This is a genomic window from Edaphosphingomonas fennica (assembly GCF_003034225.1).
In the GTDB taxonomy this organism is placed as follows: domain Bacteria; phylum Pseudomonadota; class Alphaproteobacteria; order Sphingomonadales; family Sphingomonadaceae; genus Sphingomonas_E; species Sphingomonas_E fennica.
Genome location: NZ_PHHF01000070.1, coordinates 1 through 57074, shown reverse-complemented (window position 1 = coordinate 57074; position 57074 = coordinate 1). Strand labels below are relative to the sequence as shown.

The 57074-nt window shown below is 67.9% G+C and carries 52 protein-coding genes and 3 tRNA genes; 42 read left to right on the top strand and 13 right to left on the bottom strand.

Annotation, left to right across the window (positions count from 1 at the left end; all coding sequences use genetic code 11):
* Positions 1 to 49 precede the first annotated feature (49 nt).
* The 3 genes from CV103_RS16620 to CV103_RS16610 are packed head-to-tail and all read left to right on the top strand — an operon-like array spanning position 50 to position 2657.
* Positions 50 to 586, top strand: a complete 537-nt coding sequence (locus tag CV103_RS16620; RefSeq protein ID WP_107395594.1) for a DUF3489 domain-containing protein — start codon at positions 50 to 52, stop codon at positions 584 to 586.
* A gap of 2 nt (positions 587 to 588) precedes the next feature.
* Positions 589 to 1005: a DUF2924 domain-containing protein gene (locus CV103_RS16615; protein ID WP_245896913.1), complete on the top strand. Its 417-nt coding sequence runs from the start codon at positions 589 to 591 to the stop codon at positions 1003 to 1005.
* Positions 1002 to 2657 carry a recombinase family protein gene (locus CV103_RS16610; RefSeq protein WP_107395592.1) on the top strand — a complete coding sequence of 552 codons (1656 nt, stop codon included), beginning with the start codon at positions 1002 to 1004 and terminating at the stop codon, positions 2655 to 2657. The genes CV103_RS16615 and CV103_RS16610 overlap by 4 nt, the downstream gene beginning before the upstream one ends.
* Positions 2658 to 2902: 245 nt before the next feature.
* Here the strand turns inward: CV103_RS16610 and CV103_RS16605 are convergent.
* Positions 2903 to 2992: transfer RNA gene (locus CV103_RS16605), tRNA-Ser, on the bottom strand.
* 122 nt (positions 2993 to 3114) lie between these two features.
* On the opposite strand from CV103_RS16605, the gene hspQ reads away from it, so the two are divergent.
* The 12 genes from hspQ to coaD all read left to right on the top strand — a co-directional run bounded on the left by hspQ (position 3115) and on the right by coaD (position 14125).
* Positions 3115 to 3495 (top strand): heat shock protein HspQ, encoded by a 381-nt coding sequence (gene hspQ / locus CV103_RS16600; RefSeq protein WP_015459236.1) that lies wholly within the window; start codon positions 3115 to 3117, stop codon positions 3493 to 3495.
* An 85-nt stretch (positions 3496 to 3580) separates the two neighbouring features.
* On the top strand, positions 3581 to 3949 hold the full coding sequence (locus CV103_RS16595) for a BlaI/MecI/CopY family transcriptional regulator (RefSeq protein ID WP_107395591.1): 369 nt from the start codon (positions 3581 to 3583) through the stop codon (positions 3947 to 3949).
* Complete coding sequence (locus tag CV103_RS16590) at positions 3946 to 5583, top strand: M56 family metallopeptidase (RefSeq protein ID WP_107395590.1); 1638 nt, start codon at positions 3946 to 3948, stop codon at positions 5581 to 5583. The genes CV103_RS16595 and CV103_RS16590 overlap by 4 nt, the downstream gene beginning before the upstream one ends.
* A 290-nt stretch (positions 5584 to 5873) precedes the next feature.
* Complete coding sequence (locus CV103_RS16585) at positions 5874 to 6668, top strand: SDR family NAD(P)-dependent oxidoreductase (RefSeq protein WP_107395589.1); 795 nt, start codon at positions 5874 to 5876, stop codon at positions 6666 to 6668.
* Between the two features lie 151 nt (positions 6669 to 6819).
* Entirely contained in the window at positions 6820 to 7926 is a 1107-nt protein-coding gene (locus CV103_RS16580) for an amidohydrolase family protein (protein ID WP_015459232.1), read from the top strand.
* A 178-nt stretch (positions 7927 to 8104) separates the two neighbouring features.
* Complete coding sequence (locus CV103_RS16575) at positions 8105 to 9121, top strand: AraC family transcriptional regulator (protein WP_015459231.1); 1017 nt, start codon at positions 8105 to 8107, stop codon at positions 9119 to 9121.
* Positions 9122 to 9213: 92 nt separating this feature from the next.
* Positions 9214 to 9834 carry a glutathione S-transferase family protein gene (locus CV103_RS16570; RefSeq protein WP_015459230.1) on the top strand — a complete coding sequence of 207 codons (621 nt, stop codon included), beginning with the start codon at positions 9214 to 9216 and terminating at the stop codon, positions 9832 to 9834.
* A 118-nt stretch (positions 9835 to 9952) separates the two neighbouring features.
* Positions 9953 to 10612: a DUF1013 domain-containing protein gene (locus CV103_RS16565; protein WP_015459229.1), complete on the top strand. Its 660-nt coding sequence runs from the start codon at positions 9953 to 9955 to the stop codon at positions 10610 to 10612.
* A 117-nt stretch (positions 10613 to 10729) separates the two neighbouring features.
* Entirely contained in the window at positions 10730 to 12433 is a 1704-nt protein-coding gene (locus tag CV103_RS16560; protein ID WP_015459228.1) for a long-chain-fatty-acid--CoA ligase, read from the top strand.
* A 32-nt stretch (positions 12434 to 12465) separates the two neighbouring features.
* A complete protein-coding gene (locus tag CV103_RS16555) occupies positions 12466 to 12714 on the top strand; it encodes an exodeoxyribonuclease VII small subunit (RefSeq protein ID WP_015459227.1) in 249 nt (82 codons plus the stop codon).
* Positions 12704 to 13621, top strand: a complete 918-nt coding sequence (locus tag CV103_RS16550; RefSeq protein ID WP_015459226.1) for a polyprenyl synthetase family protein — start codon at positions 12704 to 12706, stop codon at positions 13619 to 13621. Before CV103_RS16555 ends, CV103_RS16550 begins: the two co-directional genes overlap by 11 nt.
* Positions 13622 to 14125, top strand: a complete 504-nt coding sequence (coaD, locus tag CV103_RS16545; RefSeq protein ID WP_015459225.1) for a pantetheine-phosphate adenylyltransferase — start codon at positions 13622 to 13624, stop codon at positions 14123 to 14125.
* A gap of 4 nt (positions 14126 to 14129) precedes the next feature.
* Here the strand turns inward: coaD and CV103_RS22550 are convergent, their stop codons facing one another.
* Positions 14130 to 14270 (bottom strand): hypothetical protein, encoded by a 141-nt coding sequence (locus CV103_RS22550; RefSeq protein ID WP_170112655.1) that lies wholly within the window; start codon positions 14268 to 14270, stop codon positions 14130 to 14132.
* Here CV103_RS22550 and CV103_RS16540 point away from each other — a divergent pair.
* The 3 genes from CV103_RS16540 (at position 14245) to CV103_RS16530 (ending at position 16139) form a co-directional block, all read left to right on the top strand.
* On the top strand, positions 14245 to 14964 hold the full coding sequence (locus tag CV103_RS16540) for a peptidylprolyl isomerase (protein ID WP_107395588.1): 720 nt from the start codon (positions 14245 to 14247) through the stop codon (positions 14962 to 14964). The genes CV103_RS22550 and CV103_RS16540 overlap by 26 nt on opposite strands.
* A gap of 23 nt (positions 14965 to 14987) precedes the next feature.
* The gene (queA, locus tag CV103_RS16535) at positions 14988 to 16013 is read left to right on the top strand and encodes a tRNA preQ1(34) S-adenosylmethionine ribosyltransferase-isomerase QueA (RefSeq protein ID WP_070932152.1); all 1026 of its coding nucleotides are present in this window, start codon (positions 14988 to 14990) and stop codon (positions 16011 to 16013) included.
* A gap of 52 nt (positions 16014 to 16065) precedes the next feature.
* A tRNA-Gly gene (locus tag CV103_RS16530) sits at positions 16066 to 16139 on the top strand.
* A gap of 59 nt (positions 16140 to 16198) precedes the next feature.
* Here the strand turns inward: CV103_RS16530 and CV103_RS16525 are convergent.
* The 3 genes from CV103_RS16525 to CV103_RS16515 form a co-directional block, all read right to left on the bottom strand.
* Entirely contained in the window at positions 16199 to 16579 is a 381-nt protein-coding gene (locus tag CV103_RS16525; protein ID WP_070932151.1) for a VOC family protein, read from the bottom strand.
* 23 nt (positions 16580 to 16602) lie between these two features.
* Positions 16603 to 17712 carry an S-(hydroxymethyl)glutathione dehydrogenase/class III alcohol dehydrogenase gene (locus CV103_RS16520; protein ID WP_015459221.1) on the bottom strand — a complete coding sequence of 370 codons (1110 nt, stop codon included), beginning with the start codon at positions 17710 to 17712 and terminating at the stop codon, positions 16603 to 16605.
* A 76-nt stretch (positions 17713 to 17788) separates the two neighbouring features.
* The gene (locus CV103_RS16515) at positions 17789 to 18163 is read right to left on the bottom strand and encodes a retropepsin-like aspartic protease family protein (RefSeq protein WP_245896912.1); all 375 of its coding nucleotides are present in this window, start codon (positions 18161 to 18163) and stop codon (positions 17789 to 17791) included.
* A 506-nt stretch (positions 18164 to 18669) separates the two neighbouring features.
* On the opposite strand from CV103_RS16515, the gene CV103_RS16510 reads away from it, so the two are divergent.
* A complete protein-coding gene (locus CV103_RS16510; protein ID WP_107395586.1) occupies positions 18670 to 20049 on the top strand; it encodes a sensor histidine kinase in 1380 nt (459 codons plus the stop codon).
* A 9-nt stretch (positions 20050 to 20058) separates the two neighbouring features.
* On the opposite strand, the gene mutL is transcribed toward CV103_RS16510, so the two are convergent.
* Positions 20059 to 21840, bottom strand: coding sequence for a DNA mismatch repair endonuclease MutL (gene mutL / locus CV103_RS16505; protein ID WP_015459218.1), 1782 nt, complete (start codon positions 21838 to 21840; stop codon positions 20059 to 20061).
* A 116-nt stretch (positions 21841 to 21956) separates the two neighbouring features.
* On the opposite strand from mutL, the gene CV103_RS16500 reads away from it, so the two are divergent.
* The 7 genes from CV103_RS16500 to CV103_RS16470 all read left to right on the top strand — a co-directional run bounded on the left by CV103_RS16500 (position 21957) and on the right by CV103_RS16470 (position 28367).
* Entirely contained in the window at positions 21957 to 22997 is a 1041-nt protein-coding gene (locus CV103_RS16500; protein WP_015459217.1) for a rod shape-determining protein, read from the top strand.
* Positions 22998 to 23013: 16 nt separating this feature from the next.
* Positions 23014 to 23892 carry a rod shape-determining protein MreC gene (gene mreC / locus CV103_RS16495; RefSeq protein WP_015459216.1) on the top strand — a complete coding sequence of 293 codons (879 nt, stop codon included), beginning with the start codon at positions 23014 to 23016 and terminating at the stop codon, positions 23890 to 23892.
* Between the two features lie 26 nt (positions 23893 to 23918).
* A complete protein-coding gene (locus tag CV103_RS16490) occupies positions 23919 to 24416 on the top strand; it encodes a rod shape-determining protein MreD (protein ID WP_070935396.1) in 498 nt (165 codons plus the stop codon).
* Entirely contained in the window at positions 24413 to 26461 is a 2049-nt protein-coding gene (gene mrdA, locus CV103_RS16485) for a penicillin-binding protein 2 (RefSeq protein WP_084653427.1), read from the top strand. Before CV103_RS16490 ends, mrdA begins: the two co-directional genes overlap by 4 nt.
* Positions 26461 to 27561: a rod shape-determining protein RodA gene (gene rodA, locus CV103_RS16480; protein WP_015459213.1), complete on the top strand. Its 1101-nt coding sequence runs from the start codon at positions 26461 to 26463 to the stop codon at positions 27559 to 27561. The genes mrdA and rodA overlap by 1 nt, the downstream gene beginning before the upstream one ends.
* 141 nt (positions 27562 to 27702) lie before the next feature.
* Positions 27703 to 27778: transfer RNA gene (locus CV103_RS16475), tRNA-Lys, on the top strand.
* 184 nt (positions 27779 to 27962) lie between these two features.
* A complete protein-coding gene (locus CV103_RS16470) occupies positions 27963 to 28367 on the top strand; it encodes a hypothetical protein (RefSeq protein WP_107395585.1) in 405 nt (134 codons plus the stop codon).
* 485 nt (positions 28368 to 28852) lie between these two features.
* On the opposite strand, the gene xylD is transcribed toward CV103_RS16470, so the two are convergent.
* The 4 genes from xylD to CV103_RS16450 form a co-directional block, all read right to left on the bottom strand.
* Positions 28853 to 30628 carry a xylonate dehydratase XylD gene (xylD, locus tag CV103_RS16465; RefSeq protein WP_107395584.1) on the bottom strand — a complete coding sequence of 592 codons (1776 nt, stop codon included), beginning with the start codon at positions 30626 to 30628 and terminating at the stop codon, positions 28853 to 28855.
* Positions 30629 to 30726: 98 nt separating this feature from the next.
* Entirely contained in the window at positions 30727 to 31797 is a 1071-nt protein-coding gene (locus CV103_RS16460) for a LacI family DNA-binding transcriptional regulator (protein ID WP_107395583.1), read from the bottom strand.
* Positions 31798 to 31905: 108 nt separating this feature from the next.
* A complete protein-coding gene (locus CV103_RS16455) occupies positions 31906 to 35001 on the bottom strand; it encodes a TonB-dependent receptor (RefSeq protein ID WP_170112657.1) in 3096 nt (1031 codons plus the stop codon).
* Positions 35002 to 35166: 165 nt separating this feature from the next.
* A complete protein-coding gene (locus CV103_RS16450) occupies positions 35167 to 37317 on the bottom strand; it encodes an alpha-glucuronidase family glycosyl hydrolase (RefSeq protein WP_425443891.1) in 2151 nt (716 codons plus the stop codon).
* Positions 37318 to 37488: 171 nt separating this feature from the next.
* On the opposite strand from CV103_RS16450, the gene CV103_RS16445 reads away from it, so the two are divergent.
* From CV103_RS16445 to CV103_RS16410, 8 genes are read left to right on the top strand one after another with little or no spacing between them, the layout of a single operon-like run.
* A complete protein-coding gene (locus CV103_RS16445; RefSeq protein WP_107395580.1) occupies positions 37489 to 39879 on the top strand; it encodes a glycoside hydrolase family 3 N-terminal domain-containing protein in 2391 nt (796 codons plus the stop codon).
* Positions 39876 to 42275, top strand: a complete 2400-nt coding sequence (locus CV103_RS16440; RefSeq protein ID WP_107395579.1) for a glycoside hydrolase family 3 N-terminal domain-containing protein — start codon at positions 39876 to 39878, stop codon at positions 42273 to 42275. Before CV103_RS16445 ends, CV103_RS16440 begins: the two co-directional genes overlap by 4 nt.
* Before the next feature lie 14 nt (positions 42276 to 42289).
* Positions 42290 to 43501 (top strand): D-mannonate dehydratase ManD, encoded by a 1212-nt coding sequence (manD, locus tag CV103_RS16435; RefSeq protein WP_107395578.1) that lies wholly within the window; start codon positions 42290 to 42292, stop codon positions 43499 to 43501.
* The gene (locus CV103_RS16430) at positions 43498 to 44793 is read left to right on the top strand and encodes an MFS transporter (RefSeq protein WP_015459137.1); all 1296 of its coding nucleotides are present in this window, start codon (positions 43498 to 43500) and stop codon (positions 44791 to 44793) included. The genes manD and CV103_RS16430 overlap by 4 nt, the downstream gene beginning before the upstream one ends.
* Before the next feature lies 1 nt (position 44794).
* On the top strand, positions 44795 to 46210 hold the full coding sequence (uxaC, locus tag CV103_RS16425; protein ID WP_107395577.1) for a glucuronate isomerase: 1416 nt from the start codon (positions 44795 to 44797) through the stop codon (positions 46208 to 46210).
* Positions 46207 to 47688: a mannitol dehydrogenase family protein gene (locus CV103_RS16420; RefSeq protein ID WP_107395576.1), complete on the top strand. Its 1482-nt coding sequence runs from the start codon at positions 46207 to 46209 to the stop codon at positions 47686 to 47688. The genes uxaC and CV103_RS16420 overlap by 4 nt, the downstream gene beginning before the upstream one ends.
* A 4-nt stretch (positions 47689 to 47692) precedes the next feature.
* Complete coding sequence (locus tag CV103_RS16415; RefSeq protein ID WP_107395575.1) at positions 47693 to 48919, top strand: SGNH/GDSL hydrolase family protein; 1227 nt, start codon at positions 47693 to 47695, stop codon at positions 48917 to 48919.
* The gene (locus CV103_RS16410; RefSeq protein ID WP_107395574.1) at positions 48916 to 49812 is read left to right on the top strand and encodes a polysaccharide deacetylase family protein; all 897 of its coding nucleotides are present in this window, start codon (positions 48916 to 48918) and stop codon (positions 49810 to 49812) included. Before CV103_RS16415 ends, CV103_RS16410 begins: the two co-directional genes overlap by 4 nt.
* A 16-nt stretch (positions 49813 to 49828) precedes the next feature.
* On the opposite strand, the gene CV103_RS16405 is transcribed toward CV103_RS16410, so the two are convergent.
* Positions 49829 to 50071: a hypothetical protein gene (locus CV103_RS16405; RefSeq protein ID WP_015459132.1), complete on the bottom strand. Its 243-nt coding sequence runs from the start codon at positions 50069 to 50071 to the stop codon at positions 49829 to 49831.
* Between the two features lie 242 nt (positions 50072 to 50313).
* Here CV103_RS16405 and rpmG point away from each other — a divergent pair, with 242 nt between their 5' ends.
* Positions 50314 to 50481 (top strand): 50S ribosomal protein L33, encoded by a 168-nt coding sequence (gene rpmG / locus CV103_RS16400; protein ID WP_015459131.1) that lies wholly within the window; start codon positions 50314 to 50316, stop codon positions 50479 to 50481.
* Between the two features lie 126 nt (positions 50482 to 50607).
* Here rpmG and CV103_RS16395 read toward each other — a convergent pair whose 3' ends face one another.
* Positions 50608 to 50970, bottom strand: a complete 363-nt coding sequence (locus tag CV103_RS16395; protein WP_015459130.1) for a response regulator — start codon at positions 50968 to 50970, stop codon at positions 50608 to 50610.
* 41 nt (positions 50971 to 51011) lie between these two features.
* On the opposite strand from CV103_RS16395, the gene CV103_RS16390 reads away from it, so the two are divergent.
* From CV103_RS16390 to CV103_RS16380, 3 genes are read left to right on the top strand one after another with little or no spacing between them, the layout of a single operon-like run.
* Positions 51012 to 51281 (top strand): DUF3572 family protein, encoded by a 270-nt coding sequence (locus CV103_RS16390; protein WP_070932098.1) that lies wholly within the window; start codon positions 51012 to 51014, stop codon positions 51279 to 51281.
* Positions 51278 to 51901 carry an HAD family hydrolase gene (locus CV103_RS16385; protein WP_107395573.1) on the top strand — a complete coding sequence of 208 codons (624 nt, stop codon included), beginning with the start codon at positions 51278 to 51280 and terminating at the stop codon, positions 51899 to 51901. Before CV103_RS16390 ends, CV103_RS16385 begins: the two co-directional genes overlap by 4 nt.
* Before the next feature lie 36 nt (positions 51902 to 51937).
* On the top strand, positions 51938 to 52822 hold the full coding sequence (locus tag CV103_RS16380) for an alpha/beta hydrolase (RefSeq protein WP_107395572.1): 885 nt from the start codon (positions 51938 to 51940) through the stop codon (positions 52820 to 52822).
* Between the two features lie 15 nt (positions 52823 to 52837).
* On the opposite strand, the gene CV103_RS16375 is transcribed toward CV103_RS16380, so the two are convergent.
* Positions 52838 to 53527 carry a phytanoyl-CoA dioxygenase family protein gene (locus CV103_RS16375; RefSeq protein WP_342749173.1) on the bottom strand — a complete coding sequence of 230 codons (690 nt, stop codon included), beginning with the start codon at positions 53525 to 53527 and terminating at the stop codon, positions 52838 to 52840.
* A 101-nt stretch (positions 53528 to 53628) separates the two neighbouring features.
* Here CV103_RS16375 and CV103_RS16370 point away from each other — a divergent pair, with 101 nt between their 5' ends.
* From CV103_RS16370 to CV103_RS16355, 4 genes are read left to right on the top strand one after another with little or no spacing between them, the layout of a single operon-like run.
* Positions 53629 to 54534: a DMT family transporter gene (locus CV103_RS16370; protein ID WP_170112656.1), complete on the top strand. Its 906-nt coding sequence runs from the start codon at positions 53629 to 53631 to the stop codon at positions 54532 to 54534.
* 31 nt (positions 54535 to 54565) lie between these two features.
* On the top strand, positions 54566 to 55033 hold the full coding sequence (locus tag CV103_RS16365) for a RidA family protein (protein ID WP_070932090.1): 468 nt from the start codon (positions 54566 to 54568) through the stop codon (positions 55031 to 55033).
* Positions 55005 to 55775: a glycerophosphodiester phosphodiesterase family protein gene (locus CV103_RS16360; RefSeq protein ID WP_041864896.1), complete on the top strand. Its 771-nt coding sequence runs from the start codon at positions 55005 to 55007 to the stop codon at positions 55773 to 55775. The genes CV103_RS16365 and CV103_RS16360 overlap by 29 nt, the downstream gene beginning before the upstream one ends.
* Positions 55738 to 56910, top strand: a complete 1173-nt coding sequence (locus CV103_RS16355; protein WP_425443890.1) for a GNAT family N-acetyltransferase — start codon at positions 55738 to 55740, stop codon at positions 56908 to 56910. The genes CV103_RS16360 and CV103_RS16355 overlap by 38 nt, the downstream gene beginning before the upstream one ends.
* The last annotated feature ends 164 nt before the right edge of the window (positions 56911 to 57074 follow it).

The following is a 57074-nucleotide window of genomic DNA, read 5'->3' as shown; positions in this document are numbered from 1 at the left end:
TCGGGTGGTGGGAGCGGCGCGGTGCCGCTCCGAAGCAGGAGCACCATCCATGACCACCCTACGCCTCAGTGATCTGCAACTCGTCCTTCTTTCGGCTGCGGCGCAGCGCGACGACGGCAGCCTGCTGCCGCCACCGGACAGCATCGGCGAACGTACGCCTGCGGTCGACAAGGCCATCAAATCCCTCCTCCGACGCGACCTGGCGGCGGAACTCGATACATCGGATGTCAACGGGTCACTGCCGACAGACCGAGACCGGCTGATCGGCGTGCGGATCACCGCCGCAGGCCGGGCAGCAATTGGTGCGTGTCAGGAGGAGGAAGAAGAAAATCGGGCATCCGATGAACCCCAGGGCAAGGCTCCTCCCGTGAGCAAGCCCCCATCCCGCCCCGCTAGCAAGATCGGCACGGTACTGTCATTCCTTCGGCGCGATGAGGGGGCGACGCTCGAGGAGATGATCGCGGCCACTGGTTGGCTGCCCCACACCACCCGCGCTGCGCTGACCGGCCTCCGGAAGAAGGGCCATAGCATCGCGAAGGGCAAGCGCGGGGATACGACCTGCTACCGCATCGCGACGGAGGCATGATCGTGGCCAAGCTCGATCATGCATTGTACGAAATCGCGCACATGTCCCGCGCCGAGATTCAGGAGCGATGGGCAAAGCTCACCGGTCGCCCGGTGCCTCGACTCAGCGTTGCCATGCTGCGGCTCGCGCTGGGCTACGAGATACAGGCCAGAGCAAAGGGCGGCTTGTCGCGTGCTACCCGGCTGCAACTGGACGATTCGGGTGATGCGCGCCCGCGTGCGATACCGCTCGCGCCCGGCCTGCGGCTGGTCCGCGAATGGCAGGGCAAAGTGCATGTTGTCACTGTAGATGGTGCCGGCGCGATCCACTGGAACGGGCAGCGCTGGAAAAGCCTCAGCGAAGTGGCCCGCGCCATCACCGGCACGCGCTGGTCGGGGCCCGCCTTCTTCGGCCTCAAGCAGCGAAGGACAGCAGCATGAAGAAGGTCCGCTGCGCGATCTACACGCGGAAATCGAGCGAGGAAGGACTCGAGCAGGACTTCAACTCCCTCCATGCTCAGCGCGAGGCCTGCGCTGCCTATATCCTCAGCCAGGCGTCCGAAGGCTGGACGCTGCACCCCAATGAATATGATGACGGCGGGCTGTCGGGTGGGACCCTAGAGCGACCGGCGCTCCAGCGGCTGATGAAGGACATTGAAGCCGGCAGGATCGACATCGTGGTCGTTTACAAGGTCGATCGGCTGAGCCGCTCGCTGCTCGACTTCGCAAAGCTGGTCGAGGCCTTCGACAAGGCGAACGTATCCTTCGTCTCGGTGACCCAGTCGTTCAACACCACCAACAGCATGGGCCGGCTCACGCTCAACATGCTGCTCTCCTTCGCCCAGTTCGAACGGGAGGTCACCGCCGAGCGCATCCGCGACAAGATCGCCGCATCCAAGGCGCGTGGCATGTGGATGGGCGGTAACCCGCCGCTCGGCTACAAACCCGACGGCAGGACGCTGGCGATCGTCGAGGAACATGCTGAGATCGTGCGACACATCTTCGCGCGCTACCTTGATTTGGGGAATGTTCGATTGGTTGTCGGCGAACTGGCCCGCGAAGGCATCATTGCTCCTGAGCGTATTGCCACGACGGGAAGGGCGAGAGGTGGCCGTCCCTTCACCCGAGGACAGATCTACAAGCTGCTCTCCAATCCCATCTACATCGGCGAGATCCATCATAAGGGTCAAGTCCATGCCGGAAAACATGAGGCGATCATTGATCGTGCAACTTGGGGCGGCGTCCAGCGGATGCTTGTCGCCAATCTGCAGGGCGAGAGGTCGGGCAGCAGGGCACAGTCGCCCAGTTTGCTTGCGGGCCGCATCTTCGATCAGCACGGCGAGCCACTGGTCGCCGTGCATGCCAACAAGAAACAGGTCCGCTATCGCTACTATGTGAGCCGATCACTCCAGCATGATGCAGACCGGTACGCCACGGACGGTATGCGTATCCCGGCGCGGGAAATCGAAGCGGCAGTGATCACCAGTCTTGCCGGGATGCTGGATGATCCTCTGGCCCTGCTGGCTCAGGCCGGCATAGCGCTCGACAGCGATCGTCTGCGCATGATCCTCAAAAAGGCGGAGCAACTTGCGGCCTCTGTCCGCCGGAAGCAGCGCGATGTGATCAGTGATCTGGTGGGCAAGGTGGTCGTCCATACCCACGAGATAGTAATTCGGCTATCGGTCACAGCGTTGTGCAGAGCCTGCACGATAAATCCGGCCAGTGACGGCACCATCTCCCTCACCGCGCCGGTTCGTCTCCGCCGGACGGGCCTAGCTCTCCGGCTGGTCCAGCGCGATGGCCGGCCGGTCTCACAGGGCAAGCCCGATCCCGGCCTTATCGCGCTGCTGCGCAAAGCCCGCAACTGGTGGCAGCAGCTTCAGACCGGCACAATCGATATCGCCACCATCGCCCATGAAGAGAAGGTCAACGACTCATGGGTATCGCGCATCGTCCGGCTGAACTTCCTTGCCCCGGCCATCGTTGAGGCCATCCTCGCTGGGACCCAGCCGACCTCGGTCAGCGCGACATCATTACGCACCGCCAGTCTGCCGATCAACTGGGACGAGCAGATGGCCATGTTCGGAATGTGATGGATCTCAGCCTGTCACGACACCAACGGCGCTTCGGCGCCGCTTTGCGTTTCCGGACCAACAGAAGCAGCCCATGCTGCAACCTCACTCCGTACTGCGAAAATAGGCGACAGAGAAAAAGGCGACGGAGCGACCAATTGTTGCCCCTGATATGCTCTCTGCAGACCGGACCATCTCCGCAAACGGCGCGGAACTGCGCCATTTCCCAGAGTATCTTTCTTTTATATCAAGAACTTAGATATGTGTGGCGGAGAGGGTGGGATTCGAACCCACGGTACGGTTGCCCGCACAACGGTTTTCGAGACCGTCCCAATCGACCTCTCTGGCACCTCTCCGCATGATCGAGGGTCTCTCCGCCCGGGGGCGGCTGGTCGATGAGGGGCGGCCCTTAGCCGAACTATTCGGGCTTGCCAAGCGTCGCGCTTGCTTCCGTCGCGACAAACCCTAGATTGATCCCATGACGAGGGATATTTCGCTTTCCGTGGATCGCCAGGCGCAGTTGATCGCGCCCGCCATCGCCCATGCACGCTTCGCCATCGGCGATGTCGTGCGGCACCGGCTACTGGAATTCCGGGGCGTGATATTCGACGTCGACCCCGTGTTCGCCAATAGCGAGGAATGGTATGAGGCCATTCCCGAAGGCGTCCGCCCCGCGCGCGACCAGCCATTCTACCATCTGCTCGCCGAAAATTCGGACAGCAGCTACGTCGCTTATGTGAGCCAGCAGAATCTGGAGCATGACGAAAGCGACGAGCCGGTGGACCACCCCGCCATTTCCGGCATCTTCGACGATTATCGCGACGGCCGCTACCAGTTGCGCCGCGAGCATCGCCACTGATCCGATCCCGCTGATCGCCAATCGCCGGGCTTGACGATTACAGGCGTAGTCATATAAGACTACATCTGTAATCGGAGGGACGCCGATGGTGGATCGAATCAGCGACGGCGAACATGCCGTCATGGACGTGTTGTGGGACGAGGCGCCGCTGACCGCCGCCGAGGTGGCCGAACGGATCGATCCCGCCCGCGGCTGGAGCGACCGCACCGTCAAGACCATGCTCGCCCGCCTGCTCGCCAAGGGCGCGCTGGCGCATGAGGAGGATGGCCGCCGCTACCTCTACCGGCCGCTTGTGGCGCGGGCGGATTATGCCGCCCGCGAATCCCGCAAGCTGATCGATCGCCTGTTCGGCGGCCGCGCCGCGCCGCTGGTGGCGCATCTGGCCGAGCAGGATCAGCTTTCCCCGCAGGACATTGCCGAGATCGAGGCGCTGCTGAAGGCGCTCAAGCCATGAGCGCCGCGCTGCTTCTCCAAAATCTGGCGGCATCGGCGCTGCTGATGCTGCTGGTCCTGCTGGTGCGCGGCAGGATCGCCGCCCTGTTCGGCGCGCGGCTGGCCTATGCGCTATGGGCGCTGCCGATGATCCGGCTGGTGATGCCGCCGCTGCCCGAAATCGCCCGGCCGGTGGCGGCGCATGTCCCAATCCGCATCGACCTTTCGGGGCTGGAGGGCATCGCGACCGCGCTGCCCGCGGGCGCGGAAGCCGCATCGCCGGCCATGATCACGCCCCATGCCGCCGGCATGGCCGCGGCGACGGGGCCGGACTGGGCCGCGCTGATGGTGCCCGGCCTGATCCTGCTGTGGCTTGGCGGGGCGGCGCTTCATTTCGCATGGCATATCGGCCTTTACCGCCACTTCCTGAAGATGGCGCTCAGGGGATCGGCCTTCCTCTGCCGCCGCTGCGGGATCGCGGTGCATGTGAGCGCGGGCGTGGACGGCCCGGTGGCCGCCGGCATCGTCCGCCGCCGCATCCTGCTGCCCGGCGATTTCACCCGCCGCTATACCCGGCAGGAGCAGCGGCTGGTGCTGGCGCATGAGGTGGCCCACCATGTGCGCGGCGATCTGATCGCCAATATCTTCGCGCTGGCGATGCTGTCACTCCACTGGTTCAACCCGCTGGCGCACATCGCCTATCGCGCCTTCCGCGCCGATCAGGAACTGGCCTGCGACGAAACCGTGCTGGCGGACGAGCCGGCGACGGAGCGCCACGCCTATGCGACGGCGCTGGTGAAATCGGCGACGCGCGGCACGCCCGCCGCCGCCTGCGCGCTGGGCGCCGCCCGGATCAAGAGGAGACTGCAGATGATGGCCACGGGCAAGATCGGGCGCGCACGCCGGCTGGGCGGCGCCGCCCTGGTGGGGCTGATGGTGGGCGGCGGCCTACTGGCGACCGCATCTGGCGGGGTCGCGGCGGCGACGGGGATCGATATGCCCCGGCTGGCGGTTGCCGCTCCCCTCGCGCCGCTGGCGCCGGCGGCACCGGCTGCGCCCGCCGCCCCTGCCCAGCCCGCCATCCAGGCGGTGCCGCTGCCGCCGTCCGTGGTGGCGCCGGATGCGCCCGAGCCGCCGGCCCCGGTGGCGGCCCCCGCCGCGCCCCGCCCCCCGGTCGAAGCCCAGGCGGCCCGCGAACGGGCGGCGCGTGCCCGTGAGCATGCCGCCATGCTGCGCGGACAGGCGGATCGGATGCGCGAGCAGGCGGCGGAAGCGCGCGAGGCCGCCGCCGAGGCCCGGGCGATCGGCCGCGAGGCGCGGCGGGAAGCGATGCGTGCCCAGGCGCGCGCGGATGTGATCCGCGTGGATGTGGACCGCGAGGTCCGCATGGCCCTTGCCCAGGCGCGTGCCGAACTGGCGCGGACCTGCGGCAATGGCCGGGGCCGGATTTCCGCCGAGGCGGATGATCGCCGCGCGATCGCCACGCTGGCCGCCAGCTGCGTGGACGCGCGCGCGATCCGCGCGCAGGTGGCCGATGCGCTGAAGGAGGCCCGCGCCGAGATCCGCGCGGCCGATCTCACCGCCAGCCAGCGGGCCAGCGTGCTCGCCTCGCTCGACCAGCAGATCGCCGCCCTGCGCGCGGATTCCGTGGATTAAGCCGGATCGACGTTCGAATATCCGGCACCGACATCGCTTGTCGCAGGATGGCCCCTGAAACGGGTTCCGGGGCGATGATTCGACCGCCGCCCTTTTGAAGGTTCCGGGGAGGGCCGGTTTCGGGGCATACTAAGGCATGATCGCCTCTGCCGGATGGAGGCCCCGGCTAAACGATGGTCCGGGGCGGCATGCGGGGGAGGTCGGAGTAGCTTCGCTTCATTCAGCCCGGATCGGCATGCCGCCCCGCTTTGGGGACAGGCGGCCGCCGGACATTCTGGAGGAAGCATCCCATGACCAGCATCAACGGAACCGCCCTCGTCACCGGCGCCTCGTCCGGCATCGGCGCCACCTATGCCGAACGGCTGGCGCGCCGGGGCCATGATCTCGTCCTCGTCGCCCGCAGCGCCGACAAGCTCCAGGCGCTCGCCGCCCGGCTGCGCGCGGAGACCGGCCAACAGGTGGACGTGCTGTCCGCCGATCTGGGCAAGGCCGACGATCTGGCCCGCGTCGAACAGCGGCTGCGCGACGACGAGGCGATCACCATCCTCGTCAACAATGCCGGCATCGTCGGCGACGGGCCGCTGGCGACGGCCGATCCCGACAAGCTGGAGGCGATGATCCGGCTCAACGTCGTCTCCACCACGCGGCTGGCGGCCGCCATCTTCCCCCGGCTGCTCGCCGCCGGCAGCGGCGCGATCATCAACATCGCCTCGGTGACGGCGCTGATGTCCGGCGCGTTCGAGCCCGGCTATGGCGCGACCAAGGCCTATCTGCTGAACTTCACCGAAGCGTTGCAGGCCGAGGCGGGCGACAGCGGCGTGCGCATCCAGGCGGTGCTGCCCGGCATCACCCGCACCGCCATCTGGGACAGCCTGGACGGCAAGCTGGATCTCGTGCCGGCCGAGATGGTGATGGAGGTGGACGAGATGGTCGATGCCGCGATCGCGGGCTTCGACCAGGGCGAGGCGGTGACGATCCCCTCGCTGCCCGATGCCGGCGACTGGGAAACCTATGTCGCTGCCCGCGCGGCGCTGGCCCCCAATCTGAGCCACGCCCATGCAGCACCACGCTACGGCCTGAAATGACGGGCCTTTCGATCGGAAGCGGGCCGATGGACGAAGCGGGCGTCCGATTTTGATCCCTCGGCTGTAAGCTTCCGATCTTTCCACGCCCCGGCCTACCCCATAGCCTCTCCCCGAACCGGCCTTTGCCGCCGGCAACGATAAGGAGAGGCACATGGCAACCGCACCTTCGATCGCGCCCGACGAGAAACTCGTCTCGGTCGATTCGCACGTTTTCTACACCGATGAATGGGTCGTCCCCCGCCTTTCGGAGCGGCTGCGCCAGGGGTGGATCGACGGCAACAAGAAATATCAGGCGCTGGAGCTGGAAAAGCGCGGCGGCTTCATCCCCGACATCAACGACATCATGGACCCGGTCGCGTGGAACGATCCGGGCCATTACGAGCCCCATGCCAAGCTGGCCTCGATGGACCGCGACGGCGTGTTCGCCGAGGTGATCTTCCCCGAAGTCGGCGGCGCCAAGATGTGCAGCCCGGAGATCATGGGCAACGACTGGAAGGAGATGCTGTCGGGCTTCAACGACGCCATCGCCGATTTCGCGGCGGTCGATCCGCAGCGCCTGATGTGCGCCTACCAGCTTCTGCCGCACGATGTGGAAGCATCGGTGAAGGAAGTGGAGCGCGTGGCCAAGCGCGGCGCGCGCTGCGTGCAGCTTCCGCCCTTCCCCACCGAGCTCGGCCTGCCGGACTATTTCGACGAGCGTTACGACCGGCTGTGGGCGATCCTGCAGGAAACCGGCATCACCATCCTCAACCACCTCGACAACAACGCCAAGGGCTATGAGCTGATCAAGCGCGATCCGACCCCGATGAAGGGCGTCGCGCTGGGCCTGCCGGGCTTCCAGCTGGCCGAGACGATCTGCTTCTGGATCCTTTCCGGCACGCTGGAGCGCTTCCCCAAGCTGAAGGTGCTGTTCGTCGAGCCGGGCCTGGGCTGGCTGCCCTTCCTGTTCGACATGATCCTCGACGGCCGCATCATCCAGGGCCATTACAGCTTCCCGAAGCTGAAGCTGCTGCCCAGCGAATATTTCAAGCGGCAGATGGGCGCGACCTTCATGTATGAGCCGCTCGGCCTGAAATATTGCTACGACTATTTCGGCCCGGACGTCCTCTACTGGTCCACGGATTTCCCGCACCCGGCGACGTCCTGGCCGAATTCGCGGGCGCTGATGGAAAAGCAGTTCACCGCCGCCGGCATTCCCGACGCCGATCGCCGCAAGATCGTGTGCGAGAACGGCCTCAGGATGTTCGCGACGAACTGAGCCTGCCGGACGGAGGCGACCTTGCGGGCGGCGTGCTCCCTGTGGGCCGCCCGCCGGGGGCGCGGCGGCCATCGGGTCGCGCCGCCGCGCCACGCCCGCCCACCCGCCTTCCACCCGCTTGCCAAGCGAAGGGCAATCCCGCATCGTGCGACCCTTGGGACAATCGGGAGCCGATCCGGTGGCCGCGGCCACGCTTATCGACCATTATGCGCGGGCCTTCCTGGCCAGCGCGGCCCGCGCGGGGCTTGATCCCGCCATCGTCGCCGAAGGGCGCGATCCGGTGGCCGGGCGCTATGACGGCACCGCGCTTTCGGCGATATCCCGCAACGCCAAGCTGATGATGGCGGACGAGCTGTGCGGCCTGACCGCGCACCCGCTGCGCCCCGGCGCGTTCGAGCTGATGTGCGAGATCGGCACGCTCAGCGATACGGTGGGCACCGCGCTCGATCGCGCCTTCCGCTTCTATGCCGTCGCCACGCGCGACCTGGCCTTCACGCTCGACCGCGACGGGCATGACGCCGTCGTCACCGTCGCCATCCCGGATACCGGCCATGATCCCGATCGCGTGCTGCCGGGCTGGTGGCTGATCTTCTGGCAGCGCTTCGCGCAATGGCTGATCGGCGAGAAGTTCGCCGTCATCACCGCGGAATTCCCCGGCGATCCGGCGGTGCCGATGCAGGAATATCTGGAAGTGATGGGCTGCGAATGCCGGTTCGGCGCCGACGTGGCGCGCCTCGGCTTCGCCGACGCGATCCTGGCCCGGCGGGTGGTGCGGGTGCCGAGCGACATTCCCCGCTTCCTCGCCCACCGTCCCGTCGACATGCTGACCGTCGACGATGTCGGCGACGGGCTGGTGACGGCGATCCGCGCCCGCATGCGCGCGCATCTGGAAATCCACCAGGCGCTGCCCAAGCTGGAGGCGCTGGCCGAGGGCTTCGGCATGTGCGGGCAGACGCTGCGGCGGCGGCTGGAGGCGGAAGGATCGAGCTATCGCGCGCTCAAGGCCGACGTGCGGCGCGAGGTGGCGCTGATGTGCCTGCACGACGGATCGATCCCCATCAGCCAGATCGCCACGCGCGCCGGCTTTGCGGAGGCCAACGGGCTGGCGCGCGCCATCCGGTCCTGGGCGGGCGTCTCTCCCACCGCCTATCGCCGCATGGTGCTGGGCCAGGCCGGGCAGGAAACCGCCCACTGATCCACTGACAAGAGGCGCCGCCGCGCGCAAACGGCTTCTGGCGGAGGGGAATTTTCCGGCTTATGGCGCGCGGGACCCACAAGGAGCCCGCCATGGCCGCGCTGATCCTCCACGAATATGCGAATAGCGGAAACTGCTACAAGATCAGGCTGACGGCCGCCCTGGTCGGCGTGCCGCTGGACCGGCGCGAATATGACATATTGAAGGGCGAGACCCGCACGCCCGCCTTCCTGACCCAGATCAACGGCAATGGCCGCATTCCCGTGCTGCAGATCGGCGAGAAGCTGCTGCCGGAAAGCAATGCCGCCTGCTTCTGGCTGGCGGAGGGATCGCCGCTGATCCCGGAGGACCGCTTCGACCGCGCGGACATGCTGCGCTGGATGTTCTTCGAGCAGTATAATCACGAGCCCAACATCGCCACGCTGCGCTTCTGGCTGGCCTTCGTCGGCGAAAACGCGCTGACGGATGCCCAGCGCGCCTCCATCCCCGCGCGGCGGGCGGGCGGCGATGCGGCGCTGGCAGTGATGGAGCGGCATCTGCGCGGCGGCGCCGGCTTCTTCGTGGGCGATCGGATCAGCCTGGCCGATATCTGCCTCTACGCCTACACCCATGTGGCCCATGAGGGCGGGTTCGATCTCGGCGCCTATCCGGCGATATCGGCCTGGATCGCGGCAGTCGCGCGCACGCCCGGCTACCTGCCGATCACCGCCTGAATTCCATTCTTCTTGCCCTCGCGGCCGCCTGCGATTACATCGGGCCGGAACGCACCGGCCGCTCCGTAAGGGGCGGCCCTATTTATTTCCGGAGGATGTTCCCGTGGCCCAGCCGCTTATGCCTCATGCGACCGCTTCCTGGCTCGTCGACAATACGGCGCTCAGCTTCGAACAGATCGCGGCCTTTTGCGGCCTCCACATCCTCGAGGTGCAGGCCATCGCCGACGACATGGCCGCCACCAAGCTCACCGGCCGCGATCCGGTGCGCGCGGGCGAGCTGACGCTGGCCGAGATCGAGAAGGGCCAGGCCGATCCCAATTACCGCCTGGTGATGCTGAAGGGGCCGGAACAGGTGCGCCGCACCAAGGGGCCGCGCTACACGCCGGTTTCCAAGCGGCAGGACAAGCCGGACGGCATCGCCTGGATCATCCGCAACCATCCCGAGGTTTCGGACGGGCAGATCAGCAAGCTGATCGGCACCACCCGCACCACCATCGCCGCCATCCGCGATCGCACCCACTGGAACATCGCCAACATCGTGCCCAAGGACCCGGTGACGCTGGGCCTCTGCTCGCAGCGCGAGCTGGACGCGATCGTCGCCAAGGCCGCCAAGGCCGCCGGCATCGAGACTCCGGTCGACAGCCGCCTGGAAGGCGACCGCGAGGCGCTGATCGACGAGCTGCGCGCCCAGCGCGAGGCCGCCGCCCGCGCCGCCGAATCGGCGCTGCATGGTGAGGCGGGGGACGAGGACGGCTTCGTCGATCCCTTCAAGAAGTAAGCCGGTCCGGCGCGTGGGGGCGCCGCGATCGCCATCTTCCAGCAAGGCCGCGTCGGGACAGCCCGGCGCGGCCTTGCTGCATTTGCATCCCCCCGCAGCCCGGCCTAGTGGATCGTCATGGCCGATCCCGCTTCCATCTGGCGAACCGCCTACCGCCACCCCACCAGCTGGGAGGCGAGCTACCCGCCACTCAGCCTGCCGGCGATGCTGGAGGCTTCCGCCGCGCGCTGGCCCGATCGGCCGCTGATCGATTTCTTCGGCCGCCGCTTCAGCTATGCCGAAACGCTTTCCGGCGCGCGCCGGGCGGCGGTGGGCCTGGCCGCGCTGGGCGTGGGCAAGGGCGATCGCGTCGGCCTGTTCCTGCCCAACGTGCCCCATTATGTCGCGGCTTATTACGGCGCGCTGATGCTGGGGGCGACGATCGTCAACTTCTCGCCGCTCTACACGGTGGAGGAACTGGCCCATCAGGTGCAGGATTCGGGCACGCGCATCCTCGTCACCGTATCGGCGAAGGCGCTGCTGCCCACCGCGCTGAAGGTGATGGAGACGAGCGGGCTGGAGAGGCTTGTCGTCGGATCGGTGGCGGGCGCGCTGCCGCCGGCCAAGTCGCTGCTCTACCGCCTGTTCCAGCGCAAGGAGGTGGCGAAGGCGCCGCACGATCCCCGGATCGTCCCCTTTTCGCGCCTGATCGCCAATGACGGCGCGCTCGCCCCCGTGCCGATCGATCCCGAGCGCGACGTCGCCCTGCTGCAATATACCGGCGGCACCACCGGCGTGCCCAAGGGCGCCAAGCTGACCCACCAGGCGATGACGGCCAATGCGCGGCAGATCGTGGCGGTCGATCCGCATCGCGACGAGGACGACCGGATCATCGGCGTGCTGCCGCTGTTCCACATCTTCGCCAATGCCGCCGTGCTCAACCGCACCGTGATGAACGGCGGCGAGATCGTGATGCTGCCGCGCTTCGACGCCGCCGGCACGCTGGCCGCGATCCAGCGCACCCGCGCCACCGCCATGCCGGGCGTGCCGACCATGTATCAGGCGCTGCTGGACCATCCCAAGACGGCGGGCACCGATTTCTCCTCGCTGCGGGTCTGCGTTTCGGGCGGGGCGCCGCTGGCGGCCGAGCTGAAGGCGCGGTTCGAGGGCGTGACCGGCGCCAAGCTGTGCGAAGGCTATGGCCTCACCGAAAGCGGCATCGCCAGCGCCAATCCCTATGAGGGCGAGAACCGCACCGGCACGATCGGCCAGCCGCTGCCCGCCACCACCTTCCGCCTGGTGGACCGCGACGATCCCCGCAAGCCGGCGGCGGACGGCGAGCCCGGCGAGATCGTGATCCACGGCCCCCAGATCATGACCGGATATTGGAACCGGCCGGATGCGGACGCCGACATCTTCGTGGGCGGCGGCCTGCGCACCGGCGACGTCGGCCTGATCGACGCGGACGGCTATATCCGCATCGTCGACCGGCTGAAGGACATGATCTCCGTCGGCGGGTTCAAGGTGTTCCCGAGCCAGATCGAGGCGATCCTCTACCACCACCCCGCCGTGAAGGAGGCCTTGGTGATCGGCATCCCCGATGCCTATCATGGCGAGAATCCCAAGGCCTTCGTCACCCTCCACCCCGGAAGCGAGGCCGTGACGGGCGAGGCGCTGCGCGCATGGCTGAACCCGCAGGTCGGCAAGCATGAGCGCGTCGTCGCGGTCGAGATCCGCGAGAGCCTGCCCCACACGCTGGTCGGCAAGCTGAGCCGCAAGGAACTGGTGGCCGAGGAGCGCGCCCGCGCCGAAGCGAGCGCAAAGGCCGCAACGCCGGCTTGACCATGGCGCCCGCCCCGGCCACAAGCCGGGGCATGGGGCAGGATGAAGACACCATCGCCGAGCTTTCGTTCGAGGACGCGCTGAAGCGGCTGGAGACCATCGTCCAGCGGCTGGAGAGCGGCGAGGAGACGCTCGACAATTCGATCCGCCTTTATGCCGAAGGCGATGCGTTGCGCGCGCAGTGCGAGAAGCGGCTGAAGGACGCGCAGGCGCGAATCGAGAAGATCAGCCTGGGCGCCGACGGCCGGCCGGCGGGCGCGCAGCCCTTCGATGTCGGCTGACGGCGACGTGACGACCACGCCCGTCGCGCTCCAGGACGCGATGCGGCAGGTGGCGACCGAGATCGACCGCCATTTCGACCTGCTGCTGGAGGTGCCGGACGACGCGCGCGCGCGGCTCTACGATGCCATGCGCCATGCCGCGATCGGCGGCGGCAAGCGGCTGCGCCCGCTGCTGGTGTGCGCCGCGTGCGACCTGTTCCATGTCGATCGCCAGGCGGCGCTGCGCGTCGCCCTCGCCATCGAATGCATCCACGTCTATTCGCTGGTGCACGACGACATGCCGTGCATGGACGATGACGATCTTCGCCGCGGCAAGCCCACCGTCCACAAGGCCTATGACGAGGCGACGGCGGTGCTGGCCGGCGATTCGCTGCAGAGCCTGGCCTTCGAGATACTGGCCGACGAGGCGACCCACCCCGATCCCTTCGTGCGGATCGAGCTGGTGGCCGAGCTGGCCCGCGCCGCCGGCCCGGCCGGCATGGCGGGCGGGCAGATGATGGACCTCGCCGCCGAGACCCAAGCGTTCGACCTGCCGACCGTCACCCGCCTGCAGCAGCTGAAGACCGGCGCGCTGATCGGCTTCTGCCTGGAGGCCGGCGCGATCATGGGCCATGTGCCGCCCGAGGGGCGCGGCCGCCTGCGCGGCTATGCCCGCGATATCGGCCTGGCCTTCCAGATCGCGGACGACCTGCTGGACGTGGAAGGCGATGCCGCCGCCATCGGCAAGGCAGTGGGCAAGGATGCCGCCGCCGGCAAGGCCACCTTCGTATCGCTGCTGGGCCGCGAACGCGCGCACCAGCAGGCGGACATGCTGGTCGGCCAGGCGATCGCCCATCTTTCCAGCTATGGCGCGGAAGCCGATCTGCTGCGCGCGATCGCCGGCTACATCATCGAAAGGGATCGCTGAATGGCGCGCATCGGCGTCTATCCGGGCACGTTCGACCCGATCACCCTCGGCCATGTCGACATCATCCGCCGCGGCGCCAAGCTGGTGGACCGGCTGGTGGTGGGCCTTTCCACCAACCCCGCCAAGACGCCGATGTTCACGATCGAGGAAAGGCTGGCGATGATCCGCCGCGAAGTCGCCTCGATTCCCGGCGATATCACGGTGGTGACGTTCGATTCGCTGCTGATGGACTTTGCCGATCGGGAAGGCGCGCGGGTGATCGTGCGCGGCCTCCGGGCCGTTTCCGACTTCGAATATGAATATCAGATGGCGGGGATGAACCAGCAACTGAACGACCGGGTGGAGACCGTCTTCCTGATGGCGGACGTCAGCCTCCAGCCGATCGCCTCGCGGCTGGTGAAGGAGATCGCGCTTTATGGCGGCGCGATCGACAAGTTCGTGCCATCGGCCGTGGCCGCCGAAGTGCGGGCGCGGGTGGAACAGCTTGGCGTCAGGGGCGGCTGACCGTTCAGCCGCCGGCAAGGGCGATCCGGCCAGGGCCGGGCACCCGGCGTTCGGCCGTCATGTGGGACAGGATTATCGGGGCAGGCAGGCGCCGCACCCCGGCGGGAGATGAAATTTCGATGCGTTTGAAGATGTTGATGGCCACGCTCACCGGCCTGTTCGCATTCGGACCCGCGCTTGCCCAGGATGCCGCGCCGGCAGCGCCGACCACGCCGGCGGCGCCCGCCGCCGCGCCTGCCCCCGCCGTCGATCCGGCCAACATCCTCGACCTCGAGCTTTCGACCGGCGGCACGGTGAAGATCCTGCTGCGGCCCGACAAGGCGCCGCACAGCGTGGAGCGCATCCGTTCGCTCGCCAATCGCGGCTTTTATGACGGGCTGGTCTTTCACCGCGTGATCGAAGGCTTCATGGCCCAGACGGGCGACCCGCGCGGTGACGGCACCGGCGGATCGGACCTGCCGGACCTGAAGGCCGAGTTCAACGACATGCCGCACGTGCGCGGCGTGATGTCCATGGCCCGCGCCGACAATCCGGACAGCGCCAACAGCCAGTTCTTCATCATGCTGACCGCCAATCTGCGCCTGGACGGCAAATATACCGCGATCGGCCGCGTCATTTCCGGCATGCAATATGTCGATGCGATCGAGCGGGGCGAGCCGCCGGCCAACCCGTCCAAGATCGTCCGCGCCCGCACCGAGGCCGCCGAGCCGACCCTGCCCGTGGCGGCAGCGGCAACCGCCGCCGATCCCCATGCGCATGAGCGCGAGGAGGAAGCTGCCAAGGCGGTGAAGAGCGTGCTGAAGGGCGAGATGAAGGACGACCAGAAGCCCAAGAAATAAGGGCGGCGGATCGGGCCAAAGCCATGCGTGTCGACCTGTTCGATTTCGATCTGCCGGCGGAACGGATCGCGCTCCGCCCGGCATCCCCGCGCGATTCCGCGCGGATGCTGGTGGTGGACGCCGCCGGCATGGCCGATCGCATCGTCCGCGACCTGGGCGATATCCTGCGGCCGGGCGATATCCTGGTCTTCAACGATACCCGCGTCATCCCCGCCCAGCTGGAAGGCCGGCGGGGCGAGGCGCGGATCGGCGCGACGCTCCACAAGCGCGAGGGGCCGCGCGCCTGGCGCGCCTTCGTCCGCAACGCCAAGCGGCTGCGCGACGGCGACCGGGTGGAATTCGGCGCGGGCGTCGCCGCCATCGCCGCGAGCCGGGGCGACGACGGATCGATCCTGCTGGAGTTCGAGGGCGACGAGCCGGTCGAGCTGCTGCTGGAGCGCGCCGGGCGGATGCCGCTGCCGCCCTATATCGCCGGCAAGCGCCCCGCCGACGAACGCGACCGCGACGATTATCAGACGATGTTCGCCGCCGAGCCGGGCGCCGTCGCCGCGCCCACCGCCGCGCTGCACTTCACGCCCGGGCTGATCGCATCGCTGGCGGCGCGTGGCGTGGACCATGTGACGCTGACCCTGCACGTGGGCGCGGGCACCTTCCTGCCGGTGAAGGCGGAGGATACCGACGACCATCGCATGCACGCCGAATATGGCCGGATCGATGCCGCCACGGCCGACCGGCTGAACGCCGCGCGCGCGGCCGGCGGGCGGGTGATCGCGGTCGGCACCACATCGCTGCGCCTGATCGAGAGCGCGGCCGGCGAGGACGGCATCATCCGCCCGTTCGACGGCGATACCGCCATCTTCATCACCCCCGGCTACCGCTTCCGCGGGATCGACGGGCTGATGACCAATTTCCACCTGCCCAAATCGACATTGTTCATGCTGGTATCGGCGCTGATGGGGCGCGAGCGGATGCAGGCCGCCTACGCGCACGCCATCGCCGAGGGATATCGTTTCTATTCCTATGGCGATGCGAGCCTGCTGATCCCCTGATCAAGAGGCCGATTGCCAAGCGTTCGTGCCCGCGCTATCCGGCGCGGCACAGGCGGGTATGATGTAATGGTAGCCTGTCAGCTTCCCAAGCTGAACGCGCGGGTTCGATTCCCGCTACCCGCTCCACTTTCCCGCGACATGCAAGAATGAAGGCCCCAGCCGAAGCCGGGGCCTGGGCGGCTCGCTTATGCCGGGCGGTGGAGCGCGCAGAGCTTGTTGCCGGCGGGATCGCGCAGATAAGCGAGGTAGAGCGCGCCGATCGGTGATTCGCGATAGCCCGGCGCGTCCTCGCAGCTCGTGCCGCCATGGGCGACTCCCGCCGCATGCCAGGCATCGGCCTGTTCGGGCGAAGCCGCGCGGAAGCCGATCGTGCCGCCATTGGCGTGGGTCGCGGGCTCGCCGTTGATCGGGCTGGTGATCATGAACATGGCATGATCGTGCACGTAGATCACGCGCCCCTTGTCGTCGGCGAAGCCCGGCTTCGCGCCCAGGGCCCCCAGCACCGCATCGTAGAAGATCTTGGATTTCTGGATGTCGTGCGCGCCGACCATCACATGGGTAAACACTGGCTCTCCCTTCCTTGTTGCTGTCAGTAGACCACGACGGACCGGATGCTCTCGCCGGCGTGCATGAGGTCGAAGCCCTTGTTGATCTCGTCGAGCGAGAGGACGTGGGTGATCATGGGGTCGATCTCGATCTTGCCGTTCATGTACCAGTCGACGATCTTCGGCACGTCGGTACGGCCCCTGGCGCCGCCGAAGGCCGATCCCTTCCAGACGCGCCCGGTGACGAGCTGGAAGGGCCGCGTGCCGATCTCCTTGCCGGCCTCCGCCACGCCGATGATGATCGATTCGCCCCAGCCGCGATGGCAGGCCTCCAGCGCGGTGCGCATCACCTGGGTGTTGCCGGTGCAGTCGAAGGTGTAGTCCGCGCCGCCATCGGTGAGCGCGACGAGGTGCGCCACCAGATCGCCCTCCACCTTCGCGGGGTTGACGAAGTGGGTCATGCCGAAGCGGCGGCCCCATTCCTCCTTGCCGTCGTTGATGTCGACGCCGACGATCTTGTCCGCGCCCACCATCTTCGCGCCCTGGATCACGTTGAGGCCGATCCCGCCCAGGCCGAAGACGATCACGTTGGCGCCGGGCTCCACCTTCGCCGTCTTCACCACCGCGCCGACGCCCGTCGTCACCCCGCAGCCGATATAGCAGCTCTTGTCGAAGGGCGCGTCCTCGCGGATCTTGGCCACCGCGATCTCGGGCAGGACGGTGAAGTTCGAGAAGGTCGAGCAGCCCATATAATGGAAGATCGGCTGGCCCTTGTAGCTGAAGCGGGTCGTGCCGTCCGGCATCAGCCCCTTGCCCTGCGTCGCGCGGATGGCGGTGCACAGGTTGGTCTTGCCCGACAGGCAGCTTTTGCACTGGCGGCATTCGGGCGTGTAGAGCGGGATCACATGATCGCCGGGCTTCACCGAGGTGACGCCCGCGCCCACCTCGCGGACGATGCCAGCGCCTTCGTGGCCCAGCACGCTCGGGAACAGCCCCTCGCTGTCCAGCCCGTCCAGCGTATAGGCATCGGTGTGGCAGATGCCGGTCGCCATGATCTCCACCAGCACCTCGCCTGCCTTCGGACCCTCAAGGTCCAGCTCCACGATTTCCAGTGGCTTCTTCGCCTCAAACGCTACCGCGGCGCGGGTCTTCATGGGTCGTCTCCGGAACTTGGTATCCGGCGAGGCATATTGGCTCGGGCGGGCGGCCGCCACCCTCAAAACGCAGGCCCTAGCGCAAGGTCATCCGGCCGTCGGCGATGCTGACCGATCCGATGCGCGAAAGGAAGGACTGGCCGAGCAGCGATATCCGCGCGCCATCGCCGATGATCGCGCCCGGCACGGCGGCGGCATCGACATGGCCCAGCACGATCCGGTCGATCGTCACCAGCTTGCCGCGCACGTCGCCCGAGGCGCCCTTGCCAATGACGCGGAATTCGTAGGGGTTGAACGGCAGGCCGACACGGCGGGCATCGTCCATGGTGAGGACGACGCCGCTCGCCCCGGTATCGACCAGGAAATGCACCTGCCGCCCGTTCACCAGCGCATCGGCATAATAATGGCCGTCGGCGCGGCGCTCGATCACGATGGCCGGCCCTGCCGGCATCGCCGGCCTCGGCGGTTCCGGCATCCTCTGCGAAGTCGCCGCCGGTGGGGCGGCAACCCGACCCGCAACCGCCGGGGCGGCCCGCGCCGGGGGCTCGGCCGGCGGGGCCGGATCGGGCGACGGCCGATAGGGCAGCAGCCATCCCAGGGCCGCGCCGGCCAGGATCGTCAAAAGCAGCGGCAACCGTCCCGACATCCGGCAGCCATTAGCGCCGTTGATCCTGCGATCCGGTTAGGATCGATAGTAAACATCCTCGGCGCAACACCATATCAGCATATGAAATGACGATGTGGATGATGAAAAGCGATATCCCAGGGTTAACCATGCCTTCGCATGAAAGCCGAATGATCTGCAAAATCCATTATTGCCGTATCTATAATAGATCATGCGAAAACTCCGGTATAGTCACGCCACCATCGATGCTGTAAGCATTGGTTGCGGTCGAACCATTAGAGCCAATCAATAGCCGGAGAGGATCAGGTCTGCCCCAGGAAGGGACGTTGCGTATGTGTATCGGGTCCGACGAGTGGTGGAACGAGAGCAGCGACAATCTGAGGGCGATCATCGAAAATGCCCCCCGGAAGATGTGGGTCGGCCGGCCCGACGGCACCGCAAAATTCTACAATCGCGAATGGCGGCGCTACACGGGCGATATCGAGACGACGCCGGATCATGGCTGGCGCGATCTGGTCCATCCCACCGATCTCCACCGGCTCCGCCGCATCGCGGCGCCCGCCATCGCCGCCGGCCAGCGTTATGACGTGGAGATGCGGCTGAAGCGCCAGCGCGACGGCGCCTATCGCTGGCACCGCGCCAGCGTCGCCCCCGTCGAGCGCGAGGGCAGGCTGATCGCCTGGGTGGGAGCGGCGGCGGATATCGACGATCGCCGCCGGGCCGAAATCGCGCTGCGCGAAAGCGAGGGCAATTTCCGCCTGCTCGCCAACGTCATCCCGCAGCTCGCCTGGATGCGCGACATGCGGGACGGCACCGTGTGGTATAATGACCAGTGGAGCGAGTTCACGGGCCTTCCCGGCGATGAGATCGTCCGGTCGGGCTGGCGGGCGACCGTGCATCCCGACCAGATCGACGAGCTCAACCGGATCATCGACGATGCGCACGGCCGGCGGGAGCCGTGGGAATTCACCTGCCGGCTGCGATCGCGGGACGGCGACTATCTGTGGTTCCTGATCCGCGCCGTGCCGATATTGGAGGATGGCGCCGTGGCCGTGCGCCGCTGGTTCGCGACCGCGACCGACATCCACCGCCAATATGAGCTGCAGGAACGCCAGAAGCTGCTGACCAAGGAGGTGAGCCACCGGGTCAAGAACAGCCTGTCGCTGGTGGCGAGCATCCTCGACGTGAAGGCGCGGTCGTCCCGCAACGAGATCATCCGCGACGTGCTGCTCGATGCCCGTTCGCGGGTGCAGACGATCGCCGACGTCCACGACCATCTCTGGAAGCAGGAGGACGCCCGCGTCGCCGACCTTGGCGAATTCCTCCGCGATCTCTGCCGCAAGCTCGGCGATTCGGCGCCGCATCACAGCATCGCCTTCGAAGGCTTCCGCCATATCGTCCCCGCCGAGCAGGCGATCTCGATCGGGCTGGTGGTGAACGAGCTTGTCACCAACGCGCTGAAATATGCCTATCCCGCCGATCAGGGCGGCCCGATCCGGGTGATCCTCGGCAAAGGCGACGAAGGGCATATCACGATCGAGGTGGCGGACGAGGGCGTCGGCCTGCCCGAGGATTTCGACCTTTCCCGACCGGGCCAGAGCCTGGGGATGAAGCTGATCGCCCGCACCACGAAACAGCTCAAGGCCGATGCCTCGGTCGCGCGGCTGGAAAAGGGCACCCGCTTCGCCATCCAGGTGCCGAAGACAAGCTGATTGGCGCCGCTACTTCCGGCCGAACAGCTTCTCGATATCGGCGTGGCCCAGCTTGATCCAGGTCGGCCGGCCGTGGTTGCACTGGCCGGAATGGGGCGTCACCTCCATCTCGCGGAGGAGCGCGTTCATTTCCGCGACGGAAAGGATACGGCCGGCCCGCACCGACCCGTGGCAGGCCATGGTCGCCGCCACCGAATCCAGCTTTTCCTTGAGCGACAGGGCCTCGCCGAAGGCGGCAAGCTCGTCGGCGAGATCGGTGACGAGGCCCTTGGCGTCGCTGCCGCCCAGCAGCGCCGGCACGCTGCGCACCAGCACCGCCTGCGGGCCGAAGCGTTCCAGTTCCAGCCCCATTTCGGCCAGCTCGGCGATCCGGGCCTCCAGCCGGTCGCAGGCGCCTTCGTCCAGCTCCACCACCTCGGGCAGCAGCAGCGCCTGCGCCGCGACGCCGCCATCGGCCATCGCCCGGCGCATCCGTTCCAGCACCAGCCGTTCGTGCGCGGCATGCTGATCGACCAGCACCAGTCCATCGGCCGATTCCGCGACGATATAGGTGGCAGCCACCTGCCCGCGCGCCACGCCGAGCGGATAGTCCACCGCCTCGGGCGGCGGCGCGTGGGCGGGCTCGGCCCGCGCCTGGGGCTGCGGCGCGAAGGCGGGGGCATGATCCCATACCGATCCCTGCACCGGCGGACGCGGCGCGGCCCAGCCGGCGCCGGGCGACGGCGCCGCGACCGGGCTGCCGAGCGCGGCCATCGGCTCGCTGCGCCAGGCGCCCATCGCTGCCGGGTCCGCCGATTGCGCGCTGCGGTGACCGGCGGCGTCGAGCGCGGCGCGCAGCCCGCCGACGATCAGGCCGCGCACCAGCCCCGGATCGCGGAAGCGCACCTCCGTCTTGGCCGGATGGACGTTCACGTCCACCTCGCTGCCCGGCAGGTCGATGAACAGCGCCACCACCGGATGCCGATCGCGCGCCAGCATATCCTGATAGGCGCCGCGCAGCGCGCCCACGAGCAGCCGATCCTTCACCGGCCGGCCGTTGACGAAGAGATATTGATGATCGGCGACGCCGCGATTGAAGGTGGGCAGGCCCGCCACGCCGCGCAGCGTCACCTCGCCCCGCACATAATCGATCGCCACGCTGTTTTCGGCGAGCGCCCGATCGGTGAGCGCGGCGACGCGCGACGCGCGATCCTCGCCCGGCGGCACCGAAAGCGCGCGGCGGCCGTCATGCTCCACCGAAAAGCCGATGTCCGGCCGCGCCATCGCCAGCCGGCGGATCGCATCCATGCAGGCGGCATATTCGGCACGGGGGGAGCGCAGGAACTTGCGCCGGGCGGGCACGCGATCGAACAGCCCTTCCATGCGGATGCGGGTGCCGGGCGGGATCGCCGCCGGCCCCTCCCCCGCCAGCGCGCCATTGTCGACGGTGCGCGACCAGCCGTCCGCCCCGCGCACCCGGCTTTCGATCGTCAGCCGCGATACGCTGGCGATGGAGGGCAGCGCCTCCCCCCGGAAGCCCAGCGTCGATACCGCCTCGATCGCATCGTCGGGCAGTTTGGAGGTGGCATGCCGCTCCAGCGCCAGCGCGATCTCGTCCGCCGCCATGCCGCAGCCGTCGTCCGCCACCTCGATCCGCGCGAGCCCGCCGTCGGACAGGGAAATGGCGATGCGGGTGGCCCCGGCATCCACCGCATTCTCCACCAGCTCCTTCAGCGCGCTGGCGGGTCTTTCGACCACCTCGCCGGCCGCGATACGATTCACCAGATGTTCGGGAAGGCGGCGTATTGACATGGCTGCCGCTCTAGCCCAAGCGCGAGCATCCCGCGACCGGCATTTCCACCCGACCATGCACGGGGCTCAATGCACGGGCGCGATCGGCGGCGCAGCATCCACGGACAGGCGAACTGATGTCATTTACCCGGTGGTTCAAGTTCATGTCGCATGACATGGCGATCGATCTCGGAACGGCCAATACGGTCGTCTATCTGCGGGGGCGCGGAATCGTGCTCAACGAGCCATCCGTGGTCGCCATCGAAACCACCAATGGAATCAAGAAGGTGCGCGCCGTCGGCGACGATGCCAAGCTGATGATGGGCAAGACGCCGGAAAGCATGGAGGCGATTCGCCCGATGCGCGACGGCGTGATCGCCGACATCGACGTGGCCGAGCAGATGATCAAGCACTTCATCCACAAGGTGCACGGCAAGCGCCGCTTCCCGCGCTTCCCGGAAATCGTGATCTGCGTGCCTTCGGGATCGACCAAGGTGGAGCGCCGCGCGATTCGCGACGCCGCCTCCAACGCCGGCGCCAGCCAGGTGTGGCTGATCGAGGAGCCGATGGCGGCCGCGATCGGCGCCGACATGCCGGTGACCGAGCCGGTCGGATCCATGGTCGTCGATATCGGCGGCGGCACCACCGAGGTGGCGGTGCTTTCGCTGCGCGGCCTCGCCTACACCACCTCCGTCCGGGTGGGCGGCGACAAGATGGACGAGGCGATCGCCTCCTATGTCCGCCGCAATCACAACCTGCTGATCGGCGAATCGACCGCCGAGCGGATCAAGAAGGAAATGGGCGTCGCCCGCATGCCGGCCGACGGCCGCGGCGAGACGATCCACATCAAGGGCCGCGACCTGGTGAACGGCGTGCCCAAGGAAATCACGATCACCCAGAGCCAGATCGCCGAGGCGCTTTCCGAGCCGGTGCAGGCGATCGTCGAGGGCGTCCGCATCGCGCTGGAGAATACCGCGCCGGAGCTGGCCGCCGACATCGTCGACCAGGGCATCGTGCTGACGGGCGGCGGCGCGCTGCTGAACGGGCTGGACGAGGTGATCCGCGAGGAGACCGGCCTGCCCGTCACCGTCGCGGAGGACCCGCTGACCTGCGTCGCCTTGGGAACGGGCCGCGCGCTGGAGGATCCGGCGTTCCGCGGCGTGCTCCAGACCGCCTGAGCGGGCTCGGCCGGCGATGGCGCCGCCGCGCCTCAGACGCCCCGGATTCTCGCGCCGCGCGCAATATGGCCTGTTCGCCGCTTATGTGATCGCGGTGGCCGGGATCGTCGTCGCGCTGCTGCTGCTGGTTGCCGCGCGCTTCGACCCGCAGGGCTTTTCCGCCCTGCGCGCCACCGCCAATGATCTGGCCGCTCCCGCCACATCGGCCGGGCGCGGCCTGGTGGACGGCGCGACGACGATCGGCGAGGAAATCGGCGCCTATTGGCGCGCCGGCACCCAGAATGCCGAGCTGCGGCGCGAGATCGAGGCATCGCGCGCCAAGCTGGTGGAAGCTCGCGCCATCGATTTCGAGAATCGCCGGCTCAAGCGGCTGCTCAACCTCGTCGGCGACAAGCGCGAGACGGTGGCGGTGGTCCGCGTGATCGGATCGTCCGCCAGCAGCACCCGCCGGCTGGTGACGCTGAGCGCCGGCCGCACGGCGGGCGTGGAGCCGGGCCAGCCGATCCGATCCGCCGAAGGGCTGATCGGCCGGGTGGTGGAAGCCGGCCAGATATCCTCCCGCGCGCTGCTGATCACCGACGGCAGCAGCGTGGTGCCGGTGCAGATCATCCGCAGCGGCGTCGCGGCGCTCGCCACCGGCCAGGGCGACGGATCGATCGAGCTTAGGTCGCTGATTGCCGGCGCATCGCCCTTCCGCCGTGGCGACGTGGTGATGACGACGGGCGCGGGCGGCATCTATCCCGCCGGCATCCCGGTGGCGGTGGTGACGAAGGTGACGCGCGATGCCGCGCGGGCCATGCCGCTGGCCGATCCCGCCCGCCTCGATTTCGCGATGGTGCTGCGCCCCCTCCAATCCGATCTGCCGCCGCCGCCCCCGGCGCCCACCGGCCCGTGAACGGATCGCGCCCCCGCGTCGTCGGCATGGACGATGACGATATCGTCCTGCTGCCGCGCCGCGCCCGCTGGGTGCCGATCGCCACGGTGCTGGCGGGGTCGCTGGTCACGCTGCTGCCGATCGTCGCCGATTGGCCGCTGCTGCCGCCCTTCGGCCTGCTGATGCTGCTCGGCTGGCGGCTGCTCCGTCCGGAGATGTGGCCCAGCTGGATCGCGCTGCCGCTGGGGCTGTTCGACGATCTGTTCAGCGGCCAGCCGCTCGGTTCCGCCATGGCGCTCTGGACCATCGTGTTCGTGGCGTTCGACATGATGGACAATCGCGCGGTGTGGCGCGATTACTGGATGGACTGGCTGACGGCGGCGGCGGCGATCATCTTCTGCCTGGCGGGCGGCGTCGGCCTTGTCGCATTCACCACCGGCGGAGGCCATTTGCTCGCGATCGTGCCGCAGACGATCATCACCATCCTTCTTTTCCCGGCTGCCATGCGCCTGTGCGCGGCGCTGGACCGCTGGCGGCTCCGGTGAAGCGCGGCCGCCGCATCGTCACCGAACAGCAGCAGCTCCTCACCTTCACCCGGCGGGCGATGGTGCTGGGGGGCGCGCAGATCGGCATCGGCGCGATACTCGCCGCGCGGATGGGCTGGCTTTCGATCGCGGAGAACGAACGCTATCGCCTGATGGCGGAGGATAATCGCGTCCAGCTCATCCTCATCCCCCCCCGGCGTGGCTGGATCATCGACCGCAACGGCCAGCCGATCGCGATCAACCGCACCGATTTCCGCGTCGACATCATCCCCGATCAGCTGAAGGACGAGGAGCGCGTGCTCGCCGAACTCGCCCGCCTGCTCGCCCTGCCGGAGGAGGAGGTGGACCGCATCCGCGAGGACCTGAAGGACGCCGCCGGCTTCCGCCCGGTGCAGGTGGCCGAGAAGATCGATTACGAGCATTTCGCCGCCGTCAGCGTCCGCCAGAGCGAGCTGCCGGGCGTGGCGCCCGCGCGCGGCTATACCCGTTATTATCCGGCCGGCGCCGCCGTCGGCCACCTCGTCGGCTATGTCGGCGCGGCCTCCGCCAAGGATTATGAGAAGAACCGGGATCCCCTGCTGATCGCGCCGGGCTTCAAGATCGGCAAGGAGGGGCTGGAAAAGGTGATGGAGCCGGTGCTGCGCGGCAAGCCCGGCGCCCGGCGCAGCGAGGTGACGGCGCGCGGCAAGCTGGTCCGCGATCTCGATACCCGGTCGGACGTGGCGGGCGGCACGCTGCGCCTGTCGATCGACGCGGGGCTGCAGACCTATGCGTCGCGGCGCATCGGCACCAACAGCGGATCGGTGGTGGTGGTCGACTGCCATACCGGCGACCTGTTGTGCATGGCCTCCATGCCGTCCTACGATCCCAACAGCTTTTCCGACGGCATCAGCCATTCCGAATATGCGATGCTGAACGCCAACGATCACCTGCCGCTGCTCAACAAGACGCTGCAGGGTCTCTATCCTCCCGGATCGACGGTGAAGCCGGCGGTGGCGCTGGCCTTGCTGCGCGCCGGGCAGCGGCCGGAGGAATCGGTGGTGTGCACGGGCGCCTACCGGCTCGGCAACCGCCTGTTCCACTGCCACAAGCGCGGCGGCCACGGCCATGTCGACATGCGCCGCGCCATCCACCAGAGCTGCGACGTCTTCTTCTACCATTATTCCCAGACGATCGGCATCGATGCCATCGCCACGATGATGCGCCAGCTGGGCCTGGGGGAGGAATTCCCTTTGCCCGTCGCCTCGCAGCGTTACGGCACCGTGCCGGATACCGCGTGGAAGCAGCGCCGCTACAAGACCGGCTGGAACACCTATGACACGGTGAACGCCACGATCGGGCAGGGCTATATGCTGTCCAACCCGCTCCAGCTCGCCATCATGTCCGCGCGGATCGCATCGGGCCGGGCGCTGATGCCGCGCCTGCTCGCGCGCAGCCCGCTGAAGGGCGGCGAGGCGCTGGACGTGGACCCCGAACATCTCGCCTTCATCCGATCGGCGATGAGCGACGTGGTGAACGGCCCCGGCACCGCCGGCCGGTCGCGCCTGCCGATCGCCAACGTGCAGATGGCCGGCAAGACGGGCACCGCCCAGGTCCGCAACATCACCGCCGCCGAGCGCGCGCGCGGCGGCAAGTTCGGCGGCGAGGGCGTGCCGTGGAAATATCGCGACCACGCCTTGTTCATCGGCTTCGCGCCCGTTGAAAATCCGCGCTACGCCGCCGCCGTGGTGATCGAACATGGCATCGGCGGATCGGCCGTGGCCGCCCCCATCGCGCGCGACGTGATGACCTATCTCTACGATCCGGCGAAGGCGCTGGCGACGCTGGAGAAGATGGAGGAAGGCTGGGGCGGCGATATCGAGACGCGCATGGCCCGCGAAGCCGCCGAATGGGCCAATCGCGAGAAGCCGGCGCCCGCGGCTCCGCCCGCCCCGGCGCCGGCATCCGCCGCATCGAACGCGGCCGCCCCTGCGCCGGCCGCGAACAACGGAGCGGCCGCGCCCGCCGCCGACGCCGTCGGCAACGAACCGGTCGAGACGGACTGATGCGCGATCCGCTCGTCCCGGCCCCGCTCGCCATGCTGCCGTGGCGGCTGATCGCCACGGTGATCGCCATCGGCGGCTTCGGCCTCGTCGTCCTCTATTCGGCCGCCGGCGGCAGCCTGAAGCCTTGGGCGCTTTCCCAGGGGATCCGTTTCTGCGCCTTCCTGTTCGGCGCCATCCTGCTGTCCCGCGTGCGCGAGGACCAGATCAAGGCGGCCGCCTTCCCGGCCTATGCGATCATCGTCGCGGCGCTGGTGATCGTGGAGATATTCGGCTTCGTCGGCGGCGGCAGCCAGCGATGGCTCGACCTCGGCTTCATCCGCCTCCAGCCGTCGGAGCTGATGAAGCCGGCGATCGTGCTGGTGCTCGCGCGCTTCTACGATCTGCTGCCGGCGGGCGAGATACGCCGCTTCAGCGCGATCTGGCCGGCCGCCGCGCTGATCGGCGTTCCCTTCGCGCTGGTGCTCGTCCAGCCCGATCTCGGCACCGCCACGATGATCCTGGCGGGCGGCGTGGTCGTGACCTTCCTCGCCGGGCTGCCGCTGCGCCTCTATATCGGCGCGGGCGCGGCCTTCCTGGCGGCGCTGCCCATCATCTTCTTCTCGCTCCACGAATATCAGCGCAACCGCGTGCTGATCTTCCTCGATCCCGAAAGCGATCCGCTCGGCACCGGCTATCATATCAGCCAGTCGAAGATCGCGATCGGATCGGGGGGTATCTTCGGCAAGGGTTTCCTGAACGGCACCCAGAGCCATCTCGATTACCTGCCCGAAGGCCATACCGACTTCGTCTTCGCGACGATGGCGGAGGAATGGGGGCTGGCCGGCGGGCTGTTCATCATCGTCGCCTTCCTGCTGGTGGTGAACTGGGGCGTCCGCGTGGCGCTCCGCGCGCGCAGCCGCTTCGGCCGGCTGGCGGCCGGCGGCCTTTCGATGACGATCTTCTTCTACGTCGCCATCAACCTTTCGATGGTGATGGGCCTCGCCCCAGTCGTGGGCATCCCGCTGCCGCTGGTCTCCTTCGGCGGATCGGCGGTGATGACGGTGATGCTCTGCCTGGGCCTGCTGATGGCGATCGACCGCGCCGAAAAGGCCGGCCGCTAAGACAATCGCCACCCCCGCCCGAGGCCCCGACCACCCCACGCCTGCGGCAATGCAAAAAAATCTGCCAAAGGGTGTTTACAAGGCGCCCGCCCTGGGGCAAAGGGCGCGCCTCGCTTCGAGACATTCAGTCTCCAACGGGATGGACGCATAGCTCAGTTGGTAGAGCAGCTGACTCTTAATCAGCGGGTCCTAGGTTCGAGCCCTAGTGCGTCCACCAAATTTCCCTAGCAAATACAGCAACTTACCCAGCTTGAGGTCAGCTCCAAAAGCTGCTTACGATTTGCTTTCTAGCGTATTTCTAGCCGCGCCGTTGGGGTTGCCGAGCTGCATGGCTTCCGCCAACAGTATGAATCGCAGGGATAAGGGGGCAGCTTGTGAAACCGATTGGCAAGTGCATCGCAATGACGCTTCTCACCATTGGAAGTTCGGTGAGCGCGCAACAAACTTATACCGTGGAGTATGTGGTCACGCCCGCGAACGTCATGGTCCACGTTCTCGCGGATAAGGACGAGATGAACCGCAAGTGCGAAACCATCAATGCGGATTCCACGACACCTGAGCTTGTGCAGCGGGTCGGCGGGAATCTCGTGGGTTGGTCGTTTGTGAAGTCTGCCAGCACCTTTGGCTATGTGACATGGATCACCGAGAAGTCGGGCGTCTACACGACCTTTGTTGCAAACTATATCCTCAAGAACTGTGCCCTCACGGAAACCCGGCGCGAGCAAAAGACCTTCGATGGGTCAGATCGGTATGCGAAGGCTAACGCCGAGTATAACAGGCTCATCCTCGAAACCCTTGGGCGCTGACGACGGTAAAGGCTGATGGTCCCGCTCGCGCCATGCTACCAGCCACGCGGGCGCACCGTCAGCGAGCATTCCATACCCCTCGGTTTCCCAAGCCCGCAAGGCAGCGACAAGCTCAACCATGTCGTCAGCGCCCAGCGCTCCGCTCTCAACCCCCGGCAGAACCTCCTGCTCAACCCATGCGTCGAACGACCCGAACCACTGCACGAATGATCTTCGTCCATCACAGGCTCCTGGGGCTGCATCCGTCGAACGACCACGGTTCGGGTTCTATGATACCGACGGCAGCAGCCTGCCCGCGCATACGGAGCGGGACGTGCAGTCCATCCGCTGGCTTCGGCGGTAGATGTTTAGGCACTGGTGCCGGGCGCGGCTGACGCTGCTGCTCGTGCCACACTAGTAGCCATGCGGGGGCACCGTCAGCGAGCATGTGCGCCACTCCGTCCTGCTCCCAGCGACGCAGGGCACCGACGGCCGCCATATCGCCCTCAGTGATTATGCCGCGGCGTCTTGTCCGCCACGGCACGGTATTTCACCGCGAATTCCAGGACGGCGCCGTCGGCCAGCTGGCCGGTCTTTTCGCGGTAGAGTTCTTCCCAGGGGGTGTGGCTGGCCGGCACGGGCGGCGGGGTTTCGGCCTTGCGGTGGGCGATTTCGGCCGCGTCGACCAGCGCGTCGCAGGTGCCATCGTTGAGATCGATCCTGAGGATGTCGCCGGTGCGCAGCCAGGCCAGCCCGCCACCGGCCGCGCTTTCCGGCGAGGCGTTGAGGATGGACGGGCTGTCCGACGTGCCGGACTGGCGGCCGTCGCCCAGCGTGGGCAGCGCCAGGATACCCTTGCGGATCAGCGCGTCGGGCGGCTGCATGTTGACCACCTCGGCCGAGCCCGGCCAGCCGATCGGGCCTGAGCCGCGGATGACGAGGATGCAGTTTTCGTCGATATCGAGCGCCGGATCGTTGATGCGGTGGTGATAATCGTCCGATCCGTCGAACACGATCGCCCGCGCCTCGAACACGCCTTCCTGCCCCGGCCGGCTGAGGTAGCGCTGGCGGAAGGCATCGGAGATCACGCTGGTCTTCATGATCGCGAAATCGAACAGATTGCCCTTGAGCACGAGGAAGCCCGCGCGATCCATCAGCGGATCGGCGAAGGGGCGGATCACCTCCCGGTCCGAAGCCTCGCGGCCGGCCAGATTGTCGGCCACGCTGCGGCCGGTGACGGTGAGGCAATCGCCGTCGAGGCGCCCGGCGCCCAGCAGCTCCCACATCACCGCCGGCACGCCGCCCGCACGGTGGAAACGTTCGCCGAGATATTTGCCGGCCGGCTGCATGTTGACGATCAGCGGCAGATCATAGGCCGCGCTCCAGTCGTCCGGGCCGATCTCGACGCCGGCATGGCGGGCCATCGCCTGGATGTGCGGCTGGGCATTGCTGGAGCCGCCGGCGGCGCTGACCACGGCAATGGCGTTGAGGAAGCTCCGGCGCGTCAGGATGCGCGACGGGCGCAGATCCTCATAGGCCATGTCGACGATGCGGCGCCCGGTTTCATAGGCGATCTGGCCGCGTTCGCGATAGGGCGCGGGGATCGCCGCGCAGCCGGTGAGCGACAGGCCCAGCGCCTCGGCCACCGCGTTCATCGTCGATGCCGTGCCCATGGTGTTGCAATGGCCGGCGGAGGGCGCGCTGTCGCACGCGCGGTTGAGGAATTCCTCCTCGTCGATCTCGCCGGCGGCAAGCTTGCGGCGGCTGCGCCAGATGACGGTGCCGGAACCGACCAGCTCGCCTTCGTGCCAGCCATCCAGCATCGGCCCGCCGGAAAGGACGATGGCGGGAATATCGACGGTGGAAGCCGCCATGATCCCCGAAGGCGTCGTCTTGTCGCAACCCGTGGTCAGCACCACGGCATCGATGGGATAGCCGTAAAGTATCTCGACCAGCCCGAGATAAGCGAGGTTGCGATCGAGCGCGGCGGTGGGCCGGCGGCAATTTTCGAAGATCGGATGGACCGGGAACTCCATCGGAATCCCGCCGGCATCGCGAATCCCGTCCCGCACCCGGCGCGCGAGATCGAGGTGGATGCGGTTGCAGGGGGAGAGATCGCTGCCCGTCTGGGCGATGCCGATGATCGGCCGGCCGGAGCGCAGCTCCTCCGGCGTGATCCCGTAGTTCATGAAGCGTTCGAGATAGAGCGCCGTCATGTCCGATCGGGCGGGATCGGCGAACCAGTCGCGCGAGCGGAAGGGGCGAACGGGGGTGCGCGGCACGGAACCTCTCCTGCATGTCCGGCCGGCGGCAGCCCGTCGCCGCGCCCGGAATTCCTCTCTATGGTAGCGTTACCATAGACCCCATGGCCGTCAAGGCTTCACGCCATGCTGAACGTCGGTCGGCGGCGCGGCGCGGCATCGGACTGGCGGCGCACCAGCGTGAAATCCAGCAGCATGCGACGGTGCTTCTCGCCTTCGCCGCCGCGCCGGCGCTTGATCTCGTCCACCAGCAATTCCACCGCCGCGCGCGACATGTCGGTGATGGGCTGGTGGATGGTGGTCAGTTCCGGCCAGATCGTCGTCGCCAGCGCGGTATCGTCGAACCCGCAGACGGTGAGGTCGCCCGGAACGTCCAGGCCGCGGCGGTGCGCCACCGCCACCGTGGCGGCCGCCATGTCGTCATTGCTGGCGAAGATCGCCGATGGCGGCTCGGCCAGCTCCAGCAGCCGCTCGGCCGCGTCCAGGCCCGATCGGTAGGTGAAGAGGCCCTGGGTGATCAGCTCGTCGGCAAGGGGCAGGCCCGCCGCCTCCAGCGCCGCGCGATAGCCTTCGAGGCGGCGGCCGCTGGCGGTCTGGTTGGGATTGCCGATGATGAAGCCGACGCGGCGATGGCCGAGCGACACAATATGGCGCGTCATCGCGAAAGCCGCCTCAAAATCGTCGATGCTGACGGCGGATACGTTATCGGCCACGCGACCGGTGGCGACGGCGACGGCGGGCGTGCAGGCATCGGCGAGCACCTTCAGCACCGCCTGGGAATCGCAGAGCGGCGGCGGCAGGATGATCCCGTCTATCCCGCTGGCGACCAGCCGCTGGGCCACCTCCACCTCATGCCGGTCGAGATCGCATTTCTCGACCACGAGCTGCACGTTGCGGCGGCTGGCCTGATCGAGGCCGCCGACGAGGAATTCGCTGAGATAGGCGGAGGACGGGTTGCTGTAGAGCAGGCCGATGCGGATCTGGTCCGCGCCCGCCAGGCTGCGCGCCGCGGGATTGGGGGCATAGTTCAGCGCGGCGATCGCCGCGTTCACCGCCTCGCGGGTGGCCTCCCGCACGTTCTTTTCGCCGTTGATGACGCGCGACACCGTCATCGGCGACACGCCGGCCTCCCGCGCGACGTCCGCGATCGTGGGGGCGCCGCCCTGCCGTCGTGAAACCTTATTGGCCATCTGGTTCTCCCACCTGTTACGATTGCCTTACAGCAACCGGCGGGCCTGCCGCTACCGGCCAGGGAAAGAGGCGGCCGACATCGCTGCCGGCCGCCGAGGGTGGGGAAATCAGAAGGTTCCGCGCAGGCCGATCAGGAACTGGGTTCCCGGCTTGTACTGCGTGAAGGTGGCGTTTTCGAACTGGAAGTAGCTGCGCTGCTTCGCGTTGAAGATGTTCACCACGTCGAAGGTGAGCTGCGGACCGTGGTTGAGGCCGAACACCTTCTCCAGATCGACGCTCGAGGAGAAATCCCACTGCTGGTAGCTGTCGGAGAACAGCGCCGCGGCCGAAATGCCGTTCTGGCCGCCCAGCGAGCTTTGCGAGCCCTTGTTGTAGGTGGTCGACAGGCGCGCCATGAAGCCGCCATTCTCGTAATAGGCCGTCAGGTTATAGGCATATTTGGCGACGCCCAGCGCCACCGCCGGCGCAGCACCCGTGCCCTTCTGGTCGATGATGGTGGCGTTGGCGGTGAAGCCGAAGCCCTTCACGCCCAGATAGCGATCCAGCAGGAAATCGAGCGGCTGGACCCAGTTGAACTCCAGGCCGTTAACGGTCAGCGTGCCGGTGGCGTTCACCTGCTGCTGCACCACGACATCGGCCTGGCCCGGCCCGCCGCGGGCGTCGATCGCCTGCTGCTGCGAAGGCGTCAGCGTATCGTAGGTGATGCCGTAGGCCGCCAGATCGGTGAAGGCGACGGTGTTGAAGCCGGTCTGGGTGAAGCCCTTGATCGACTTGCGGAACGCCGCGAAGCTCACATAGCCGGCGCCGCCGGTATAATATTCGAAGCCCAGATCGATATTCTTCGAGATGAAGGGCTTCAGCGCCGGATTGCCGATCGTCGCCTGATCGGCGGACGGGGTGCTGAAGTTCACGCCCGGCAGCATCGCGTTCGGATCGGGCCGCGTCATCGTCTTGGAAAGCGAGACGCGGACCACCGCATTGTCCGCGACATTATAGGCCGCGCTCGCCGAAGGCAGCCAGTTGTCGTAGCTGTTCTGCGTCTCCACGAAATTGATGACGTTCGGGTAGAGCGAGCCGTCGGCCGGATTCGGCCCCGAAGGCGGCGCCGGCGGATTGCGCGGATCGGCAAGCGACACCTGGCCGCCGATCGTCTGATCGGTGTGGGCGTAGCGGATACCGATGTTGAAGCGCAGCGGGTTGCCGGCCAGGTCGATGTCGCCGTTCACCTCGGCATAGGCGCCGGTCGTCTTCTCGCGGACATAGCCGCCGCTGGCGCCGGTATTGGCGGCACCGGCCTCGGGCGCATTGTCGTGGAAATAATCATAGTTGGAAGCGCCGGCGAACTTCTTCCAGTCCAGCGTCACGAAGCCGGGGCCGGGGCGCAGATAGGATGCGACCGCGCTGTTGGGGATCAGCGACCCCTGATAGACCAGCGGCGTGGTGATCCCGCTGGAATAGCCCGTGCCCAGCGCCGGATAGCTGGGATAGCCCGGCTGGCCCGGCGTGACGGAGGTCAGGCCCTCGCAGGCCGGCTGGCTGTTCGGCGAAAGCAGGAAGACATTGGGATTGCCGCCGCAAGCCGCATTCTGCCAGGCTTGGCTGTTGTCATAGGCACGGATGCGGCGCGACACATCGTCATAGGCGCCGCCGACCCGCAGGTTCAGGCGCGCATCCCCCCAGGTCAGGTTGCCGCGAATGCCCTTGGTCTTGGTCAGGCGGCGTTCGTCCTGCACGTTGACGCGGCTGCCGGGGAACCAGCCGAAATTGGCCGGATCGTTCAGGTCGACATTGGAGGCGATGTTGGGGATGCCGCCGTCATTGCTGTAATCGACGGTCAGGCCGGAATTCGCGGCCGTGCTCAGCACCACCGACGGCGATTCACGATGGAAGCGGCTTTCCGTCCAATTGCCCTGGAGGTCGACCTTGATGGTGTCGGTCGCCTGCCATTCGATGCCGGGATTGACGCCCCAGAATTTCGTGTCCTCGATGAAGGGACGATATTCCAGGAAGAATTGCGAATTGGCGAAGGTGCCGTCGGTGACGACGCAACCGCCGCCGCAATCGTCGCGATCGACCTGCATGTTGATCGGGATCGGCGCGCCGCTGCGGACGACCCAGTTCATGTCGATGCGCTGGAGGTTGTTCTTCTTCCGCCCATATAGCGAGTCGACATAGATATTGAGATCGTCGCTCGGCTTATATTGCAGGCCGAAGATCGCATTGTAGCGCTTCTTGGTGCCGAACGTCTCGGACGGGCGGCCGAGGCGCGGCAGCAGGGCGTTGTCGATCTGCTGGATGGTGAGGCCGGGATTGTGATCGAGCAGCCACTGCTTGTCGATCGTCTCGCCGGCCGTCAGGCCGTTGCCGGCATTGCTGGGCACCGTGCCGGGGATCGACCAGTTGCCGCCACCAGTATTGTTGCAGCCCGTGGCGGCACCGCATTGCGCGGCCGATAGATTGGCATTCGTCCAGCCGATCGTCTCGAAGCCCTTGGTGTTCACCTTGTTGCGCACGCCGGTGACGCCGGCGATCACGCCGAAATCGCCGAAGGTGGTGCTGGCGAGCAGCGAGCCGCGCTGGCCCCAGCCGTCCGCCGCGCTGTTCTTGGTGCCCTGCAGCGAATAGGCGATCCGCGTGCCAGGCTTGTCGAACGGCCGCGCGCTGCGCATGTCGACGGTGCCGGCGGCGCCGCCTTCGACCTGCTCGGCCGTGGGCGTCTTGCTGACGGTGAGCTGGGTGAACAGCTCCGTCGGGAACATGTCCAGATCGACTTCGCGGTTGGTGTTCTGCGAATCCATGCGGCCGCTGGATGCCACCGCCACCGGCGCGCCGTTCAGCAGTACCTTGGTGAAATTGGTGCCGAGGCCGCGGATCGCGACGTTCAGGCCCTCGCCGGAAGTGTCGCGGACGATGGTGATGCCGGGGATGCGGTTGAAGGATTCGGCGATGTTCGTATCCGGGAACTTGCCGATATCTTCGGCGAAGACGGAATCGGTGAAGCCGATGGCGTCGCGCTTGGCGTTGGTCGAGCTCAGAAGGCTGGCGCGATAGCCGGTGACGATGATGTCCTCGTTGGACACATTGGCGGCCGTCGCCGGCGAAGTATCCTGCGCGAAAGCGGGAACGCAATGCCCCGCCAGGATCGTCGCGCCCAGCAGGGCCAGCCGACGCACGGCAAAGCGAGTCTGTGATTCGGTAGACATGTCACTCCCCTCTCCCAACCGCGGCCGGCCTCACATGGGCTGATCCGCGGGGCGCCACACCCCTGTTTGGTAGCGCTCACATTTCACAACCTACGTCCATTTCTCAGGACGTGTCAATCGGTCTTTCCGCGAATAATTCCGCGCTATTTCAAAGTATGTTAGCGCTCAATTTCCCGGCGCGTAAGGAAAACGCAGCGCCTTGTAATAGTCCAGATCATGCGCCGGCGGCGGCGATCCCGCCGGCAGCGGCCGCCGGGCGAAGGTGGCGAAATAGGCGATCGAGGCATCGCGCCACCACTGCGCCTCCCGCGCCTGCACCGCCAGGAAGCGCATCACGTCGGCGTGGCGATCGGCATCCACATAAGGTGCTAGCGTCGCCCAGCGCGCCCGCATCGCCGCGACCTCGGCAACGCCGCGATCATAACGGGTAACAAGCTCGTCCCACAAAATGCGGCCTGATGCCATGCGGTGATCCCAGCGCACATGGTGGAACCACAGCAGATCGCGTTCCGGCACGGTGCGGATATCGCCGAGCTGCCGCGCCACCGGCGGCGCATATTGGGCGACGGCGTTGCTGCCCGTCTTCGTCCGGTCGAAGCCGATCCCCTGGGCATCGGCCCTGTGATAATAGACCGGGTTCCAGTCGGGCCGCTCGAGATCGTCGACCCAGGGGCCGGGGCCGTAGTGATGGCCGGTCGCCATCAGGTGGTGCAGGCCCAGCGGCGTCATATAATCGACCACCGCCTCGCGCGAACGCATCATCATGTCGACCACCGGCGCGACGAAGGCGGGATCGGTGGAGAAGGTCATTCCCGCCCAGTCCGCCGCGATCCTTCTGGCCGAGGCCTCCGGGTCCCAGGCGAGCCGGCCGAAGGCATACCAATTGGCCTGATCGAACTGCGATCCCGTCCAGTCGCGATCGACGCCGATATTGGCGACGCCGGCCATGCCGGTCCGCGCATGGCCTTCCAGCGATCCATCGATCACGCGGGCGACGGTCGATCCCTTGCCTTTGGCGAAGGTGTCGCTCGCCAGCGTCTCCTCGAACAGCGCGCCGAGATAGACGAGGTGGGTGGCGAAGCCGAGATATTCCTTGGTGATCTGGAATTCCATCATCAGCGGCGTCTTGGGCATCGCGCCGAACAGCGGATGGAAGGGTTCGCGCGGCTGGAAATCGATCGCACCGTTCTTCACCTGCACGATCACATTGTCGGCGAACCTGCCGTCCAGCGGCTTGAACTCGTCATAGGCCTGCCTGGCGCGATCGTCGGGATTTTCATGCGCATAGACGAAGGCGCGCCACATCACGATGCCGCCATGGGGCTTCACCGCCGCCGCCAGCATGTTGGCGCCATCGGCGTGGCTGCGCTGATAGTCCTGCGGCCCCGGCTGGCCTTCCGAATTGGCCTTCACCAGGAAGCCGCCGAAATCGGGGATGGCGGCATAGATCTCGTCCGCCTTGGCCTTCCACCAGGCGGCGACGGCGGGGTCGAGCGGATCGGCCGTCTTGAGCCCGCCAATCTCGATCGGCGCCGACCAGCGCGCGGAAAGATAGACGCGGATGCCATAGGGGCGGAAAATGTCCGCCAGCTTCGCCGCCTTGGCGATATAAGGCGCGGTCAGGCTGTCCGCCTTAGCGTTGACGTTGTTGAGGACGGTGCCGTTGATCCCGATCGACGCATTGGCGCGGGCATAATCGACATAACGGGGATTGGTGATGTCCGGCAGCTTCCACCAGTCCCAGATCGACTGGCCGGCATAGCCGCGCTCCACCGAGCGATCGAGATTGTCCCAATGGTTGAGCAGGCGCAGCTCCACCTTGGGCACCGAACGGATGTCGATCCGATCGATCGGATCGCCGGTCTGGACGAGGCGGAGCAGATGGAAGGCGCCGTAGAGCACGCCAACGCCGCTGTTGGCGGCGATCACCGTCGCCGGCTTGCCGTCCACGCGGACGCTGCGGATCAGATAGCCTTCCCGGCCAAGCGTCGAAAGCGGCAGGCCGAGCGCGGCGATCCGCCTGTCCCCACTGGTGCCGAGCAGGATCGCGCCGGGCGCGATGGCGTCGGCCGATGCCGGCACGTCGGCGCGCAGCAGGCCGGAAAGGCCGCGATGCAGCTCGGCTGCGGCGATGCGGATCGAGGGATCGTCCTGCGGGGCGGCGATCGCCGTCGCCAACGGCCGGTAGCGCGCCTGCGCCGAATCGGCGAGCGGGCGATAGCGCAGCCAGAGGTCATAGCCGTCCTCGGCCAGGGCCGGCCCGCTTGCCAGCAGCGCCACGACCGCCAGAATCAGCGCGCGGCAGGCGCCGAACACCCCTTTCCTCATCCCTTCTCCCTTTCCACGGCGCCACGTTTTGAAATGGTCGCGGCTGCCGTCCGCCATTGACAAGCTTTGCGGGACTATATCATGGTAGCGCTATCAATCAATAAAGCGGCGCGCCAATGTCGTCGCAGGCGGCATAGCCGCGACAGGAGAGGAGACGAAATGCGTTCCAGCGCCCGCCTTGCCATGCTTGCCTGCGCTTCCGCGATCACCGCGATCGGGACGCCCCTCGTCGCGCCCGTGATCGCCGCCGCGCAGCAGGCGCCGGCCCGGCCTATCTACAAGGATGCGTCCCAGCCCGTCGAGGCCCGCGTCGAGGATCTGCTCAAGCGGATGACGCTGGAGGAGAAGGTCGCCCAGATCATCACCGTCTGGGAAGGCAAGACCGCCGTCTTCGACGACAAGCTCCAGCTCGATCCGAAGAAGCTGCCCGCCGTCTGGCCGGACGGCATCGGCCAGTTCGCCCGTCCGTCCGACGCGCGCGGCGCCGTATCGCCGCGCGTCGTGCCCGGCCGCGACGTCCGGCAGACGATCGCGCTGGTCAACGCGCTCCAGCGCTGGGCGACGAAGCAGACCCGGCTCGGCATCCCGATCCTGTTCCATGAGGAAGGGCTGCACGGCTATGCCGCCGTCGGCGCCACCAGCTTCCCGCAGGCGATGGCGCTCGCCTCCACCTGGGACCCCGGTCTGATCCGCCAGATCAACGGCGTGATCGCGGGCGAAATTCGCGCGCGCGGCGTGCATCTGGCGCTTTCCCCGGTGGTGGACGTGGCGCGCGATCCGCGCTGGGGCCGGATCGAGGAGACGTTCGGCGAGGACCCCTATCTGGTCGGCGAAATGGGCGTCGCCGCCGTGCAGGGCCTCCAGGGCGACACGGGCGCCGATCGCCTGCTGCCGGCCGGCCATGTCTTCGCGACGCTCAAGCACCTCACCGGCCATGGCCAGCCCGAAAGCGGCACCAATGTCGGCCCGGCGCCGATATCGGTGCGCGAGCTGCGCGAGAATTTCTTCCCGCCGTTCGAACAGGTGGTCCGCCGCACCGGGATCGAGGCGGTGATGGCGTCCTATAACGAGATAGACGGCGTGCCCTCCCACGCCAACCGCTGGTTGCTGCAGGACGTGCTGCGCGGCGAATGGGGCTTCAAGGGCGCGATCGTCAGCGATTATTCGGCGGTCGACCAACTGATGAGCCTGCATCATGTCTCGCCCGATCTGGAAGGCGCGGCGATCCGCGCGCTCGATGCCGGCGTCGATTCCGACCTGCCCGAGGGCCTTTCCTACAAGATGCTGGTGAAGGCCGTGCGCGAGGGCCGGGTGGACGAGGCCAGGGTCGACGTTGCGGTGCGCCGCATGCTGGACCTGAAGTTCCGCGCCGGCCTGTTCGAAAACCCCTATGCCGACGTGCGGCAGGCGCTGGCGATCACCAACAACGATGCCGCCCGCGCGCTTGCGCTGAAGGCCGCGCAGCAGGCGATCACGCTGCTCAAGAACGACGGCACCCTGCCGCTGTCGCTGGCGGCGAAGCCCACCATCGCCGTGATCGGCCCCAATGCCGACGTCGCGCGGCTGGGCGGCTATTACGGCCAGCCGCCGCACAGCGTCTCGATCCTCGAAGGCATCAGGAACCGGGTGGGCAACCGCGCCGATATCCTGTTCGCACCGGGCGTGAAGATCACCGAGAATGACGACTGGTGGGCGGACGAGGTGAAGCTCGCCGATCCCGCCGCCAACCGCCGCATGATCGCCGAGGCGGTCGAGGTGGCGAAGAAGGCGGACCGGATCGTGCTCGCCATCGGCGATACCGAGCAGACCAGCCGCGAGGCCTGGGCCGACAACCATATCGGCGACCGCCCGAGCCTGGACCTGGTGGGCGAGCAGCAGGCGCTGTTCGATGCGCTGAAGGCGCTGGGCAAGCCGATCACCGTCATCCTCATCAACGGCCGCCCCGCTTCGACCGTGACGATCGCGGAGCAGGCCAACGCGCTGATCGAAGGCTGGTATCTGGGCGAACAGGGCGGCAATGCCGTGGCGGACGTGCTGTTCGGCACGGTCAATCCGGGCGGCAAGCTGCCCGTCACCATCCCGCGCAATGTCGGCCAGCTGCCGATGTTCTACAATCATAAGCCCAGCGCCCATCGCGGCTATCTGTTCGATACCACGGCCCCGCTTTTCCCGTTCGGCTGGGGGCTGAGCTACACCAGTTTCGATATCGGCCAGCCGCGCCTTTCGGCGGGCACCATCCGGCCGGACGGCGATGTCGACGTGCTGGTCGACGTCGCCAATACCGGCAGCCGCGCCGGCGACGAGACCGTGCAGGTCTATGTCCGCGACAAGGTAAGCTCGGTCACGCGGCCGGTGAAGGAGCTCAAGGGCTTCCAGCGCGTCACCCTCCAGCCCGGCGAGCGGCGCACCGTGAAGATCAGGCTGACGCCCGCCAGCTTCCAGATGTGGAACGACCGGATGGAGCGCGTGGTCGAACCGGGCGAGTTCGACATCATGGCCGGCCCCAATTCGGTCGACTTGAAGACCGTCACCCTGACGGTGAAGCCGTGAGCACCGGCATCGCCCGCCGGCAGGCGCTCGGCTGGCTGGCATCGGGATCGGTGCTGGCGGCGAGCGCGGCATCCTCCTCCGCCGCCTTCGCGCGCGGGGCGGGCCGCCCGCTCTACAAGGATGCGACGCAGCCGGTCGAGGCGCGCGTCCGCGATCTCCTGTCCCGCATGACGCTGGAGGAGAAGGTCGCCCAGATGATCGCGCTCTGGGCGACGAAGCAGGACGTGATGGTGGAAGACGGGCTGGATTTCGATCCCGCCCGGGCATCACGCGCCTATCCGGCCGGCTTCGGCCAGATCACCCGCCCGTCCGACCGGCGCGGCGGCCCGGCCGTCGCCGATGTCGCGGGCGGCACCGGCGCGCGCTGGCGGACGCCCGAGGACACGGTGAAGTTCGTCAACGCGGTCCAGCGCTGGGCGACGACCCAGACCCGGCTCGGCATCCCCGTGCTGTTCCACGAGGAATCGCTCCACGGCTATATGGCGACGGACGCCACCATGTTCCCGCAGGCGATTGCGCTGGCCGCCAGCTTCGACCGCGATCTGATGCGGGACGTGCAAGGCGTGATCGCCCGCGAGGCGCGCGCGCGCGGCGTCCACCTGGCGCTCTCGCCCGTCGTCGATATCGCCCGCGATCCGCGCTGGGGCCGGATCGAGGAAACGTTCGGCGAGGATCCCTATCTCTGCGGGGAGATGGGCGTCGCCGCCGTGCAGGGCCTCCAGGGCGACGGCGATGTGCTGAAGCCCGGCAAGGTCTTCGCCACGCTGAAGCACATGACCGGCCACGGCCAGCCGCAGAGCGGCACCAATGTCGGCCCCGCGCCGATATCGGAACGCGAGCTGCGGGAGAATTTCTTCCCGCCCTTCCGCGCGGTCGTCGGCCGCACCGGGATCGAGGCCGTGATGCCGTCCTATAACGAGATAGACGGCGTGCCGTCCCACGCCAACCGCTGGTTGCTGCAGGATGTGCTGCGCGGCGAATGGAAGTTCGGCGGCATCGTCGTGAGCGACTATACCGCCATCGACGAGCTGGCGACGATCCACCATGTCGCCCCGGACGTGCGCGCCGCCGGCGTGATCGCGGTCAATGCCGGGGTGGACAGCGAGCTGCCGGACGGGGCGACCTTCCGCCACCTCGTCGATGCCGTCCGCGCCGGCGAGGTTTCCGAGGCGCGGATCGACGAGGCTTGCGCGCGGATGCTGAGCCTGAAGTTCCGCGCCGGCCTGTTCGAAAATCCCTATGCCGATTTCGCCGCCGCCGATCGCATCACCGGCAATGCCGAGGCCCGCGCGCTCGCGCTCGAGGCCGCGCGCAAATCGCTGTGCCTGCTCAGCAACGACGGCACCCTGCCGCTGAAGCCGGGCGCGCATCCGACCGTGGCGGTGATCGGCCCCAATGCCGCCATCGCCCGGCTGGGCGGCTATTCCAGCACGCCGCGCCAGGCGGTGAGCCTGCTGGACGGGGTGCGCGCGAAGCTGGCCGGCAAGGCGGAGGTGGTCCACGCCCAGGGCGTGTTCATCACCCGCAGCGAGGATCGATCGGCCGACGAGGTGCTGCTCGCCGATCCGGCGGAGAACCATCGCCTGATCGCCGAGGCGGCCGCCATCGCCCGCAAGGCCGACGTCATCCTGCTCGCGATCGGCGATACCGAGCAGACCAGCCGCGAGGGCTTTGCGAAAAACCATCTCGGCGATCGTACCAGCGTGGATCTGGTGGGCGAGCAGAATGCGCTGTTCGATGCGCTCCACGCGCTGGGCAAGCCGATCGTCGTCGTCGCCATCAACGGCCGCCCGCCAAGCTGGCCCGGCGTCGCCGCCAAAGCCAATGCCATGCTGCTCTGCTGGTATCCGGGGCAGGAGGGCGGCACCGCCATGGCCGACGCGCTGTTCGGCGACGTCAATCCCGGCGCCAAGCTGCCCGTTTCCGTGGTGCGCAACGCGGGCCAGATTCCGCTTTTCTACAACCGCAAGCCATCGTCGCGGCGAGGCTATCTGTTCGAGGATGCGGCCCCGCTTTTCCCCTTCGGTCACGGGCTCAGCTACACCCGCTTCGATATCGGCGCTCCCCGCCTTTCGGCGGCGCGGATCGGCGTGGACGGCAGCGTCACCGTGGAGGTCGACGTGCGCAACATCGGCGATCGCGCGGGCGACGAGGTGGTGCAGATCTATGTCCGCGATCAGCTATCGTCGGTCACGCGCCCGCTCAAGGAACTGAAGCAGTTCGCCCGCGTCACGCTGGCCCCCGGCGAGGCGCGCACGCTTCGCTTCACGCTGGGCCGGGATGCCTTCGCGCTGTGGAACGAGGCGATGGAGGAGGTGGTCGAGCCCGGCCGCTTCGACATCATGGCCGGCCCCGACAGCGAACATCTGAAAACCGCGATCCTCGAGATCGCCTGACAGGACAGGAAGAGATGCCGAGGATCACCGCTGCGCGGGTTATCGTGACGAGCCCTGGTCGCAATTTCGTGACGCTGAAGATCGAGACGGAGGCGGGGATATATGGACTGGGCGACGCGACCCTGAACGGGCGCGAGCTGGCGGTGGCCTCCTACCTCGCCGATCATGTCGCGCCCTGCCTGATCGGGCGGGATGCGCACCGGATCGAGGATATCTGGCAGTTCCTCTACAAGGGCGCCTATTGGCGGCGCGGGCCGGTGACGATGCCGGCGATCGCGGCGGTCGATACCGCGCTGTGGGACATCAAGGGCAAGATCGCCGGGCTTCCGGTCTACCAGCTGCTCGGCGGCGCGAGCCGCGAGGGCGTGATGGTCTATGGCCACGCCAATGGCAGGACGATCGAGGAGACGATCGACAATGCGCTCCATTACCAGGAGCAGGGTTATAAGGCGATCCGCCTGCAATCGGGGGTGCCGGGGCTGGCCTCCACCTATGGCGTGTCGAAGGACCGTTATTTCTACGAGCCCGCCGATGCCGACCTGCCAACCGAGAATGTCTGGTCGAGCGAGAAATATCTCCGTTCGGTGCCGCCGTTGTTCGAGGCCGCGCGCGAGGCGCTGGGCTGGGATGCGCATCTCCTCCACGACATCCACCACCGGCTGACGCCGATCGAGGCGGGCCGGCTGGGCAAGGATCTGGAGCCTTATCGCCCCTTCTGGCTGGAGGATGCGACCCCGGCCGAGAACCAGGCGAACTTCCGCCTGATCCGCCAGCACACCACGACGCCGCTGGCGGTGGGCGAGGTGTTCAATTCGATCTGGGATGCCAAGCAGCTGATCGAGGAGCAGCTGATCGACTATATCCGCGCCACCGTGGTCCATGCCGGCGGGCTCACCCATCTCAGGCGGATCGCGAGCTTCGCGGACCTGCACAATGTCCGCACCGGCTGCCATGGCGCGACCGATCTGTCGCCGGTGTGCATGGCGGCGGCGCTGCATTTCGGGCTGTCGGTGCCGAATTTCGGCATCCAGGAATATATGCGCCACACCGCCGAGACCGATGCCGTCTTCCCCCATGCCTACGGCTTTGCCGACGGCCTGATGCATCCCGGCGACCAGCCGGGCCTGGGCGTGGACATCGACGAGGAGCTGGCCGCCAGATACGAATATAAGCGCGCCTACCTCCCCGTGAACCGCCTCCAGGACGGCACCATGACAAACTGGTGATCGCGGTGGACAAATCCCTCATCCCGCCGCCCCCCAAGGGCAAGGTGCGCTGGATCATCTGCGCGCTGCTCTTCGCGGCGGTGGTGCTCAGCTATGTCGACCGCCTCGTCCTTTCGGTGCTGAAGCCCACGCTGCAGCAGGAATATGGCTGGTCCGAAAGCGGCTATGGCGACGTGGTCTTCTGGTTCCAGGCCGCCTACGGCATCGGCTTCCTCTTCTTCGGGCGGCTGATCGACCGGGTCGGCGCCAAGCTGGGCTATCTGCTGGCGATGGCGGTATGGACGGCGGGCCATATGGCGCACGCCCTCGTCACCACCACCACCGGCTTCGCGCTTGCCCGCATCCCGCTGGCGCTGGGGGAATCCGGCACCTATCCCGCCGCGCTCGCCGCCGCCGCCGAATGGTTCCCCAAGCGGGAGCGCGCGCTGGCCATCGGCATCTTCAACGCCGGCGCCAATGTCGGCGCGATCGTGACGCCGCTGATCGTGCCGCTCATCACGCTGGCGATGGGCTGGCAATCGGCCTTCATCATCACCGGCCTGTTCAACCTCATCTGGATCGGCGCCTGGATCGCCTTCTACCGCCGCCCGCGCGAGCATCCGAGCATCACGCGGGAGGAGATCGCCTATATCGAGGCGGAGCCGTTCGAGACCGAGGGCAAGGCCAGCTTCCGCCAGGTGCTCGCCTGCCGGCAGGCCTGGGCCTATATGGCCGGCCGCTTCCTGATCGATCCGATCTGGTGGACCTTCCTGTTCTGGCTGCCGGATTTCTTCTCCAAGCGCTACGCCGTCGATCTCAAGGGCTTCGGCCCCCCGCTGATCGCGATCTACATCATCGCCGATGTCGGCTCGATCCTGGGCGGCTGGTATTCGTCGCGGCTGCTGGGGCGCGGCATCAGCGCCAATCGCGCCCGCAAGACGGCGATGCTCGCCTGCGCGCTCGTCGTCACCCCCGTCACCTTCGCCATGTATGCGCCGTCGATCTGGATCGCCGTGGCGCTGATCGGGCTGGCCTGCGCGGGCCATCAGGGCTTTTCCAGCAATCTCTTCTCGATGCCGGCCGATCTGTTCCCGCGCTGGGCCGCGGGCACCGTCGTCGGCCTCGGCGGCTTCGCCGGGGCGGCCGGCGGCATGCTGATGTCGAAATATGCCGGCTATGTGCTGGAGACGGTCGGCACCTACACGCCGATCTTCATCGTTTCGGGATCGGCCTATCTGGTGGCGCTGCTGGTGGTCCACCTGATCAATCCGCATTATGCCCCTGCCACCAAGCTTTCCGCCCGACAGGCCTGACATGACCCATCCGCTGCGCCTCCACCCCGACCGCCTCTTCCCCGCCGACGAACGCAGCCGCGCCATCGCCCGCGCGCTTTATGCCGGCGTGAAGGACCTGCCGATCGTCAGCCCGCACGGCCATACCGATCCGGTCTGGTTCGCCTACGACCAGCCCTTCGCCAATCCGGCGGAGCTGCTGATCGTGCCCGATCATTATGTGTTCCGCATGCTCTACAGCCAGGGCGTGGGGCTGGAGGCGCTGGGCGTGCCCACGGCGGACGGCAGCGCCACCGAGACCGATCCGCGCGCGATCTGGCGGCTGTTCGCCAGCCATTACCACCTGTTCCGCGGCACGCCTTCGCGGCTGTGGCTGGACTGGGTGTTCGCCGAGATATTCGGCATCGACATCCGGCTGGAGGCCGCCACCGCCGATCATTATTACGATGTGATCGCGGCCGCGCTTCCCACCCCCGCCTTCCGCCCGCGCGCCCTGTTCGACCGGTTCGGGATCGAGCTGATCGCCACCACCGAAAGCCCGCTCGATCCGCTGGAGCATCATCGCGCGATCCGCGAAAGCGGCTGGCATGGCCGCGTCGTCACCGCATACCGCCCCGATCCGGTGATGGACCCGGAGCATCCGGGCTTTGCCGGCAACCTGATCCGCTTCGGCGAGGTGGCCGGCGAGAATATCTCCACCTTCGCCGGCTATCTGCGCGCGCACGAGAACCGGCGCGCCTTCTTCCGCGCGGCGGGCGCCACCTCCACCGATCACGGCCATCCGAGCGCCCGCACGGCGGACCTGCCCCGCGCCGAGATCGAGGCGCTCTATGCCCGCGTGCGTTCCGGCCCGGTGACGCCGGCCGAGGCGGAGCTGTTCCGCGCCCACATGCTCACCGAAATGGCGCGGATGAGCGTGGCGGACGGCATGGTCATGCAGATCCATCCCGGCGTCCACCGCAGCCACAATCCGGCGCTGCTCGGCCGGTTCGGGCGCGACAAGGGCGCCGATATCCCGGTGCCCACCGGCTATGTCGAGGCGCTGAAGCCGCTGCTGGACCGGTTCGGCAACGAACGCGATCTCACCATCATCCTCTTCACGCTGGACGAGACCGCCTATGCGCGCGAGCTGGCGCCGCTCGCCGGCCATTATCCGGCGCTGCGGCTCGGCCCGCCCTGGTGGTTCCACGACAGCCCCGAAGGCATGCGCCGCTTCCGCGAGCAGGTGACGGAGACAGCCGGCTTCTACAACACGGTCGGCTTCAACGACGATACCCGCGCCTTCCTTTCCATTCCGGCGCGGCACGATGTCGCGCGGCGGATGGACTGCGGCTTTCTCGCCCGGCTGGTGGCGGAGCATCGGCTGGAGGAGGATGAGGCGCACGAGCTGGCCCGCGCCCTCACCTATGATCTGGTGAAGAAGGCCTACAGGCTGTGACGCGCCTGTCCGCGACGACCATCGACCTGCTCCCCCCCGGCATCGCGCGGCCGGCTTATGATCGCGGGGCGATCGCCACCGGCGTCGTCCATATCGGCATCGGCGCCTTCCACCGCGCGCACCAGGCCGCGCTGTTCGATGCGGCGCTGGCCGCCGGCGATCTTCGCTGGGGGATCATCGGCGCGTCACTGCGATCGCCTGCCGTGCACGACCAGATGGCGCCGCAGGACGGCCTCTACTCGCTCGTCGTCCGCGATGGCGCGGCGGAGGACGTGCGGGTGATCGGCGCGATCCGGGAGGTGCTGGTGGCGCCGCGCGATCCCGCCGCGCTGGTGGCAGCGATGTCCGCGTCGGGCGTCCACATCGTCACGCTTACCGTGACCGAAAAAGGCTATAAGCTCGATCCCGCGACCGGCGCGTTGCTGGCCGGTGATGACGATGTCGCGGCCGATCTGCGCGATCTTGCCGCGCCGCGCACCGCCCCCGGCTTCATCGTCGCCGCCCTCGCCCGCCGCCGCGCGGCCGGCCTCGCGCCCTTCACCGCCATTTCATGCGACAATCTGCCGCATAACGGCTCCCGCCTGCGGGCCGCCGTGTTGGCGATTGCTGCGCAGCATGACGCAAGCCTTGGCGACTGGATCGCGCAGCATGGCGCCTTCCCGGAAACCATGGTCGACCGCATCGTGCCGGCCACGCGGGACGAGGATATCGCAGCCCTCGCCGCCCGCACCGGGCTGGAGGACCAGGCGATGGTGAAGACCGAGCCTTTCTCCCAATGGGTGATCGAGGATCGGTTCGCCGGCGAACGGCCCGATTTCGAGCGGTTCGGCGCCCAGATCACCCGATCGGTGGCGCCATGGGAGGAAGCGAAGCTGCGGCTGCTGAACGGCGCCCATTCGGGTATCGCCTATCTGGGCGGGCTGGCCGGCGTGGATTTCGTCCACCAGTTCGTCGGCCTTGCCGAAGGGCGCGGCTTCGTCGAGGCGCTGTGGGATGAGGCGGCCGCCACGCTATCCCCGCCGCCGGGCCTCGATATCCCGGTCTATCGCGCCGCGCTGATGGCGCGTTTCGCCAACAGTTCGCTGCAGCATCGCACGCGGCAGATCGCCATGGACGGATCGCAGAAGCTGCCGCAACGGCTGCTCGCCCCGATCGCCGCGCGGCTCGATCGCGGCCTGCCCGTGGAGGCGCTCGCATTGGCCGTGGCCGCATGGATGCGCTGGCAGGGCGGGCGCGACGACAGCGGCGCCATCTTCACCGTCGACGATCCGCTGGCGGCGGTGACGGCGGCAAGGCTTGCCGGTGCCGCATCGCCGGCCGATCGGGTGGCGGCACTGCTCGCCATCGAGGCGATCTTTCCGCCCCGGCTCGCAGGCGATGCCGGCTTCCGCGCCACACTGACCCGCCATCTCGCCTTGCTCGGCGAGGCGGGATCGCGCGCGGCGATCGCCTCCCTGCTTTCCAAGGAAAGGCCGTGACCGCATGAAGCGCTTCCTGACCGGGCTGGCCCTCGCTCGCGCCATCGCCGCCTCCCCCGCGATCTCGAAGGAGGCACGCTGGGTGGGAAGCTGGGCCGCGTCGCAACAGATACCCGAGCCGCGCAACGCGCTCGACCCCGCCGATCTGCGCGATGCGACGCTGCGGCAGATCGTCCGCCTCTCGCCCGGCGGCAAGACCATCCGCGTCCGCCTCTCCAACGCCTTCGGCACGGCGCCGCTGCGTTTCTCCCGCGTCCATGTCGCCCCCGGCCGGCCCGGATCGCCGCGGATCGATGCCGCGCGCGGCCGCATCGTCACCTTCGCCGGCCGGCAGGATGTGATCGTCCCGGCGGGCGCAAGCTGGCTCTCCGATCCCATCGATCTTGCCGTGCCGCCGCTCGGCAGCGTCGCGATCAGCTTCCACCTGCCCGATCCGCCCGCGCAGCAGACCGGCCATCCCGGATCGCGCACCACCAGCTACCTCGTCCATGGCGACCAGGTGGACGCGGCGGAGCTGCCGGATGCCAAAACGGTCGACCGCTGGTATCAGATCGCCGGTATCGACGTGGCCGCCGGAAAGGGATCGGCCGCCATCGTCACCCTCGGCGATTCGATCACCGACGGGGCCGGATCGACCACCAATGCCAACGATCGCTGGCCGGATATCCTGGCGCAGCGCCTCCAGGCGTCACAGGCCACGCGCCATCTCTCGGTGCTGAACCACGGCATCGGCGGCAACCGGCTGCTGATCGACGGGCTCGGCCCCAACGCGCTGGCGCGCTTCGATCGCGATGTCCTCGCCCAGCCCGGCGTGCGCTATCTGGTCCTGCTCGAAGGCGTGAACGATCTCGGCGGGCTGGCGCGCGAGGCGCCGGCCACGCCCGCCCAGCGCGCCGATCTCGTCCACCGCATCACCGCCACCTATGCGCAGATCGTCGCCCGCGCGCGGGCGGCGGGCGTGAAGGCCATTGGCGCCACGATCCTGCCTTATGGCGGATCGGAATATTATCATCCCGATGCCGGTGCCGAAGCCGACCGTCAGGCGATCAACGCCTGGATCCGAACGCCCGGCAATTTCGATGCCGTGGTGGATTTCGACGCCGCGACCCGCGATCCCACCCGGCCCGATCACCTGCGCGCCGATTATGATTCGGGCGACGGCCTGCACCCCTCGCCGGCGGGCTATCGCGCCATGGCCGATGCCGTGCCGCTGGGCCTGTTCGGCAAATGACGATCACGGCCGCGCTGCTGCTGGCGGCCACCGCACCGCGACCGCCAGGCCCGGAAATCGCGATCGCCTTCGATGATCTTCCCGTCCACCAGCCTTTGCCGGCCGGGGAAACCCCGCTCGCCGTCGCCGATCGCATCCTGGCCGCGCTGAAGGCGGCGCGCGTGCCTGCCGTCCATGGCTTCGTCAACGGCGCCGCCACGGCAGGCGATCCGGCGACGGAGAAGGTGCTCGCCGCCTGGCGCGCCGCCGGATATCCGCTCGGCAACCATGGCTGGTCGCACGCCCGCCTCGATTCCCTCGACGACGCCGCCGTCGCCACGGAAATCGAGCGCAACGAGCCGCTTCTGGAACGATGGGGCATGAAGCCGGGGCGCCGCTGGTTCCGCTTCCCTTATCTGGCGGAAGGCGGAACGCCCGCGCGCCGCGCCGCCATCCGCCGCCTGTTGGCCGCCCGCGGCTACCACATCGCCGCCGTTACGATGAGCTTCGGCGATTATCGCTGGAACGCGCCTTATGCCCGCTGCCTCGCCAGAGGCGACAAGGCCGCGATCGACACGCTTGAGCACAGCTTCCTCGCCGTCGCCGATGCCGCGATCATCCGCAGCCGATCGATGGCGAAGTCGCTCTACGGCCGCGACATACCCTATGTGCTGCTGATGCACGCGGGCGCGTCCGACGCGCATATGCTGCCGCGCCTGCTCGCGCTCTATGCGGCGCGGAATGTCCGCTTCGTGCCGCTCGACCGGGCGGAACGCGATCCGGCCTATGCCAGCGACGTCGATCCCCGCCTGCCGGCGCGCGCCGCCAGCCTCGAAGGCCGGATGACGGGGCAGGGCCTCGCTCCCCCCGTCCATGACGATCCGGGGGAAGGGATCGAAAAGCTCTGCCTCTGACGCCGTTTCGGCCGGCTCAGCGCCCGGCCATCGCCGCGCGCATGCCGTCTAGGCAGGATCGCACGCCCGCGCCGCGCCCCGAACGCTGCAGCGTATCGCCCAGATCGGCCGCCAGCCGGCCCAGCGGCTCCATGCCGTTCGCCCGCGCCACTTCGGCAATCGCATCCGCGCGGCGGCGCAGCTCGCCCACGGATAGCAGCCGCATGTCGCGGTCGATCTGGGCGATGCGCGCCTTCAACTCGTCTTCGACACCGGCCATGGCCGCTGATTCGATTCGGCGTAACGAAGCCATGATTCTTCCTCCTGCCGGCCATCATGTCGGTTCAGGATTAGCGTTGGATTAAGCGAAACGGCGCGCCGTGGGGCTTTGACGCCCTTCGGCTTGACTTTCGGCTCCGCCTGCCGCATTGGCCCTGCCGATGGAATCAGGCGGCGGTGACGTCGCCTTATTTTTTCGTGCCACCCGGCACGCAGCAGCAGAATTCGAAGGATCAAAGGGTCATGGCCAAGCCGACCACCGTCAAGATCAAGCTCGTCAGCACGGCCGACACCGGCTTCTTCTACGTGACCAAGAAGAATCCGCGCACCCAGACCGAGAAGCTGAGCTTCCGCAAGTATGACCCGGTCAAGCGGGCGCACGTGGAATTCAAGGAAGCCAAGATCAAGTAAGCCGGCGGGCGGGGTCACCCCGCCTTGCGCTTGCGGATCGTTCGATGCCCGGCCATGCCCCGATCGCGGATCGGGCGCGTGGGCCGGGCTTCGGTCGTCTGGCCCGCGTCGATCGTCCGCCGGTCCTCAGACCAGTGCCTCCACCGCCTCCACGAAGCGGATCACCGAAATCGGCTTGGAGACATAGGCTTCCGCCCCGGCGGCGCGGATGCGATCCTCGTCGCCCTTGCCGGCATAAGCGGTCACCGCCATGATCGGAATGGTCCGCAGCCCATCATCCGCCTTCAGCTGCTCGATCAACTCGATCCCGCTGACATGGGGGAGCTGGATGTCCATGATGATGAGGTCCGGGCCGAAGCTGCGCGCCACGTCCACGGCCTCGCGCCCGTCCCGCACCGGCTCCGCCACATAATCATGCGCGCGCAGCAGATCGCAGAACAGCTTGAGGTTGAGTTCGTTGTCCTCGACAACGAGCACTTTCTTGGACACAGGCCGCCCCACCACGCTACACCCGCGGACGATTGTAAACTATGCCGGGACCGGAAACAAATCATGACCGCGCCGCGATCGCCCTCAACGCGCTCGCCTGGACGCTTGGCGAGCCGGACCGGGCCGATCGCTTCCTGGCGCTCACCGGCATCGGCCCGGATGAGCTGCGCCGCCGCATCCACGATCGGGCGCTGCTCGCCGCCGTCCTGGCCTTCCTCGAAGGGCATGAGCCGGATCTGATCGCCTGCGCCGCCGCCCTTGATGTCCCACCCCAGGCGTTGATCGCCGCCCGCATGGAAATGGAAGCATGAACCGTCCCCTGCTCGTCACCGATTGCGATGAAGTGCTGCTGCACATGGCCTCCCATTTCGGCGCCTGGCTCGATGAGGCGCACGGCATCGATTTCGCGCTAGATCGGCACGATACCTTCAACGCCATGACCCGGCGCGCCGACGGCTCGACCGTTCCCGCGGAGGAGGCGTGGCCCCTGCTCGACGCCTTCTTCCAGACGGAGATGCACCGGCAGACGCCCGTGCCGCATGCGATCGAGGCGCTGGGCGAGATCGCCGAGCATGCCGACATCGTCGTCCTCACCAATATCGGCGAACATTGCCGCCCGCACCGCATGGCCCATCTGGAATCGCTCGGCATCCGCCATCGCGTGCTCTGCAACAGCGGCGGCAAGGGCCGGCCGGTCGCCCGCCTGATCGAGGAACTGCGCCCCGGCGCCACCGTGTTCGTGGACGACCTTGCCGTCCATCACGAATCGGTCGCGAAGCACGCGCCGGACGTATGGCGCCTCCACCTCGTCGCCGAACCCCGCATGGCGCCCCATATCCCGGCCGCCCCGCACGCCCATGCCCGCATCGACGACTGGGTGTCCGCCAAGACCTGGGTGCTGGATCGGCTGGCGGCCCGGGCCGCCGCCTGAGGCCGCGCGAGGCGGCGGCGGAAGCGGGGGGCGCCCGTGCGGACCGGCCTCCGCCTTCTCCTCCTCACCGCGCTGCTCGCCTTCGGCGGCTGCGCGGGCTTCGTCCGGCAGAATCTCTACAAGCCCCGCACGGATATCGTCGCGATCGCCGACTGGACGAAATCGCCGCCGGCGGAAGTCCGCGCCACCACCGCCGACGGCATCGCCCTCCAGAGCTTCCACTGGGCGGGAAAGCCGGGCAACCATGACGTCATCCTCTTCTTCCACGGCCGCCGGGCGCATCAGGGCGTGGGCGCCAAATATGCCCAATATCTCGCGGGCAAGGGGCCGGCCGTCCTCGTCGCCTCCTATCGCGGCTTCGCGGGCAATCCGGGCTCGCCCTCACGCGAAGGGCTGATGAGGGACGGCGCGGCCTTCATCGCGCTCGCCCGGCAACTCCACGGCGCGGACGCCCGCATCTTCCTGGTCGGCCATTCGCTCGGCGGCGCGGTCGCGCTCGAACTGGCCACCCGCGCGCCGGTAGCCGGTGTCGTCCTGATCGAGCCCTTCGCCGCGCTGGATGAGGTCGCGCCCGATTATGCCCGCCCTTTCCTCCTCGATCGCTGGGACAATCGCGAAGCCATCGCCGCCGTCGCCCCGCCGGTGGTGATCTTCCACGGCACGGCGGACGATGTCGTCCCCCTGCCCCAGGCGCAAAGCCTGCTGGCCGCCGCCTGCAACCGCGCGCTCCTCGTCACCATGCCGGGCGCCACCCACAAGCCGAACATGCCGGTCCTCGGCCCCGCCATCGCCGACACGATCCGCCTCATCGCCGAAGACCGCCTCGCCGCCCTTCCGGCCACCCTCCCCGAAGGCTGGCGCCTCACCGATCATCCCCCCGCCCGGACCCCAGCCTGCCTCACCCGGCACCGGGGGCGATAGATCGGGAACGATCGGTCAAACGCCCAGCCATTGCAGGCCGTCCGGCAAGTCCACGGCGGCATAGTCGACCTGCAGCACCCGCCGCCGGCCGGAGTGCGTCGCCGCGTCCGACGCATGCAATATGGGAGTTGAATAGAGCCAGACGTCACCGGCATCCGCCAGGCAGGCGCGAATGCCGCAGGCTTTCACCACTCCCGCGATATCGGCTTCCAGCAGCTTGCCCAACCGGTGCGATCCCGGCGCGACCAAAAGCGGCGCATTGGTTTCCGGCACGTCGTCCAGATGGACGCGCAAGGTGACCATCCCGGCCAGCAACGATGGCGGCGGCGCCACATGATGCATGCCCCGCTTCACGGTCCAGGGGCTGAAGCCGGGCACGTCACGGCGTTCGGCGACGCAGATCGTCCGATCCTGATGCCATCCCAGCGCCCAGTTCATGGCCGGAGACTTGTCGAAAAGAATGGCCCTCACCGGGCGGCTGGCGCGGCCCAGATGGCCGGCCGCAACCGAACCGATCGATCCGCCGGCGGACAGGAAGGGCGAAAGCGCCGCGATACCGTTCAGGCGCAGCCCCGCATGGTCCGCAGGCAGCCGGCCAAGAATAGCGCGAAGTGCCGCCAGATCGCCGCGCGCCGCTTCGGGGAATAACTGCGCGCCGTCTCGCTCCAGGCGCATGTCCGCGCTGCCATCGACAAGCAAAGCCATTGCCCCTTGGTAGAAGGGACATAGGCCGGGGCGCAATGCCGATGGATCGAATCCGCGCCAACCCGCTGGCTCCGCGCCCTTTCTCCCGCTACGCAACCGACATGACCGAGCGTTCTCCCGCCCTTCGCGCTTATGCCATGCTGGCCTTCGTCATGCTGTTCTGGGCGGGCAATTCCATCGTCGGCCGCGCGGTCAGGGATGATATTCCGCCCTTCACCCTCGCCTTCGTCCGCTGGACGGGGGCGCTCATCATCCTGCTGCCGATCGCCTGGCGGGGGCTGGTGCGGGACAAGGCGGCGCTGATCGCGGGATGGAAGCCGGTGCTGGCATTGGGGCTGATCGGCGTCTCCGGCTTCAACGGGCTGCTTTACTGGGGCCTGCACCACACCACCGCGACCAATGGCCTGCTGCTGCAAGCCGCGACGCCGGCGCTGGTGCTCGTCTGCAATGCATTGTTCTTCCACGACCGGGCCGGCGGGTGGCAGGTGGCCGGCGTCACCTTGTCGACGATCGGGGTGCTGCTGGTCGTCACTCATGCCGATCTCGGCGTGCTGGCCGGGTTCCGGCTGGGCAAGGGCGATATCCTGATCCTGGGCGCAGTGCTCGCCTGGTCGATCTATACCAGCCTGCTGCGCATCCGGCCGGCGATCAGCCAGGCGAGTTTCCTCTTCGCCACCTTCCTGATCGCGGCGCTGGCGATGCTGCCGCTGGCGGTGTGGGAATGGCATGCCGCCCCGCCGATCCACTGGCGCCCGGCGGTGATCGGGGCCTTCGCCTATGTTTCGATCCTGCCGTCGCTGATCGCTTATTATCTGTTCAATTCCGCCGTCGAGATGATCGGCGCCGGCCGGGCGGGGCAGACGATCAGCCTGATGCCGCTGTTCGGCGCCGGCCTTGCCGCCGCGCTGCTGGACGAGCCGCTGCACGGCTATCACCTCGCCGGCATGGCGCTGATCCTGGGCGGCATCGGCATGACGGCGCTGCTCCAGCGGCGCCCCGCCCCTTGACGCAACGCGCCCGGCGGCGGAAGAGGCGGGCATGAGCATCGAAGCGCGCATCGCCGAACTCGGCCTCACCCTTCCCCAGCCCGCCGCCCCCGTCGCCGCTTATGTGCCGGCCGTCGAGGCGAACGGGCTTCTCCACATCTCCGGCCAATTGCCGTTCCGCGCGGACGGATCGCTGATGACCGGCCGGCTCGGCGAGGATGTCGACGTGGAGGGCGGCCGCGCCGCCGCCGAACGCTGCGGGCTGATGCTGATCGCGCAGATCAAGGCGGCGCTGGGCGGCGATCTGGATCGCGTCGAGCGGATCGTCAAGCTCGGCGCCTTCATCTCCTCCACCGGCGATTTCACCGATCAGCCCAAGGTCGCCAACGGCGCGTCGGAACTGATGGCCGCCGTGTTCGGCGATGCCGGCCGCCATGCCCGTTCGGCCGTCGGCGTGCCGGTGCTGCCGCTCGGCGCCTGCGTCGAGGTCGATGCGGTCGTTGCCGTCCGGCCTGCCTGACGCGCTGTTCGCGCCGGCGCCCGCGGCGGAGCGGATCGCCTTCCTGAAAGGCCGCCGCTTCGCCCATCGCGGCCTCCATGGGCGCGGCCGGGTGGAGAACAGCCGCGCGGCCTTCGCCGCCGCCATCGCCCATGGCGACGGGATCGAGCTCGACGTCCAGCAATCGGCGGACGGCCAGGCCATCGTCTTCCACGATGCCACGCTGGACAGGCTGACCGGCCGATCGGGCGCGCTGGCCGATCTCGATGCCGCAGCACTCGGCCGGATCGCGCTCGCAGGGAGCGATGGCGAGACGCTGCCGACGCTCGCAGAAATCCTCAGCCTCATCGCCGGCCGCGTTCCGTTGCTGATCGAGGTCAAGAGCCGCCACCGCCGGCCGGCGCGCCTCTGCGCGGCCGTCCGCGATGCGCTTGCCGGCTATTCCGGCGCGGTTGCCGTGATGTCCTTCAACCCCGAAGTGGCCCGCTGGTTCTCCATCCATGCGCCGGCCATCGTGCGCGGGCTGGTGGTGACGGAGGAGAAGGACCGGAACCTGCCGGGCCGCCTGCGCCGCCATCTTGCGCTCTGGCGGGCGCGTCCCGATTTCCTCGCCTATGACGTGCGCGATCTGCCCTCCCCCTTCGCCGCAGCCCAGCGCCGCCGGGGCATTCCGGTGCTGAGCTGGACGGTGCGGACCGACGCCGATGAAGCGACCGTCGCCGCGCATGCCGACGCCCCGATCCACGAGCATCCCCTTGGCTGATCGCGATATCGTCGCGCGCATGGCCGATGGCGTCTCGGCCGTTCCCGCCGCCGATTGGGATGCCTGCGCCGGCACGGGCAATCCCTTCGTGTCGCATGCCTTCCTTTCCGCGCTGGAGGATTCGGGCAGCGTCGGCCCGCGCACCGGCTGGCAGCCCCTGCCGATCATCGTGGACGGCGCGGACGGGCGCCCCGCCGCGATCGCCCCGGCCTATGGCAAGAGCCACAGCCAGGGCGAATATGTGTTCGACCATGCCTGGGCGGATGCCTGGGAACGGGCCGGCGGGCGTTATTACCCCAAGCTCCAGATCGCGGCACCCTTCAGCCCCGTGCCCGGCCCCCGCCTGCTGCTGCGCGATGGCGAGGCGGCGGCCGCCCCGGCGCTGGTCGCCGCAATCGAAACCGTCGTCCGCCAGAACGGCCTGTCGTCGGCGCACGCCACCTTCGTCGCGCCCGATCAGGTGCCGCTGTTCGAGGCCGCCGGCTGGCTGATCCGGTCGGACCGCCAGTTCCACTGGGCCAACCAGGGTTATGGCTGCTTCGACGATTTCCTGGGCGCGCTGGCCAGCCGCAAGCGCAAGGCGATCCGCAAGGAACGCGCCGCCGCCGTCGCGGGGCTGGATATCGTCCATCTTTCCGGCGGCGATCTTACCGAGGCGCATTGGGACGCCTTCTGGGCCTTCTATCAGGATACCGGCGCCCGCAAATGGGGCCGCCCCTATCTCACCCGCGCTTTCTTCTCCGCGCTGGGAGAGCGGATGGCGGACAGGGTGCTGCTGATGCTGGCGCTGCGCGATGGCCGGCCGATCGCCGGCGCGCTCAACCTGATCGGCGGGGACACGCTCTACGGCCGCTATTGGGGCGCGACGGAGGAGGTGCCCTTCCTCCATTTCGAGCTCTGCTACTATCAGGCGATCGATGCCGCCATCGCCCGCGGCCTCGCCCGGGTGGAAGCCGGCGCGCAGGGCGAGCACAAGCTGGCGCGCGGTTATGAGCCGGTCGCCACCTGGTCCGCCCATTTCATTCCCGATCCCGGCTTCCGCCGCGCCGTGGCCGACTATCTGGCCGCCGAGCGCCGGGCCGTTGACGACGAGATCGAAATGCTCGCCGAAATGGGGCCGTTCAGGCGGAGCTGACGTTTCAAATCGTCATCTGTTGCGGCTAAGGGCGGGCGCATGAATCGCATCCTCGCTCTGTTCGCCCTTCTCGGCTCGCTCATCGCCTGCGCGGCGACAACTACGATGGCCGGTTGAGCGGCGACTATGATGGCCGGTAGGATCGGTTGTCTGGTCTGATCGTA

Coding starts and splice junctions, on each gene's coding strand:
- CV103_RS16620 (WP_107395594.1), top strand. CDS start 50: ATGACCACCCTACGCCTCAGTGATCTGCAACTCGTCCTTCTTTCGGCT.
- CV103_RS16610 (WP_107395592.1), top strand. CDS start 1,002: ATGAAGAAGGTCCGCTGCGCGATCTACACGCGGAAATCGAGCGAGGAA.
- hspQ (WP_015459236.1), top strand. CDS start 3,115: ATGACGAGGGATATTTCGCTTTCCGTGGATCGCCAGGCGCAGTTGATC.
- CV103_RS16595 (WP_107395591.1), top strand. CDS start 3,581: ATGGTGGATCGAATCAGCGACGGCGAACATGCCGTCATGGACGTGTTG.
- CV103_RS16590 (WP_107395590.1), top strand. CDS start 3,946: ATGAGCGCCGCGCTGCTTCTCCAAAATCTGGCGGCATCGGCGCTGCTG.
- CV103_RS16585 (WP_107395589.1), top strand. CDS start 5,874: ATGACCAGCATCAACGGAACCGCCCTCGTCACCGGCGCCTCGTCCGGC.
- CV103_RS16580 (WP_015459232.1), top strand. CDS start 6,820: ATGGCAACCGCACCTTCGATCGCGCCCGACGAGAAACTCGTCTCGGTC.
- CV103_RS16570 (WP_015459230.1), top strand. CDS start 9,214: ATGGCCGCGCTGATCCTCCACGAATATGCGAATAGCGGAAACTGCTAC.
- CV103_RS16565 (WP_015459229.1), top strand. CDS start 9,953: ATGCCTCATGCGACCGCTTCCTGGCTCGTCGACAATACGGCGCTCAGC.
- CV103_RS16560 (WP_015459228.1), top strand. CDS start 10,730: ATGGCCGATCCCGCTTCCATCTGGCGAACCGCCTACCGCCACCCCACC.
- CV103_RS16555 (WP_015459227.1), top strand. CDS start 12,466: ATGGGGCAGGATGAAGACACCATCGCCGAGCTTTCGTTCGAGGACGCG.
- CV103_RS16550 (WP_015459226.1), top strand. CDS start 12,704: ATGTCGGCTGACGGCGACGTGACGACCACGCCCGTCGCGCTCCAGGAC.
- coaD (WP_015459225.1), top strand. CDS start 13,622: ATGGCGCGCATCGGCGTCTATCCGGGCACGTTCGACCCGATCACCCTC.
- CV103_RS16540 (WP_107395588.1), top strand. CDS start 14,245: ATGCGTTTGAAGATGTTGATGGCCACGCTCACCGGCCTGTTCGCATTC.
- queA (WP_070932152.1), top strand. CDS start 14,988: ATGCGTGTCGACCTGTTCGATTTCGATCTGCCGGCGGAACGGATCGCG.
- CV103_RS16520 (WP_015459221.1), bottom strand. CDS start 17,712: ATGAAGACCCGCGCCGCGGTAGCGTTTGAGGCGAAGAAGCCACTGGAA.
- CV103_RS16515 (WP_245896912.1), bottom strand. CDS start 18,163: ATGCCGGCAGGGCCGGCCATCGTGATCGAGCGCCGCGCCGACGGCCAT.
- CV103_RS16510 (WP_107395586.1), top strand. CDS start 18,670: ATGTGTATCGGGTCCGACGAGTGGTGGAACGAGAGCAGCGACAATCTG.
- mutL (WP_015459218.1), bottom strand. CDS start 21,840: ATGTCAATACGCCGCCTTCCCGAACATCTGGTGAATCGTATCGCGGCC.
- CV103_RS16500 (WP_015459217.1), top strand. CDS start 21,957: ATGTCATTTACCCGGTGGTTCAAGTTCATGTCGCATGACATGGCGATC.
- mreC (WP_015459216.1), top strand. CDS start 23,014: ATGGCGCCGCCGCGCCTCAGACGCCCCGGATTCTCGCGCCGCGCGCAA.
- CV103_RS16490 (WP_070935396.1), top strand. CDS start 23,919: ATGGACGATGACGATATCGTCCTGCTGCCGCGCCGCGCCCGCTGGGTG.
- rodA (WP_015459213.1), top strand. CDS start 26,461: ATGCGCGATCCGCTCGTCCCGGCCCCGCTCGCCATGCTGCCGTGGCGG.
- CV103_RS16470 (WP_107395585.1), top strand. CDS start 27,963: ATGACGCTTCTCACCATTGGAAGTTCGGTGAGCGCGCAACAAACTTAT.
- CV103_RS16460 (WP_107395583.1), bottom strand. CDS start 31,797: ATGGCCAATAAGGTTTCACGACGGCAGGGCGGCGCCCCCACGATCGCG.
- CV103_RS16455 (WP_170112657.1), bottom strand. CDS start 35,001: ATGTCTACCGAATCACAGACTCGCTTTGCCGTGCGTCGGCTGGCCCTG.
- CV103_RS16445 (WP_107395580.1), top strand. CDS start 37,489: ATGCGTTCCAGCGCCCGCCTTGCCATGCTTGCCTGCGCTTCCGCGATC.
- manD (WP_107395578.1), top strand. CDS start 42,290: ATGCCGAGGATCACCGCTGCGCGGGTTATCGTGACGAGCCCTGGTCGC.
- uxaC (WP_107395577.1), top strand. CDS start 44,795: ATGACCCATCCGCTGCGCCTCCACCCCGACCGCCTCTTCCCCGCCGAC.
- CV103_RS16415 (WP_107395575.1), top strand. CDS start 47,693: ATGAAGCGCTTCCTGACCGGGCTGGCCCTCGCTCGCGCCATCGCCGCC.
- CV103_RS16410 (WP_107395574.1), top strand. CDS start 48,916: ATGACGATCACGGCCGCGCTGCTGCTGGCGGCCACCGCACCGCGACCG.
- CV103_RS16405 (WP_015459132.1), bottom strand. CDS start 50,071: ATGGCCGGTGTCGAAGACGAGTTGAAGGCGCGCATCGCCCAGATCGAC.
- rpmG (WP_015459131.1), top strand. CDS start 50,314: ATGGCCAAGCCGACCACCGTCAAGATCAAGCTCGTCAGCACGGCCGAC.
- CV103_RS16390 (WP_070932098.1), top strand. CDS start 51,012: ATGCCGGGACCGGAAACAAATCATGACCGCGCCGCGATCGCCCTCAAC.
- CV103_RS16385 (WP_107395573.1), top strand. CDS start 51,278: ATGAACCGTCCCCTGCTCGTCACCGATTGCGATGAAGTGCTGCTGCAC.
- CV103_RS16375 (WP_342749173.1), bottom strand. CDS start 53,527: ATGGCTTTGCTTGTCGATGGCAGCGCGGACATGCGCCTGGAGCGAGAC.
- CV103_RS16370 (WP_170112656.1), top strand. CDS start 53,629: ATGACCGAGCGTTCTCCCGCCCTTCGCGCTTATGCCATGCTGGCCTTC.
- CV103_RS16365 (WP_070932090.1), top strand. CDS start 54,566: ATGAGCATCGAAGCGCGCATCGCCGAACTCGGCCTCACCCTTCCCCAG.
- CV103_RS16360 (WP_041864896.1), top strand. CDS start 55,005: ATGCGGTCGTTGCCGTCCGGCCTGCCTGACGCGCTGTTCGCGCCGGCG.
- CV103_RS16355 (WP_425443890.1), top strand. CDS start 55,738: ATGCCGACGCCCCGATCCACGAGCATCCCCTTGGCTGATCGCGATATC.